This is a genomic window from Nocardia brasiliensis NBRC 14402 (assembly GCF_000308475.2).
In the GTDB taxonomy this organism is placed as follows: domain Bacteria; phylum Actinomycetota; class Actinomycetes; order Mycobacteriales; family Mycobacteriaceae; genus Nocardia; species Nocardia brasiliensis.
The window spans coordinates 1-56,261 of record NZ_BAFT02000113.1 but is presented as its reverse complement, the minus strand read 5'-3'; the positions used below and the strand labels follow the sequence as shown (position 1 = coordinate 56,261).

55 protein-coding genes (1 of these 55 running past the window's edge) are annotated in these 56,261 nt (G+C 68.9%); 25 read left to right on the top strand and 30 right to left on the bottom strand.

Translation table 11 applies throughout. The annotated features are described in order from the left end of the window. The 4 genes from TY25_RS39510 to TY25_RS39495 all read right to left on the bottom strand — a co-directional run. A protein-coding gene (locus TY25_RS39510; RefSeq protein WP_081869400.1) for a thioesterase family protein crosses the window boundary here: on the bottom strand, positions 1 to 762 show its 5' portion. Its footprint begins 123 nt before the window's first position; the window shows 762 of its 885 coding nt (coding positions 1-762); the start codon lies at positions 760 to 762; its stop codon lies beyond the left edge, outside the window. A 268-nt stretch (positions 763 to 1,030) separates the two neighbouring features. Continuing rightward, the gene (locus TY25_RS39505; RefSeq protein ID WP_029899765.1) at positions 1,031 to 1,891 is read right to left on the bottom strand and encodes a sugar phosphate isomerase/epimerase family protein; all 861 of its coding nucleotides are present in this window, start codon (positions 1,889 to 1,891) and stop codon (positions 1,031 to 1,033) included. A gap of 225 nt (positions 1,892 to 2,116) precedes the next feature. Further along, positions 2,117 to 3,649 (bottom strand): Rv0497 family membrane protein, encoded by a 1,533-nt coding sequence (locus TY25_RS43525; RefSeq protein WP_052383496.1) that lies wholly within the window; start codon positions 3,647 to 3,649, stop codon positions 2,117 to 2,119. Continuing rightward, complete coding sequence (locus TY25_RS39495; protein ID WP_042265373.1) at positions 3,646 to 4,680, bottom strand: Ppx/GppA family phosphatase; 1,035 nt, start codon at positions 4,678 to 4,680, stop codon at positions 3,646 to 3,648. The genes TY25_RS43525 and TY25_RS39495 overlap by 4 nt, the downstream gene beginning before the upstream one ends. Positions 4,681 to 4,746: 66 nt before the next feature. Here TY25_RS39495 and TY25_RS39490 point away from each other — a divergent pair, with 66 nt between their 5' ends. Then, positions 4,747 to 5,613: a DUF3109 family protein gene (locus TY25_RS39490; RefSeq protein ID WP_081869392.1), complete on the top strand. Its 867-nt coding sequence runs from the start codon at positions 4,747 to 4,749 to the stop codon at positions 5,611 to 5,613. A 146-nt stretch (positions 5,614 to 5,759) separates the two neighbouring features. Continuing rightward, on the top strand, positions 5,760 to 6,110 hold the full coding sequence (locus TY25_RS39485) for a hypothetical protein (RefSeq protein WP_042265372.1): 351 nt from the start codon (positions 5,760 to 5,762) through the stop codon (positions 6,108 to 6,110). A gap of 64 nt (positions 6,111 to 6,174) precedes the next feature. Here the strand turns inward: TY25_RS39485 and TY25_RS39480 are convergent, their stop codons facing one another. The 3 genes from TY25_RS39480 to TY25_RS39470 form a co-directional block, all read right to left on the bottom strand. Next, positions 6,175 to 6,864 (bottom strand): winged helix-turn-helix domain-containing protein, encoded by a 690-nt coding sequence (locus tag TY25_RS39480; protein WP_014988578.1) that lies wholly within the window; start codon positions 6,862 to 6,864, stop codon positions 6,175 to 6,177. Then, the gene (locus TY25_RS39475; protein ID WP_042265371.1) at positions 6,861 to 8,096 is read right to left on the bottom strand and encodes a sensor histidine kinase; all 1,236 of its coding nucleotides are present in this window, start codon (positions 8,094 to 8,096) and stop codon (positions 6,861 to 6,863) included. Before TY25_RS39475 ends, TY25_RS39480 begins: the two co-directional genes overlap by 4 nt. Positions 8,097 to 8,226: 130 nt before the next feature. Next, a complete protein-coding gene (locus TY25_RS39470) occupies positions 8,227 to 8,628 on the bottom strand; it encodes a winged helix-turn-helix transcriptional regulator (protein ID WP_042265370.1) in 402 nt (133 codons plus the stop codon). 91 nt (positions 8,629 to 8,719) lie between these two features. On the opposite strand from TY25_RS39470, the gene TY25_RS39465 reads away from it, so the two are divergent. Next, positions 8,720 to 9,370 carry an NADPH-dependent F420 reductase gene (locus TY25_RS39465; protein WP_042265369.1) on the top strand — a complete coding sequence of 217 codons (651 nt, stop codon included), beginning with the start codon at positions 8,720 to 8,722 and terminating at the stop codon, positions 9,368 to 9,370. Between the two features lie 93 nt (positions 9,371 to 9,463). Here TY25_RS39465 and TY25_RS39460 read toward each other — a convergent pair whose 3' ends face one another. From TY25_RS39460 to TY25_RS39430, 7 genes are all read right to left on the bottom strand, one after another. Further along, positions 9,464 to 11,494 (bottom strand): CocE/NonD family hydrolase, encoded by a 2,031-nt coding sequence (locus tag TY25_RS39460; RefSeq protein WP_042265368.1) that lies wholly within the window; start codon positions 11,492 to 11,494, stop codon positions 9,464 to 9,466. Positions 11,495 to 11,698: 204 nt separating this feature from the next. Beyond that, positions 11,699 to 13,762 carry a CocE/NonD family hydrolase gene (locus tag TY25_RS39455; RefSeq protein ID WP_042265366.1) on the bottom strand — a complete coding sequence of 688 codons (2,064 nt, stop codon included), beginning with the start codon at positions 13,760 to 13,762 and terminating at the stop codon, positions 11,699 to 11,701. Between the two features lie 387 nt (positions 13,763 to 14,149). Beyond that, positions 14,150 to 14,887, bottom strand: a complete 738-nt coding sequence (locus TY25_RS39450; RefSeq protein ID WP_029899755.1) for a phosphoglyceromutase — start codon at positions 14,885 to 14,887, stop codon at positions 14,150 to 14,152. A 68-nt stretch (positions 14,888 to 14,955) separates the two neighbouring features. After that, the gene (locus TY25_RS39445) at positions 14,956 to 15,861 is read right to left on the bottom strand and encodes an ROK family protein (protein ID WP_042265365.1); all 906 of its coding nucleotides are present in this window, start codon (positions 15,859 to 15,861) and stop codon (positions 14,956 to 14,958) included. A gap of 193 nt (positions 15,862 to 16,054) precedes the next feature. Next, positions 16,055 to 16,549, bottom strand: a complete 495-nt coding sequence (locus TY25_RS39440) for a type III secretion system chaperone family protein (protein WP_042265364.1) — start codon at positions 16,547 to 16,549, stop codon at positions 16,055 to 16,057. Between the two features lie 23 nt (positions 16,550 to 16,572). Continuing rightward, positions 16,573 to 17,979, bottom strand: a complete 1,407-nt coding sequence (gene mshA, locus TY25_RS39435) for a D-inositol-3-phosphate glycosyltransferase (protein WP_042265361.1) — start codon at positions 17,977 to 17,979, stop codon at positions 16,573 to 16,575. A 158-nt stretch (positions 17,980 to 18,137) separates the two neighbouring features. Continuing rightward, positions 18,138 to 18,959 carry an alpha/beta fold hydrolase gene (locus TY25_RS39430; protein WP_042265359.1) on the bottom strand — a complete coding sequence of 274 codons (822 nt, stop codon included), beginning with the start codon at positions 18,957 to 18,959 and terminating at the stop codon, positions 18,138 to 18,140. 74 nt (positions 18,960 to 19,033) lie between these two features. Here TY25_RS39430 and TY25_RS39425 point away from each other — a divergent pair, with 74 nt between their 5' ends. Together TY25_RS39425 and mscL are read left to right on the top strand one after the other, a co-directional pair. After that, the gene (locus tag TY25_RS39425; protein WP_042265357.1) at positions 19,034 to 19,768 is read left to right on the top strand and encodes an SDR family NAD(P)-dependent oxidoreductase; all 735 of its coding nucleotides are present in this window, start codon (positions 19,034 to 19,036) and stop codon (positions 19,766 to 19,768) included. A gap of 135 nt (positions 19,769 to 19,903) precedes the next feature. Continuing rightward, positions 19,904 to 20,359: a large conductance mechanosensitive channel protein MscL gene (gene mscL / locus TY25_RS39420; protein ID WP_042265354.1), complete on the top strand. Its 456-nt coding sequence runs from the start codon at positions 19,904 to 19,906 to the stop codon at positions 20,357 to 20,359. 10 nt (positions 20,360 to 20,369) lie between these two features. Here the strand turns inward: mscL and TY25_RS39415 are convergent, their stop codons facing one another. Together TY25_RS39415 and TY25_RS39410 are read right to left on the bottom strand one after the other, a co-directional pair. Beyond that, positions 20,370 to 21,602, bottom strand: coding sequence for a L,D-transpeptidase (locus tag TY25_RS39415; RefSeq protein ID WP_042265352.1), 1,233 nt, complete (start codon positions 21,600 to 21,602; stop codon positions 20,370 to 20,372). Between the two features lie 68 nt (positions 21,603 to 21,670). Then, positions 21,671 to 22,750, bottom strand: coding sequence for a UDP-N-acetylmuramate dehydrogenase (locus TY25_RS39410; protein WP_042265350.1), 1,080 nt, complete (start codon positions 22,748 to 22,750; stop codon positions 21,671 to 21,673). A 39-nt stretch (positions 22,751 to 22,789) separates the two neighbouring features. Between TY25_RS39410 and TY25_RS39405 the strand changes: the two genes are divergently transcribed. From TY25_RS39405 to TY25_RS39395, 3 genes are all read left to right on the top strand, one after another. Beyond that, entirely contained in the window at positions 22,790 to 23,275 is a 486-nt protein-coding gene (locus TY25_RS39405; RefSeq protein ID WP_042265348.1) for a DUF2505 domain-containing protein, read from the top strand. A 189-nt stretch (positions 23,276 to 23,464) separates the two neighbouring features. After that, positions 23,465 to 23,986 carry a DUF2505 domain-containing protein gene (locus TY25_RS39400; protein WP_042265346.1) on the top strand — a complete coding sequence of 174 codons (522 nt, stop codon included), beginning with the start codon at positions 23,465 to 23,467 and terminating at the stop codon, positions 23,984 to 23,986. Next, a complete protein-coding gene (locus TY25_RS39395; RefSeq protein ID WP_226887149.1) occupies positions 23,956 to 24,765 on the top strand; it encodes a class I SAM-dependent methyltransferase in 810 nt (269 codons plus the stop codon). The genes TY25_RS39400 and TY25_RS39395 overlap by 31 nt, the downstream gene beginning before the upstream one ends. A 23-nt stretch (positions 24,766 to 24,788) precedes the next feature. On the opposite strand, the gene TY25_RS39390 is transcribed toward TY25_RS39395, so the two are convergent. Further along, entirely contained in the window at positions 24,789 to 25,397 is a 609-nt protein-coding gene (locus tag TY25_RS39390) for a hypothetical protein (RefSeq protein WP_041564902.1), read from the bottom strand. 99 nt (positions 25,398 to 25,496) lie between these two features. On the opposite strand from TY25_RS39390, the gene TY25_RS39385 reads away from it, so the two are divergent. Next, positions 25,497 to 26,228, top strand: coding sequence for an LmeA family phospholipid-binding protein (locus TY25_RS39385; protein WP_042265529.1), 732 nt, complete (start codon positions 25,497 to 25,499; stop codon positions 26,226 to 26,228). 81 nt (positions 26,229 to 26,309) lie between these two features. On the opposite strand, the gene deoC is transcribed toward TY25_RS39385, so the two are convergent. After that, complete coding sequence (deoC, locus tag TY25_RS39380; protein ID WP_042265344.1) at positions 26,310 to 26,978, bottom strand: deoxyribose-phosphate aldolase; 669 nt, start codon at positions 26,976 to 26,978, stop codon at positions 26,310 to 26,312. Positions 26,979 to 27,135: 157 nt separating this feature from the next. Here deoC and TY25_RS39375 point away from each other — a divergent pair, with 157 nt between their 5' ends. Together TY25_RS39375 and purU are read left to right on the top strand one after the other, a co-directional pair. Then, a complete protein-coding gene (locus TY25_RS39375) occupies positions 27,136 to 27,675 on the top strand; it encodes a GNAT family N-acetyltransferase (protein ID WP_042265342.1) in 540 nt (179 codons plus the stop codon). Positions 27,676 to 27,778: 103 nt separating this feature from the next. Further along, complete coding sequence (gene purU / locus TY25_RS39370; protein ID WP_042265340.1) at positions 27,779 to 28,669, top strand: formyltetrahydrofolate deformylase; 891 nt, start codon at positions 27,779 to 27,781, stop codon at positions 28,667 to 28,669. A gap of 12 nt (positions 28,670 to 28,681) precedes the next feature. On the opposite strand, the gene TY25_RS39365 is transcribed toward purU, so the two are convergent. The 5 genes from TY25_RS39365 to TY25_RS39345 all read right to left on the bottom strand — a co-directional run bounded on the left by TY25_RS39365 (position 28,682) and on the right by TY25_RS39345 (position 32,887). Beyond that, positions 28,682 to 29,719, bottom strand: coding sequence for an alpha/beta fold hydrolase (locus TY25_RS39365; protein ID WP_052383495.1), 1,038 nt, complete (start codon positions 29,717 to 29,719; stop codon positions 28,682 to 28,684). 137 nt (positions 29,720 to 29,856) lie between these two features. After that, positions 29,857 to 30,147, bottom strand: coding sequence for a DUF2516 family protein (locus TY25_RS39360; protein ID WP_029899737.1), 291 nt, complete (start codon positions 30,145 to 30,147; stop codon positions 29,857 to 29,859). 129 nt (positions 30,148 to 30,276) lie between these two features. Then, positions 30,277 to 30,945: a heparin-binding hemagglutinin gene (locus TY25_RS39355; protein WP_042265337.1), complete on the bottom strand. Its 669-nt coding sequence runs from the start codon at positions 30,943 to 30,945 to the stop codon at positions 30,277 to 30,279. Next, on the bottom strand, positions 30,942 to 31,445 hold the full coding sequence (locus TY25_RS39350; RefSeq protein WP_014988604.1) for a helix-turn-helix domain-containing protein: 504 nt from the start codon (positions 31,443 to 31,445) through the stop codon (positions 30,942 to 30,944). The genes TY25_RS39355 and TY25_RS39350 overlap by 4 nt, the downstream gene beginning before the upstream one ends. Before the next feature lie 104 nt (positions 31,446 to 31,549). Then, positions 31,550 to 32,887, bottom strand: a complete 1,338-nt coding sequence (locus tag TY25_RS39345) for a DUF445 domain-containing protein (protein WP_088607282.1) — start codon at positions 32,885 to 32,887, stop codon at positions 31,550 to 31,552. A 203-nt stretch (positions 32,888 to 33,090) separates the two neighbouring features. Here TY25_RS39345 and TY25_RS39340 point away from each other — a divergent pair, with 203 nt between their 5' ends. The 4 genes from TY25_RS39340 (at position 33,091) to TY25_RS39325 (ending at position 38,023) form a co-directional block, all read left to right on the top strand. Further along, positions 33,091 to 33,771 (top strand): TetR/AcrR family transcriptional regulator, encoded by a 681-nt coding sequence (locus tag TY25_RS39340; protein ID WP_014988606.1) that lies wholly within the window; start codon positions 33,091 to 33,093, stop codon positions 33,769 to 33,771. Between the two features lie 197 nt (positions 33,772 to 33,968). Beyond that, positions 33,969 to 35,408 carry an ABC1 kinase family protein gene (locus TY25_RS39335; protein WP_042265526.1) on the top strand — a complete coding sequence of 480 codons (1,440 nt, stop codon included), beginning with the start codon at positions 33,969 to 33,971 and terminating at the stop codon, positions 35,406 to 35,408. A gap of 20 nt (positions 35,409 to 35,428) precedes the next feature. Continuing rightward, entirely contained in the window at positions 35,429 to 36,679 is a 1,251-nt protein-coding gene (locus TY25_RS39330) for a saccharopine dehydrogenase family protein (protein ID WP_042265334.1), read from the top strand. Positions 36,680 to 36,772: 93 nt separating this feature from the next. Beyond that, positions 36,773 to 38,023 (top strand): serine hydrolase domain-containing protein, encoded by a 1,251-nt coding sequence (locus tag TY25_RS39325; protein ID WP_052383494.1) that lies wholly within the window; start codon positions 36,773 to 36,775, stop codon positions 38,021 to 38,023. Here the strand turns inward: TY25_RS39325 and TY25_RS41115 are convergent. Then, positions 37,969 to 38,583 (bottom strand): hypothetical protein, encoded by a 615-nt coding sequence (locus tag TY25_RS41115; protein ID WP_052383493.1) that lies wholly within the window; start codon positions 38,581 to 38,583, stop codon positions 37,969 to 37,971. The genes TY25_RS39325 and TY25_RS41115 overlap by 55 nt on opposite strands. Positions 38,584 to 38,735: 152 nt before the next feature. Beyond that, complete coding sequence (locus TY25_RS39315; protein WP_042265333.1) at positions 38,736 to 39,965, bottom strand: serine hydrolase; 1,230 nt, start codon at positions 39,963 to 39,965, stop codon at positions 38,736 to 38,738. 140 nt (positions 39,966 to 40,105) lie between these two features. Between TY25_RS39315 and TY25_RS39310 the strand changes: the two genes are divergently transcribed. From TY25_RS39310 to TY25_RS39295, 4 genes are read left to right on the top strand one after another with little or no spacing between them, the layout of a single operon-like run. Next, positions 40,106 to 40,495, top strand: coding sequence for a hypothetical protein (locus TY25_RS39310; RefSeq protein WP_042265331.1), 390 nt, complete (start codon positions 40,106 to 40,108; stop codon positions 40,493 to 40,495). Between the two features lie 21 nt (positions 40,496 to 40,516). Continuing rightward, the gene (locus tag TY25_RS39305) at positions 40,517 to 41,155 is read left to right on the top strand and encodes a hypothetical protein (RefSeq protein ID WP_042265329.1); all 639 of its coding nucleotides are present in this window, start codon (positions 40,517 to 40,519) and stop codon (positions 41,153 to 41,155) included. A 5-nt stretch (positions 41,156 to 41,160) separates the two neighbouring features. Further along, a complete protein-coding gene (locus tag TY25_RS39300) occupies positions 41,161 to 41,883 on the top strand; it encodes an ESX secretion-associated protein EspG (protein WP_226887148.1) in 723 nt (240 codons plus the stop codon). Positions 41,884 to 41,937: 54 nt separating this feature from the next. Then, positions 41,938 to 42,786 carry a polyphosphate kinase 2 family protein gene (locus tag TY25_RS39295; protein ID WP_042265324.1) on the top strand — a complete coding sequence of 283 codons (849 nt, stop codon included), beginning with the start codon at positions 41,938 to 41,940 and terminating at the stop codon, positions 42,784 to 42,786. Positions 42,787 to 42,793: 7 nt separating this feature from the next. On the opposite strand, the gene TY25_RS39290 is transcribed toward TY25_RS39295, so the two are convergent. Beyond that, the gene (locus tag TY25_RS39290; protein ID WP_042265323.1) at positions 42,794 to 43,654 is read right to left on the bottom strand and encodes an LLM class flavin-dependent oxidoreductase; all 861 of its coding nucleotides are present in this window, start codon (positions 43,652 to 43,654) and stop codon (positions 42,794 to 42,796) included. Positions 43,655 to 43,846: 192 nt separating this feature from the next. On the opposite strand from TY25_RS39290, the gene TY25_RS39285 reads away from it, so the two are divergent. Both TY25_RS39285 and TY25_RS39280 read left to right on the top strand, forming a co-directional pair. After that, the gene (locus tag TY25_RS39285) at positions 43,847 to 44,623 is read left to right on the top strand and encodes a DsbA family protein (RefSeq protein WP_042265520.1); all 777 of its coding nucleotides are present in this window, start codon (positions 43,847 to 43,849) and stop codon (positions 44,621 to 44,623) included. Then, positions 44,620 to 45,186, top strand: coding sequence for a vitamin K epoxide reductase family protein (locus TY25_RS39280; RefSeq protein WP_042265321.1), 567 nt, complete (start codon positions 44,620 to 44,622; stop codon positions 45,184 to 45,186). The genes TY25_RS39285 and TY25_RS39280 overlap by 4 nt, the downstream gene beginning before the upstream one ends. On the opposite strand, the gene TY25_RS39275 is transcribed toward TY25_RS39280, so the two are convergent. After that, on the bottom strand, positions 45,183 to 46,271 hold the full coding sequence (locus TY25_RS39275; RefSeq protein WP_042265519.1) for a S1C family serine protease: 1,089 nt from the start codon (positions 46,269 to 46,271) through the stop codon (positions 45,183 to 45,185). The genes TY25_RS39280 and TY25_RS39275 overlap by 4 nt on opposite strands. A 149-nt stretch (positions 46,272 to 46,420) precedes the next feature. Here TY25_RS39275 and TY25_RS39270 point away from each other — a divergent pair, with 149 nt between their 5' ends. The 3 genes from TY25_RS39270 to TY25_RS39260 all read left to right on the top strand — a co-directional run bounded on the left by TY25_RS39270 (position 46,421) and on the right by TY25_RS39260 (position 49,621). Continuing rightward, positions 46,421 to 47,473, top strand: a complete 1,053-nt coding sequence (locus TY25_RS39270; RefSeq protein ID WP_042265319.1) for an NAD(P)-dependent alcohol dehydrogenase — start codon at positions 46,421 to 46,423, stop codon at positions 47,471 to 47,473. A 63-nt stretch (positions 47,474 to 47,536) separates the two neighbouring features. Further along, positions 47,537 to 48,766: an AI-2E family transporter gene (locus tag TY25_RS39265; RefSeq protein WP_042265317.1), complete on the top strand. Its 1,230-nt coding sequence runs from the start codon at positions 47,537 to 47,539 to the stop codon at positions 48,764 to 48,766. 123 nt (positions 48,767 to 48,889) lie between these two features. Further along, positions 48,890 to 49,621, top strand: a complete 732-nt coding sequence (locus TY25_RS39260; RefSeq protein ID WP_042265314.1) for a ZIP family metal transporter — start codon at positions 48,890 to 48,892, stop codon at positions 49,619 to 49,621. Positions 49,622 to 49,712: 91 nt separating this feature from the next. Here the strand turns inward: TY25_RS39260 and metE are convergent, their stop codons facing one another. The 3 genes from metE to aceA form a co-directional block, all read right to left on the bottom strand. Then, complete coding sequence (gene metE, locus TY25_RS39255) at positions 49,713 to 52,016, bottom strand: 5-methyltetrahydropteroyltriglutamate--homocysteine S-methyltransferase (RefSeq protein WP_042265313.1); 2,304 nt, start codon at positions 52,014 to 52,016, stop codon at positions 49,713 to 49,715. Positions 52,017 to 52,108: 92 nt separating this feature from the next. After that, a complete protein-coding gene (locus TY25_RS39250; protein WP_042265311.1) occupies positions 52,109 to 52,981 on the bottom strand; it encodes a 3-hydroxybutyryl-CoA dehydrogenase in 873 nt (290 codons plus the stop codon). A 364-nt stretch (positions 52,982 to 53,345) separates the two neighbouring features. Continuing rightward, entirely contained in the window at positions 53,346 to 54,635 is a 1,290-nt protein-coding gene (gene aceA / locus TY25_RS39245) for an isocitrate lyase (protein ID WP_029899715.1), read from the bottom strand. A gap of 478 nt (positions 54,636 to 55,113) precedes the next feature. On the opposite strand from aceA, the gene TY25_RS39240 reads away from it, so the two are divergent. Beyond that, a complete protein-coding gene (locus tag TY25_RS39240; protein WP_042265308.1) occupies positions 55,114 to 56,247 on the top strand; it encodes an alpha/beta hydrolase family protein in 1,134 nt (377 codons plus the stop codon). The last annotated feature ends 14 nt before the right edge of the window (positions 56,248 to 56,261 follow it).

Here is a 56,261-nt window from a genome sequence, read left to right as displayed (position 1 = left end):
GCGCAGCCAGCCCGCAGCCGGCTTGCGCCGCAGGTAGGTGGCCATCTGAACGGTCGGCGCCCAGCCGAAATGACCGAGGTTCACCGGCACCGGCGGGCTCATGTCCGCGCCCATCATCGCCATGAACATGGCGGTCTCGGCGTTCTGTTCGTCACCCGGACGCGGGCGCAGCCACAACCGCAGCCGGGGCTCGCCCTGCTGACCTTCGAGGAAGCGGGCCCAGTCCCGATCGATGTACAGCTCGGCGCCCTGGCCGACGTGCACGACGCTGCTCATCGGCGAGTCCGGCCCGTAGCCGATGGCGTCGGCGGGCGGTTCGACCGGCATGTCGTCGTGCTGACGGGCGTAGCGCGGTTCGGCGTCGTCCAAGCGGCTGAACGTCAGCGCGGTGCGCACCAGTGTCCGCCCGTGCTGCATCAGGTTGGTGTCGGCGAGGCAGATCTGCCGGCCGATCTTGCGGATATGCACCTCGTATTCGACCTCGCCCGGGTCGGGCGCGCCGAGGAAGTCCGAGCTGGCGGCGACCGGAGCCATATCGGCCAGCGCGGGGTCGGCCGCGCGCAGCCACTTCAGGCCCGCCGCGGCACTGGCCGCGACCATGGTGCCGCCGTGCACCTTCTTGCCGATCGTCCAGACCTTGTCGATCATGCCGAGGTAGCGACCGGTGTCGGGGGTCGTCGAGAGCAGTTCGGTCAGCGCGAGCACCCGGCTGAACGGGGCGTCGGTCGCCGTGGCCTGTGTGAGATCCAGGTCGGCCGTCATCGTCACTCCTGTCGTCGGCTCACCGCGTCGGCGGGCAGGGTTACCGTTCCGCGACATTCATACAGCGTAGAACGAACCGGATCGGGCTTCCCGTTCACCCTCGGTCGCATACATCACACTGGCGCACACTTTACGATCGGCACACCCCCGGTTTGCCGACTGTTTCGGATGCGCGAAGTCAACGGAATGCGCGAAATAACGGCACCTATTTCGTTGGGGTACAGATTATTTCGCAGCGGCGCAGACTATTTTGTTGCGGCGCAAGGATTCAGGGGTGAATTGCGGGCGTCGGCGCGGTCACGCCGTTGAGATGCAGGCGCGCGAACGCGAGCGTGCGATGCAACATCGCCGCGCGAGCCTGCGTGGTGCGCGCGTTCTGGGTATTGATCTCCGCGACCGCCTGCCCTGTGAAACCGGTGCGGACCAGCGTCTCGCACAGCTCGACGCACGGCTGGGTGCCCTCGCCGGGGATCAGGTGCTCGTCGTGCGCGGCCCCGCGTCCGTCGGCGAGATGCAGATGCGCCAGACCCGGGCCCATCCGGGCGGCCAGCGCCAAGGGGTCCGCGCCCGCGGTCGCGGTGTGCGAGAGGTCCAGGGTGTAGTGCGCGAATCCGGTATCGGTCGGATCGTAGGACGGGCTGAACGCGGTGAGCCCGATGCCGGGGCCGCCGCGGCGCTCCAAGCGCTTCACCGACCGCGCCCCGCGCCCGAACAGGGTGTCGGCGCGCATCGGGAACATGTTCTCCACCGCGACGACGACCTCGCTGTCGGCCTCGAGCTCGGCCACCTGATCCGCGAAATTCTCCGCGTACCTGCGCTGCCAGCGGAACGGCGGGTGCACCACCACGGTGCGCGCACCCAGGGCCTCCGCGGTGCGCACGCTGCGTTCGAGTTTGGCGGCCGGGTCCGCGCCCCACACCCGCTGCGAGATCAACAGGCACGGCGCGTGAATCGCGATGACCGGCACGTCGTACTTGCGCGCATAGGACTGCACGGTGGCGATGCTCTGACTGGCCGGCTCGGCCCAGACCATCAATTCGACGCCGTCGTAACCGATTTCGGCCGCGTACCGGAAGGCGGCCTCGGTGTTCTGCGGATAGACCGACGCCGTCGACAGCCCGACCAGGATCTGCCGTCGATCCGCACCGCCGGCCGGTTCACCGGGGGCGACGGCGGCCGGACGCACGTCGGCGTCGACCGTCTGCCGCCCGGCGGTATCGACCCCCTGCCGCGCTGCCGTGTCGGGCGCCTGCCGCGCTGCGGTTTCGGCCCCCTGCCACGCCGCGGTTGCGGGCGCGTGCCGCGCCGTGGTCTCGTTCGCCTGCCCGATCTTGCCCACAGCCGCTCCCCTGCCTCAGTTCGTACTGAGCAGAAAGGCTAGCGGTCCCAGCGTGACGAAGACGCCGACGACCACCGCGATCACCGTGCTCAGCACGTCATCGGTCCGGCGCAGAATCCGGACCAGGGCGACCAGACCGAGGATCACGATCATCGCCAGGGCCAGCGCCACCCAGGGCAGCATCTCCCACATGCGCTCGAAACCCTTGAACAGCAGCATGCCCGCCACGGCCGCGCCGGTGCTCTGCCCGCCCAGGATCAACCACTGCCGGCGGTTGGCGTCGAACTCGGCCTTGCGCGCGACGCGAGACGAGCGGCGGCGCGCGGCGGCCCGGCCCGGCCCGCGCTCCTCATGGTCGTCGAGGTCGTCGTCGTTCTCGTCGGCCAACTCGACCGGCTCGTAGAAATCGGTCTTGCCGTCGTAGATGTCGAGTTCGTCCTCGTGCGGCGCGACATCCCGCTTCGAACCGCGTTTGCCTCGACCGGCACTCGCGCGTTCGGCTCGCTCGACACCGTCCCGGAGCAGATCGCCCGCGACGGTCTGGCCGGAAAGCAATTGCTGGTCCTGGCTGGCCAGCGACCACGCGGCGGTCGGCAGGCCACCGGACTCCGGCTCGACGTCCTCGGGTTCCGGCGCGGCAGGTTTGTGTCTTCGTGCCGACCAGGCGGGTAACGCGCGCTCGCCGTTGCGCTGGTTGGATCTTCGTTCCAGCTCCGGCTTGGGTTCGGGGGTCGGCGCCCACGGCGCGGCGGTCCTGGGTTCGGGCGGCGCCTCGGCCGCGAAACCGTTCCACGCGGCGGTCGACGGCCCGGCCTCGAACTCGTCGGCTTCCGCGGCGCGCCGGCGTGCGGCTCGGCCGCCCGCGCCGTTGCGCTCGTCGCGGGGTGGCCTGCCGGTCGGGCCCGCACGGTCGGGCAGACCGCTGCTCGCGGCACCCGGCTCCGGCCGGCCGAGATCCCGCAGCGGCGGGCGCACCTCGGTGGTCTCTTCCTCCGGCTCGGCATGCCTGCGCCGGCGACCGGACCGCGCCGAGGACTCCTCGGCGGGCGGGACCGCGTACGGATTGGGCGAGGGCGCATACGGATTGGGCGAAGGCGCGTACAGATCCCCGACCGGCGTGCCCGGCGAGAGCGGATCGGCCGCGGGCGTATGCCGCGACGACGGCATCTCCCGCCCGGGCATCACCCGGTTCGAGCGACCGGGCGGGGGATCGTCCTGCGGTTCCGGCTGGGCGTACGCGGCGAGCGGGTCGTACATCGAGATCGGGCCCGACATCGGCGAATACGGTTCCGGCGACGGCGTATACGAGACAGGTTCCGGCGTGGGCGGTTCGTACGACGGTGTCTCGTAGACCGGCTCGTCGGCCGCGTCGTCGGGTGCCGCATGCGACGACTGGCCGCTGCCGATGGCAGGCATGTCACCGGTCAGCTCGGCCACCGAGATGCCCCGGCCGCCGCGGCGCCGCCTGCCGCCGCCGGACGACGCGCCCTGCTGCCCGTTCCGGGCCAGCAGCTCGGCGACCGACAGCTGCTTGGAATCCTCACTCATGACGAAACCGTTCCTATCGGCCCCGATAGCGCCACACCATCGCCGGGCGCCGGGCGGCCGCTGTCGGTCGCCGGGCCCGGTATGGCTGTCGCTCGGGGTCCGCCGTTCATGTCGGTATCCAGTTTGCGCAGGATCAGCCCTTCCCGCAGCGCCCACGGACAAATCTCGAGGGACTCCAGCGATAGTGCCCGCATACTCGCCTCCGCGATCAATGCGCCAGCCACCAATTGCTGTGACCGATCGGAACTTACGCCTTCCAATTCTGCACGGTCGGCGGCCGTCATTCGCGAGATGAACGCAATCAGTTGGCGCAGACCTGAGCTGGTGAGTGTACGACGCACCCGCGGCCCCGCGGCAGAGGGTGCGGCGCCGGTCAGCCGGGCCAGCGAGCGGAAGGTCTTCGACGTGCCCACCGCCAGGTCCGGTTTACCGGCGTCGATCAGCTGTTTCGCGGGCAGGGCGAGCTCCGCGTCGAGCCAGTCGCGCAGCACGTTGACCCGGCGCTTACCCGGCGGGTCCTCGCGCAGCCACTCTCTGGTCAACCGTCCGGCCCCGAGTTGCAGCGAGAGCGAGACGTCGGGTTCCTCGTCGCCGCCGTTCGTCATCTCCAGCGAGCCGCCGCCGATGTCGAGGTTGAGAATGCGGCCCGCGCTCCAGCCGAACCAGCGCCGCACCGCGAGGAAGGTCAGCCTGGCCTCGTCGACACCGGTGAGCACCTGCAGATCGACGCCGGTCTCGGCGCGGACACGCCCGAGCACCGCCTCGGAGTTGGTGGCTTCGCGCAGCGCCGAGGTGGCGAACGGCATCAGCTCGACGCACCTGGAAGTCTCGGCGATGCTGGCGAATTCGGCGACGGTCGCGATCAGCCGCTGCGCGCCGGATTCGGTGATCCGGCCCTCGTCGTCCATGTTTTCCGACAGCCGTAGCGTCGCTTTCGTGGAGCTCATGGGCATGGGGTGTCCGCCCCGGTGCGCGTCCACCACGAGCAGGTGGACGGTATTGCTTCCGACGTCGAGTACCCCTAGCCGCACAAGAACACGGTACTGGAGTCGGCCACCCCTTCAGGCCAAGCCGGTGAACTGTTAGCGTCTGGCAGTGTGACGGTAGGCGCATCAGCCAATGACTCGGCCCGGCCCCGACCTGCGGGAAAGATCGATCCGAGCCCCGAGGTGGATCTGGATTTCCCGCGCGAGTGGATCGAGTTCGTCGATCCAGCAAACGATGAGCATCTCATCGTCGCCGATCTGACCTGGCTACTGTCGCGCTGGACGTGTGTCTTCGGCACCCCGGCATGTCAGGGCATCCTGGGCGATCGGCCCGACGACGGCTGCTGCTCGCACGGCGCGTTCCTCTCCGACAAGGACGATCGCAAACGGCTGCAGAACGCTGTGAAAATGCTCACACCTGCCGATTGGCAGCTGATGGGCGAGGCGACCGACGCCGCGGGCAAGGTCACCAAGAAGGGCTATCTGGAACTCGACGAGCTCGAGGACGAGCCCGCGTTGCGCACCCGGCGCTTCGACGGCGCCTGCATTTTCCTCAACCGGCCCGGCTTCGAAGGCGGGGTGGGCTGCTCGCTGCACACCATGGCGCTGCGCCGCGGCATCGAGCCGCTGGAGGTCAAACCGGACGTGTGCTGGCAACTGCCCATCCGGCGCACCCAGGATTGGGTGGACCGCCCCGACGGCGTGCAGATCCTGCGCACCACGATCACCGAATACGACCGCCGCGGCTGGGGCCCGGGCGGCGCCGACCTCGACTGGTACTGCTCGGGCTCGCCGGACGCGCACGTCGGCAGCCGGCCGGTCTGGCAGTCCTACGGCCCGGAGCTGAAAGAACTGCTCGGCGCGCCCGCCTACGAGGAACTGTCCAGGCATTGCCGGCGCCGAGAAGGGCTGGGGCTCATCGCAATTCACCCCGCCACCGTGCACGCGAGCCGGGTGCAGGACTCCGCGACGGCCTGAACGGGCGCCACGCGCAGGTGACCGAGCAGGCGGAAATGACCGGCGGGTGACGGCACCGCGAAAAGCGAGTCACTCGAATCCAGGTGTGCATTACGTTCATTCGGAGGGAGTGCGCTCGTCACCTGTTTAGGGTTTGATGTGCGGTCATGTCCAAGAAAGTTCTGACCATGGCGGCCGTTGCCGCGGGCGCAACACTGTGCCTCACCGGTGTGGCCCACGCGGAGCCGAACGGCGACCCCGCCAAGTACTTCGATGTCACCGCCAATTTCGTGCCGGCCAACACCCCCGAGGCGCTCGGCGCGGCGGCCGCGGGCAAGAGCGTGATCATGAGCCCCTACGGCACCGCGCGCACCATCGCGTGCCGCGGCACGAGCACCGCGGACATCTACGACTGCCTGCAGGAAGACGATTTCGGGTGGATCACGTTGAGCAAGGTCGACGTGCCCGGCGTCGGCCCCACCTGGACCTACCTCGGCCAGCCTGCCGAGGGCGCCTGAACCATACGTACGACACGAACCCCTGTGCACCCGTGCACAGGGGTTCGTTCTTTTTCGCCCTTTTCTAGGCCTCGAGCTTGTAGCCCAGGCCACGCACGGTGACCAGGTGTTCCGGCTTCGCCGGGTCGGCCTCGATCTTCGACCGCAGCCGCTTGACGTGCACGTCGAGGGTTTTGGTATCGCCGACGTAGTCGGCGCCCCAGACGCGGTCGATCAGCTGGCCACGGGTCAGCACGCGGCCGGAATTGCGCAGCAGGTATTCGAGCAGATCGAATTCCTTCAGCGGCAGGGTGACCGGCTTGCCGTTCACCAGCACGGTGTGCCGGTCCACGTCCATCCGGACGGGGCCCGCCTCCAGCACGCCGCTCTCGTTGCCGCCGTCCAGTTCGTCGCCCGCACCGCGGCGCAGCACGGCCCGGATGCGCGCGATGAGCTCACGCGCCGAGTACGGCTTGGTCACATAGTCGTCGGCGCCGAGCTCGAGCCCGACCACCTTGTCGATCTCGCTGTCGCGCGCCGTCACCATGATCACCGGCACGCCGCTGCGGGTGCGCAGCTGCTTGCAGACATCCGTGCCGCTCATGCCGGGCAGCATGAGATCGAGCAGCACGATATCGGCGCCGGACCGATCGAACTCGGCGAGCGCGGACGGGCCGTCACCGACCACGGTGACCTCGAAGCCCTCCTTGCGCAGCAGGAACGCGAGCGGATCGGCCAGCGACTCCTCATCCTCGACGATCAACACACTCGTCATCTGCGTGCCTCCACACCATTGGGTCGGCCCGGCCCCGTGGGGCGCGGGCTTGTTTCTCTCGTGCTCACCGTCGGTCCGGCGGAATCCTCTTCTCCGTCGGTCTCGTGGTGGGCAGGTATTCGCAGCGTGAACGTCGAGCCCGTGCCCAGCTTGCTCCACAGGGTGATCTCACCGTTGTGGTTGGCTGCCACGTGCTTGACGATAGCCAGGCCGAGCCCGGTCCCGCCGGTGGCGCGCGAGCGCGCCTTGTCCGATCGGAAGAAGCGCTCGAACACGCGCTCCTGGTCTTCTTTCGCGATCCCGATGCCGCGATCGGTCACGGCCATCGCGACATGATCGCCGCGCAACGAGCGGCTGACCGACACGTGCGAACCGGCCGGTGAGTACGCTATCGCGTTCTCGACCAGATTGGACAGGGCTGTGACCAGCAACGTTTCGTCGCCGAGCACCTCGAGCCCGCTCGGGCGGTCGGTGCTGACGGTGATGCCGGCGGCCTCCGCGGCGGTCCGGGAACGGTCCACCGCCTGCATAACGACGGTGTCCACGTCGACCACCTCGAGCTCGGGCAGCTTCTCCGCGCCCTGCAGCCGCGACAGCGCAATGAGTTCGGTCACCATTTTCCCGAGACGCCGTGACTCACCCAACACCCGCTGGCCGAAGTGCCGCACCGCCTCGGGGTCCTCCGCCGACTCGAGCATGGCCTCGGCCAGCAGGCTCATCGCGCCGACCGGGGTCTTCAGCTCGTGGCTGACGTTGGCCACGAAGTCGCGCCGCGTCGCCTCCATCCGCGCCTGTTCGGAGTCGTCGTCGGCGAACAGCACGGTGAAATTGGTGTCCTCGCGCGAGAGCTGACGCGCGACGCCGCGTACGGCGATCCGGCCGCGACCGGGCACCGGATTCTTCGCGGTGAGGTCGAATTCGGCGGACTCACCGGTGGCGAGCACTTTCTCCACCGCGGTCCAGGCGCGCTCGTCGAGCAGCCGGTTGCGGACCAGGCCGAGTTCCTCGGCGCGCGGATTCACCAGCACCACGTCGCGGTACTCGTCGACGACGGCGATGCCGCTCTCGGAGGCGAGCACGATCAGATCGAGCACCTGCGACATGGTCAACCCCGAGTCGGCCTGCCTGCGGGCGGCCTGCCGGGCGTTCATATAGGGAATCAGTAGCCCGCCGACTGCCAGCCCTACGACAGCCGCCAGGACTGCCAATAGCACCGCCTGCGGAACACTCACCTTTGAATCGTACGGTCGCGGAAGGTTCAACTATCGCTGGGTGCGCGATGTTTCGCGCAGGTCATAGCGCCTTCCGGCCCTGTTCGCCCCCCGTTTACGCGCCGTTCTCATCCGGCCCGCGCCCGGTGTGTCAGTCCACGTCGTCGCCGGCCATGGCCGCGTTCACCGCGCGGCCGTGCTTGTCCACCCAGTCGCCGAGCGCGTAGATCGGCGTGAGGAGGTCGCGACCCGCCGCGGTCAGCTCGTACTCCACCCGCGGCGGCGCCTCGGCGTAGCGGTGACGTGCGACGAGGGTCATCCGTTCCATCCGGCGCAGGGTCTGGGTGAGCATCTTCTGGCTGATCCCGCCGATGGCGGCGCGCAGGTCGCCGGGACGCATCGGGCCGTCGCGCAACATGTAGACCACCACCGGTAGCCAGGAGTTGCCGAAGACGTCGACGCCCATCCGGGCCGGGCAGTCGGACTCGAAATCGCCGTAGGGCGCGAACTCCACCCGGTCGGCGGTGATCGGCTCGGCGGGCACGGCGGTCATGCCTTCAGCTTGCCACCGCCGTCGCGCACCCGCGGGTGCCTATCGGAGTCCCTACCGTCGGTGCCGAAAACATCGCTGACTAGGAGTTGAGATGCGAATCGGAATCATCGGAGCCGGGGCCATGGCGCGCGCGCTCGGCGGCGGCTGGGTCGCGGCGGGCCATGAGGTGCTGGTCGGCGCGCGATCGGCGGCGGCCGCACAGGAATCGGCGGCGGCGATCGCGGCGCAGGCCGGAAGTCTGCGTGCCGCTGCCGAATTCGGCGAAGTGGTGCTGCTCGCGCTGCCGGTCGACGCGCTGGACGAGGTGCTGCGCCCGCTCGCCGGGCTGCTCGCCGGGCGCACGCTCGTCGACTGCACGAACGCCTTCGCGCCGGACACCGCCGGCGCGACGGGCTTCGTGCTCTCGGAAGCGGCTGTCGCCGAACGCATTGCGGCGACCGCCCCGGGCGCGCACGTGGTGAAGGCGTTCAACATGTGCGCGGCCGAGGTGTGGGCCGCCGAGGCGCGCGTGTTCGACGAGCGCAGACTGGCGGTGCCGCTGTGCGGCGACGATCCCGGGGCGCTCGCCCAGGTGACGACCCTGGCCGAAGATCTTTCCCTGCAACCGATTCCGGCGGGCGGCCTGCACCGGGCGCGCTATCTGGAAGCCGTCGCGGTCTTCACCGTCGGCCTGTGGTTCGCGGGACATGATGCGCGCGCGGCCTTCCCGCCGCTGGCGGCCGCGTTCGCGGTCGTGGACTGACCGAAAACCTGGCCTGAGCATGCACTATCAACTCATACCCCGCGAGTTCGAGCTTCGATGCGCGATAGGTGCACGCTCAGACCGGGTTACGGTTTACCAGCCCGGATTTCCGCGCACCGGGATATTCACGAAACTCGGCTGATTCGGATCGAGCAACAGGTGCTGCGGCCGCAGTTCGCTGTCCACGACGAGCGGCATCGGGGCCACACCGCGCGGGAAGTTGCCCGCGTAGACGTCGACGCGCAGCCGGTGTCCCGGTTGCAGCACCGCCTCGATGCCGGGCACCGAAATGTCCAGTGCCGTCGGCTCGCCCGGCACCAGCGGCTGCCTGCTGTCCAGCGACAGGTCGGGCACCGGGTCGGTGTAGTCGCCGTTGGCCGAACGGGTGCTGCGCGCATCGTCGATGGCGCGCAGCGAGGACACCAGCTGGCCCGAGGACAGCACCGTCGAATAACCGTCGGGGCCGACATCGTTCACCGTGACGTTCCAGTAGCCGTCGGTCGCTTCGTGCACCGTGTTGAGCCGGACCGCGATCGGGCCGGAGATGCTGGTCGGCTCCGCGACCGGGGCGCTGGTGAAGGTCAGCGCGTTGAGCTCCTGGATCCGCGCGTCCTTGCTGCACCCGTCGATGATCGAGGTGACGCCCGCGCTCTCCTGCGCCATGTCCCGCGAGCACAGACCCGTCAAACCCGGTGCGACGGTGAGCCGATCGACGCTCGGGCTCGGCTGGGTGTACAGCGAACCGTCGTGCACGCCGGCTCCGGCGCCGCTCGCCGCGGCGGACAGATACATGCGCCGATGCTCGGCGCCGGGCTGCGGGAAGGAGGGCGCCGTGATCCACCCGCCACCCTGCTGCTTCAGGGTCACCGGGCCGAATTCGTCGATCCCGTTGTCGATTCCCTTGAGCCACTTGTCGAACCAGGCGCGCTGCAGCACGTCCATCCGCGGCGGCAGGCCCGGCTTGCCGGATTCGTTGCCGTTGCTGATGTGGTAGCCGTCGCCGACGAGCAGCTGCTTGCGGCCCGGCGGCAGCTCGAGCCGCCGGTACACGTCGGCCTGCGAGTTGACGAACACATCGTGCCAGCCGCCGGTCACGAAGGTGGGCACGGTGATTCGGCTCGGGTCGTTCTCCCAGGCCTGCCGGAACGGACTGTCGGAGTGCAGCAGGGTCTGCACCTTCGGATCGAGCTGATCGATCTCCGGCGTGATCAGGATGTTCACCAGCGCATCGATGAAGGTGAACGGATCCGCGAGCCGGTCCATCAGCCACTTGTTGTCGAACTGCCCGCGCAGCGCCGCCGCCAGGTCGGGCACCAGCTTGCCGCCGTTCACCGCGAGCAGCCAGGCGGGCATGAAGGTGATGCCGATGCCGCCGCCGGGTGCGACCAAGTCGCGGAACGGGTTCCGGCTCGGCACCACCGGGAAGAGCGCCTTCAACGCGGGCGGGTTCTTGGCGCCCGCTTGCAGCTGGTTGAGCCCGGAGTAGGAGACGCCGTTCATTCCGATGTCACCGGTCGACCACGGCTGCCGTGCCGCCCAGTCGATCACCTCGACGCTGTCCTGCTGCTCGCGTTCGCGCAGCAGATCCCAGATGCCCTGGGAGAAGCCGGTTCCCCGGACGTCGACCACGACCTGGGTATAGCCGCTCTTGATCAGCTGCCGGTCCACCGTGAAGTTGCGCAGCAGGCCGCCGCCGAGCGCCTTGGTCAGATCGGTGACGCCGGAAAACGGTGTGCCGGAGAGGTCGACGTCGCGCGCCACCTGCAGCACCGCGTCCGACAGCCACGGGATCGAGATCATGCTGTCGGCGATCATCGAGCCGAGCTTGGTGTAGGGCGTCAGGTTGACGATGGTCGGCGTCGGTGTCGAAATCGGTTGTCCGGCAGCGTCGGCCGGGTGGTAGACGTTCCCCTTGAGCACCGTGCCGTCGCTCATGGTGATCGGGACGTCCCATTCGATGAACACATTCGGGTACTGCTGCGGGCCGTCCTCGGTCGCGGCCCACGCCGCACCGGTCGCTCCGCCGTCCGGGCCGATCGGGCTCGCGGTGGCCGAGGGCGAAAGGAAGGGGGCCAAGGCCACCGCCGCGACGGTCACCGCCGCGGTTCGGAGCGCATACCTCATTGAATCCACTCTCTTAGGGGAACGAATGCTCTCTAACTAGGGGAGGGAAGCAGGTACCGACCGGTCTGCGGAGCGAAATCACGAAACTTCGTGCATGGTCACAAAGGCGCGCCCGGCGAACAGACACGGTGTCGACCGAACGAAAGAGCGCCCCCGCTCGAAATTTTCGAAGCGGAGGCGCTCTTTTCGGATCCTCGGTCGCGATTACCAGCGCGGGTTGCCGCGCACCGGAACATTCACGAAGCTCGGCCGATTCGGATCGAGCTGCACGTGCTGCGGCTTGAAGCCGGTGTCGAGCAGCATCGGCAAGATCGGCAGGCCCTTCGGGAAGTTACCCGCGAAGACGTCGATCCGCAGCCGGTGGCCGGGTTGCAGGATCGCTTCGGTGGCAGGCAGCGCGATATCCAGGGTGGTCGCCTCGCCGGGCACCGTCGGCTGCCGCCGGTCCAGCGAGGTGAACGCCCGCGGATCGGTGTAGTCGCCGTTGGCGGAGCGGGTGCTGTTCGCCTCGTCGACCTCCCGCAGCGAGGCCATGAGCTGTCCCGAGGACAGCACGGTGGACTGCCCGTCCGGCGCGACATCGTTGATCGTGGTCACCCAGTAGCCGTCCGCGGCGTCCTGGACGGTGTTGAGCCGCACCGCGATCCGGCCGGATATGGCGGTCGGCTCGGCGACCGGGGCGCTGGTGAAGGTGAGCCCGTTCGTCTCCGCGACCCGCGAGTCCTTCGCGCAGCCATCGATGATGGAAAGAATGCCCGCACTGCCCTGCGCCGCGTCGTTGGAGCACAGTGTGGTCAAGCCCGGGCCGACGGTGAGCCGCGCGGTGTCACCGTTGGCCTCCGCGGTCAGCGAACCGTCGTAGGCGCTGCTCGCGGTGCCACTGGGTTTGGCGGACAGGTACATCCGCCGATACGCGGGCTCCTGGGCGCTCGGGTTCGCGGCCTCGGTCGGCGCGGCGAAGGTGTCGGTGGTGATCCAGCCGCCGCCCTGCTGGCGCAACGTGATCGGGCCGTACTGATCGATGCCGTTGTCGATGTCCTTGAGCCACTTGTCGAACCACGCGCGCTGCAGCACATCCAGTCGCGGGGGCAGACCGGGCTTGGCGTACTCGTTGCCGGAATTGACGTGATACGTGTTGCCCATCAGCAGCTGCTTCTGGCCCGCGGGCAGCGGAATCTCGTTGTAGATCTTCGATTCCGAATAGGTGAACAGGTCGTGCCAGCCACCGGTGACGAAGGTCGGGATGTCGACCCGGCTCGGATCGCCCAGCCAGCCCTCGCGCGGCCGGGAACCGGAGGTCAGCAGCTCCTTGGCGCGCGGATCGAGGTCGTCGATCTTCGCCGTCGTGTAGACGTTGAGCAGCACGTCCATGAACGTCAACGGATCGCGCACGCGATCGGCCAGCCAGCGGGTGTCGAACTGCCCGTTGAGCACCGACGCCAGGTCGGGCACCAGCTTGAGGCCGTTGATGGCGATGAGCCACAGCGGGATGAAGTTGAAGCCGAAGCCGCCGCCCGGCGCGAGCACGTCGTTCACCAGGTCGCTGCCCGGCACCACCGGGAAGATCGCCTGCAGCGCCGCCGGATGCTTCTCGGCGGCCTGCACCTGATTGATGCCGGAGTAGGAGATGCCGTTCATGCCGATGCGGCCGTTGGACCAGGGCTGGCGTGCGGCCCAGTCGATCACTTCGACGGTGTCCTGCTGTTCGCGCTGGCGGAGCATGTCCCAGGTGCCCTGCGAGAATCCGGTGCCGCGCACGTCGACGACCACCTGCGAGTAGCCGCTGCGGATCAGCTGCCGGTCGACGGTGAAGTTGCGCAGCTCGCCGCCGGCGAAACCCTTTGTCAGGTCGGTGATCCCGGACAGCGGGGTGCCGGTGAGATCGATCGAGCGGAGCAGGCCGAACAGCGCGTCGGACAGGCCGGGAATGGCCTGTGCGTGGTCGGCCAGGTTCGACACCAGCTTGGTGTAGGGCGTGAGGTTCACGACCGTGGGCGTCGGGGTGTCGATGGGCCGGCCCGCGGCGTCGGCGGGGCGATAGACGTTGCCCTTCAACACCGTTCCGTCACTCATCGTGATGGGGACATCCCATTGGATGTTGATGTTCGGGTACTGCTGCGGACCATCCTGGGCCGCGGCCCAGGCCGCGCCCGCGGCTCCACCGTCGGGACCGGCCGGCGTCGGCGCGGCGGCGGCGCCGCTACTGAGGAAGGGAACGAGCATCGCCGCGGCAACTGCCGCGACTGTGACCCGCAACGCGTGCTTCATCGGACGTGATCCACCTCTCGGACTGGTCGAACGCCCAAAGTGTACATACCTACTTGTCGGTAATGACAAGGGGTAACAGGTAACCAATTCCGAATAGCGGTTCACATATAGCTACCCGTCGACGTGAGTTGCGCCCGAAGCCCTGCTCGGTGCCGTCTCGCACGGGCCACGCGAGCCAGAATGCTCACTCACCGGCCGGTGGGTGCACCTCGCCAGTCCGCACTGGCAGCCAACGGGTAGATGTGTCGCAAGACACTTTGGGCCGACACGGACTGTCGCACATCTCGCAGCACTCCGGCAAGCCCGTAGCGACCTGCCACCGCCGTGAAACAGCAACGCGCTGCGCCCGATTCGGACGCAGCGCGTGGCAAGTGCGAGAGCTGTCGGCTATTTCCCGCCCTGGTTCGCGACGGCGGCGGCACCCGCGGCGGCCGCCTCGGGGTCGAGGTAGACGCCGGGACCGGTGGGCCGCAGGTTCTCGTCCAGTTCATAGCGCAGCGGAATGCCGGTGGGAATGTTCACACCCGCGATATCGGCGTCCGAGATCTGATCGAGGTGCTTGACCAGCGCGCGCAGCGAGTTGCCGTGCGCGGCGACCAGCACGGTCTTGCCCGCGCGCACATCCTGCGAAATGGTCGACTCCCAGTACGGGATCATCCGCTTGACCACGTCGAGCAGGCATTCGGTCTTCGGCACCTCGATGCCCGCGTAGCGCGCGTCGCCGTCCTGGCTGTACTCGTCGTCCGGGTCGATCGGCGGCGGCGGGGTGTCGTAGCTGCGCCGCCACAGCATGAACTGCTCGTCGCCGTACTTGTCCCGGACCTGCGCCTTGTTCTTGCCCTGCAGCGCGCCGTAGTGACGCTCGTTGAGCCGCCAGTCGCGCACCACCGGAATCCAGTGCCGGTCGGCGGCGTCCAGCGCGATGTTCGCGGTGTTGATCGCGCGGCGCAGCAGCGAGGTGTAGACGATATCGGGCAGGATGCCGTGCTCGGCGAGCAGTTCTCCCGCGCGTTTGCCCTCGGCGATGCCCTTGTCCGTCAGATGCACGTCCACCCAGCCGGTGAACAGGTTCAGGGCATTCCATTCGCTCTCGCCGTGGCGCAGCAGCACGAGGGTGTACGTCATGGGGCCATCCTCCCATGGGCCCAGGAGCCGGTCGCAGCGTTCCCCCGCTGGTCCGAGCCCGGCCCGGGTCAGCCCGCGACGTCGGCGGTGGCGGGGCCCGTCGCGAGCACGCCCGCGCCGACCAGCGTGGCACCGTTGGTCACCTCGGAGAGCACGACATTGATCTCGCGGGTGAAATCGAGGCGCGCGTGCTTGCGCAGCGCCGCGCGCAACGGATCCCACAGCGGCGCACCGGATTGCGCGAAACCGCCACCGATCACCACCCGATCGACGTCGAGCAGCGCGCACGCCGAGGCGATCGCCTGACCGAGTGCGGTGCCCGCGCGCTGCAGCGCCGCGAGCGCGATCCGCTCGCCCCGGCGCGCGTCCTCGGCCAGTTGCACGCCGGTGCTGCCCGGCCAGCCCTGTTCGACCGCCCAGCGCACCGACGACATCCCGCTGGCGACCGCTTCCACGCAACCGACACCGCCGCACAGGCAGGGCACGTCCCAGCCCGGGACCACGATATGACCGATGTGACCGGCGTTGCCGGTGCGGCCGAGCAGTACCCGTCCGTCCGCGATGATGCCGCCGCCGATCCCCGAGGACACGGTGAGCGCCAACCCGTTCGGCACCCCGCGCAGCGCGCCGACGTGATGCTCGGCCAGCGCGAGACAGGCGCCGTCGATGGCGAAATGGACCGCAGCGTCGGGGAACAGTTCCTGCACCGAGGCGACGATCGGGAAGCCCGCTTTCCATTCCGGGATGTTCAGCGGGCTGGTGACGCCGGTGCGCGTGTCCACCGGCCCGGCCGAGCCGATGCCGACGGCGGTGATCGTCGTCTCCCCCGCCACCTCGAGCAGCAGCGCGCGGCACGCCTGCCACACCGCCTCGGGCGGCACCTGGACCTGCCGCACCCCGCCCACCGTCCGGTCGGCCTGCGCGATACCCGCCGCGAACTTCGTCGCGCCGATATCGAGAGCGAGAACTGTCATCGGGCTGCCACCTTCATGATCGGAACCACAAGCGATTGTCACCCGCGCGCGGCACGGTCGCACCGTATCCGGGCCGATTCGGCCGGTGGACCGGAATCGGCCGATCGTCCGGGCTTCGGCCCGATCGGCTAGGCGGGCGCGTCGCGCACCCGAAACGCACTGTGCCGCTGCGTATATCGCGCAGCGACGGCACTCAGGGCTTGTCGGCAGCGTCCACGAGATGCTCGAAAGCGCGCAGGTTCTTCAGGGACTCCCCGCGCGAGACGCGCCACTTCCATTCCTTGCGGATGGATTCGGCGAAACCGAGTTCGAGCAGCACGTTGAAATCGGCGTCGACCGCCTCGAGGGTCTGGCCGAAGATCCGGTCCAGTTCGTCGGCGGTGACCGCGTGCGTGGCGATCCGGCCGACCAGGTAGATGTCGCCGACCCGGTCCAGGGTGTAGGCCACGCCGTAGAGCCTGCGGTTGCGGCGCAGCAGGAACTTGTAGACGCCCTCGAAGTTCTCGTCCGGCTTGCGGCAGACGAAGGACTCGATGCGCACGCCGTGCTTGCCGACGGTGAGCATGACCGTGGTCTTCAGTTTGCGCTCGCCGGGCAGGACCACGACGAAGGTCTCCGCGCCGGAGCGGCTGTATTCGATGTCCCGATCGCGCAGGGTCTCCTCGATCACCCGCGCGGTGGCCTGCACCTCGCTCGCTCGCTCACCTGCACTCACTGACGTGCTCCCGTCCGGCGCCGCCACAGCGCCCGCGATCTGGCCTGACCGGAGTCGAGGCTAATGCGTTCACCGGATACCCGTTCCCGGGTGTCGTCACGCACGAGACGTCCCGCGCCCAGTGCGGCCCGTTCCGCGCGGAAATCGTGCAGCGCGGCGGAGTAGCTGGTCAGCAGGCCCGCGGCGGTGTGCTCCCAGGAGAAGTTGGCGGCGTGCTCGACCGCGCGGGCGCTCATCCGGCGCAGCCGCTCGGGATCGTCGAGCAGATAGCCGAGCGCGCCGGCCCAGTCCGGGGTGCGGTGGCCGGGCACGAGCAGCCCGGACTCGCCGTGGCGGACGGCCGTGCCGAGCCCGCCGACGTCGGCGGCCAGCACCGGGGTACCGCTGGCCTGCGCCTCGATCGCGACCAGGCCGAAGGATTCGTTGTAGCTGGGCACCGCGACCAGATCCGCGGCCCGATAGACCAGCACCAGCCGGTCCGGCGGCTGCGGTGGCAGGAAGGTGACGCGATCGGCGATACCGAGTGCCGCGGCGAGTTCGATCAGCGCGTCGGGTCGCTCCAGACCGCTGCCCGAGGGCCCGCCGACGATGAGCACCCGCAGGTTGCGCGCCCGCCCGGCGCGCAGCACCTCGGCGGCGGCGCGGACCAGCACGTCGGGCGCCTTCAACGGCTGGATGCGCCCGACGAACGCGACAATCTGCTCGTCGGCGGCCAGGCCGAGCGCGGCCCGGGCGGCCGCCTTGTCGCCGGGCCGATACCGGGACAGGTCCGCGCCCGGCGGCACGACATCGATGCGCTCGGGTTCGGCGCTGTACAGCTCGACCAGCTGGCGCGCCTCGTCGTCGGTGTTGGCGACCAGCCGATCCGCCTCGGCGATGACCTGTTTCTCGCCGATCTCCCGGGTCAGCGGCTCCGGACAGTCGCCCTCCGCGAGGGCGGCGTTCTTCACCGCCGCGAGGGTGTGCGCGGTGTGCACCAGCGGCACCCGCCAGCGGTCCCTGGCCAGCCAGCCGACCTGGCCGGACAGCCAGTAGTGCGAGTGCACGAGGTCGTAGTAGCCGGGCTGATGCCTGGCCTCCTGCCGCAGCACCTCCGCGGTGAACGGGCAGAGCTGGGTGGGCAGATCGCGTTTGTCGAGGCCCTCGAACGGGCCCGCCACCACATTGCGCACCAGCACGCCGGGGCCGGCCTCTTGCACGGGTGGGAGATTGGAGCTGGTGGCCCGGGTGAAGATCTCCACCTCGGTGCCGCGCCGGGCCAGCTGCAACGCGGTCTGCAGCACGTAGACGTTCATGCCGCCCGCATCGCCGGTACCGGGTTGCGCCAGCGGCGAGGTATGCACCGACAAGACGGCGACACGGTTCGGCCGTAGGTCCAGGCGGCGTTGGCTCACACTATCCATAGTGCACGTTGCATTCCCCCGCTCAGAGCCCTCAGCCCGCCAAGTGAGAGCTATCACAAGCCTCCGGTGAACCGGCTCACAGTGCCGCGTCGCGCCTACCTGCGACGACTCCGGACGGTCCGGACAAACCGGATCCAACTGGGGAAACAGCGGCGAATTCAGAGCCCGTCGGCGAACGCACTCACCTCGGCCACGAAGCGCGACCGGTCCTCGATGAACAACCCGTGCTGGGCTCCCTCCCAGTACGAGGTGCGCGCGTCGGGCACCGCGGCAGCGATGTAGCGGCCGTTCTCGATCGGCACCACCGGGTCTGCGGTGCCGTGCAGGACCAGCACCGGAATATCAAGTGCCCGTAGGGTTTCGGTGTTGTCGACGGTGCGATAGAACAGCGCTTTGCGCACCGCGGGCACGGTGGCCAGGCTCGCGCCGAACAACCGCTGGGCATCGACGCCCTTGTCCGCACCCGGACCGGTGTTGGCGTTGCCGAACGCGCCGAACGCCTTCACCGCGCGCCCCGCACTCTCCTCGAAAACACCGGGCATCGCGGCCTGCATCGCGGTGCCGACCGCGGCTCCCGGCACGCCGCGGCCGAGGTTGGCCATCGAACCCGTATAGACCACGCCCGCGAGCGCGCCGGTGCCGAAGGCGGTGAGGTAGTCGCTGAGCACGATGCCGCCGTAGGACCAGCCGAGCAGGATCGCGCCGGTATCGATGCGCTCGACCGCCAGCACGGCCGCGATATCGGCGGCCCAGTTCTTCGGATCGTCGTAGCCGGCCGCCGGTGCGTCGGAGTAGCCGTGCCCGCGCAGGTCGACGGCGATCACCCGGTAGCGCGTCGCGAGCTCGTTCGCGGCCCGGCCCCAGCACAGCAGATTGGCCGACCAGCCGTGCAGGAGCAGCAGCGGTCGCGCGCCCGCGGGGCCGCTGACCCGATAGACGATATTCGTGCCATCCGCGCTCACCACGTCCCGTAATGCCATGCGGCTCAGGCTAACGGTGATCCCCACTACAGCCCCAGCGCCGGTCTCCGGCCCGGCCCCTAGGATCTGATCCCATGAGCAACCGCACCGCCGTCGTCACCGGAGCCAGCTCGGGAATCGGCGAGGCCACCGCCCGGGAACTGGCGAAACAGGGCTACCACGTGGTGGTCGGCGCCCGCAGGCTCGACCGGCTGCAGCGGGTCGCCGACGAGATCGGCGGCACCGCACTGGAACTCGACGTCACCTCGGACGAGTCGGTGCGGACGTTCACCGACGCGATCGAGCGGGCCGACGTGCTGGTCAACAACGCCGGCGGCGCCAAGGGGCTGGCCACGGTCGCCGACGCCGACCTCGACGACTGGCGCTGGATGTGGGAGACCAACGTGCTCGGCACCCTGCGCCTGACCAAGGCGCTGCTGCCCAAGCTGATCGCCTCCGGCGACGGCCTCATCGTCACCATCACCTCGGTCGCCGCGTTCGTCGCCTACGACAACGGCTCGGGCTACACCTCGGCCAAGCATGCGCAGGCGGTGCTGCACCGCACGTTGCGCGGCGAGCTGCTCGGCCAACCGGTACGGCTCACCGAAATCGCGCCCGGCGCAGTGGAAACCGAGTTCTCCCTGGTTCGCTTCGACGGCGACGAGGACCGCGCGGCCAAGGTCTACCAGGGCATCGACCCGTTGGTCGCGCAGGACATCGCGGAGATCATCGGCTTCGTCGCTTCGCGTCCGTCGCATGTGAACCTCGATCAGATCATCGTCAAACCGCGTGATCAGGCCGATGCCGGACGCTTCGCCCGGCGCAACTGAGTGCGATAGCCGATTCGAATAAATCACTGCGCGTTCGGCGTTCGCTGGGGAATTGCCCGGCCGACGCCGGGCGTGCGCTGCCGTTAGCATCGGGGCTTCGACTGCCAGCTCACTCAGATCGGAGTTGTTCGCCTCATGCTCAAGGGGTTCAAAGAGTTCCTGATGCGCGGGAACGTCATCGACCTTGCCGTCGCCGTGGTGATGGGCACCGCGTTCACCACGGTGGTCACCTCGGTGACCAAGGGCGTCATCAACCCCCTACTCGCCGTTTTCGGCAGCACGAATGAGCTGGGACTAGGCGTCCAGTTGATCTCCAGCAAACCTGCGACGTTCATCCAGATCGGCCCGATCATCACGGCCTTCATCAACTTCGTCGTCGTCGCCGCGGTGCTCTACTTCGTGCTGATGGTGCCGATGAAGACGATCAAGAACCGGTTCGGCACCACCAAAGCCGCCGAGCCCACCGAGACCGAACTGCTCATCGAGATCCGCGACCTGCTCGCCGAACGCCATGACGAGGTCCGCAAACAGCGCGCGGCCGATCGCGCCGTCGAGGCCGAGGTCGACGGCGAGACCGCGGGGCGGCGCTGACCGCGTTCGGTCAGCGGGGCGGGCCGGGCGCGACCGGGGTGGCCGAAACGACCGAGGTGGAGCCGTCCAGGGCGGACATGGTCTTCCAGGTCGCCCAGTCGATGGTCCAGTCGTAGAGGTCACCGTCGGCGGCGGAGAGCTGGATCGAGGTGCCGGTGACCTCGACCGGGTCGCCGTAGAGCGCCGTCGGGAAGTAGGCCTGCGCGTCGGCGGGCGAGAGGTTGATGCAGCCGTTGGTGACGTTCGAAGACCCTTGCGCGGACAGCGATTCCGGGTTGGCGTGGATGAATTCGCCGTTGTTGGAGATGCGCACCGCCCAGCGTTCGCGCACGTTGGTGTAGAACGGCGGATTCGACATCATGAAGTCTTCGTACTTCTCGGTGACCACGTGCAAACCCGAGCGGGTCACGTTGCGCGGCTCGTTGCCCTCGCCGTAGCTGACCGCGAAATCGAACACGGTCTTGCCGTCGCGGACCACCTGCATGCGATGGCTCGGCGCGTTGGCTTTCACGATCTGACTGCGGCCGATCCGGAAATCCGTGGTCAGGTCGGTGTAGCCGTAATTGCCGCCGCCGAGGTCGAGCCCGTACAGCTTCGCCGAGACCTGCACCGTGGTGCCCGGCGTCCAGTAGTCCTTCGGCCGCCAGTGCACGCGCGAGCCGTTGTCGTCGGGGAACCAGGCCCACGCGCCCTCGGTGGGCGGATCGGTGGTGATGCTCAGCGCCTTCTCCACCGCGGCCTTGTTCTGCACCGGCGCCTTGAACTGCAGGATGATCGGCGCGGCGATGCCGACCTCCTGGTTGTCGGCGATGTTGATGGTCGCTGGGACGGTGTTCTTCGGCGCGAGCGTGCTGAACTTGCCGTCGATCGGAATCGGCTTGCGATCGGTGCCGATCGCGGTGCCCGACCAGGTGTAGGTCGCGTCGTAGCCGAGCGGCTCGGTGATCTTGTAGCTGCGCTTGTCCGGCGAGAACTCGCCCGCGACCTGTTTGCCGCTCGCGTTCGTGAGCGCGACCTGATCGATCGTTCCGTCGGTGATGGTGACCGAGACCGGCGCGGTCGGGTTGACGCTCTTGGCGTCGTTCTCCGGCGCCAAGGCGACCTTGGCGACCGGGCCGGGGTCGCGCGCCGCGTTCTGGCTGCCGCCGTTGTCGCCGGCGCATCCGGCCACCAGGGCGACCACGACGAACAGCACGGCCGCCACGGCGGCCACCGGTCTGCGGATCACTGGACGGTTGTTCACTTCTTCGAATTTACGCGGGCCGATTCGGTCGACTGTCCAGCGAAGCGTGTGGTGTCCGTTTCATCGCGTCACAGCGCGACGCCCACCGTGACCGGCTCCGGCTCCAGGCGGATGCCGAACCGTTCGGCCACACCGTCGCGCACGGTCCGGGCCAGCTCCACCAGATCCGTAGCGGTCGCCGCGCCCCGATTCGTCAGTGCGAGCGTGTGTTTCGTGGACAGCCGGGCCGGTGCGCCGGAGCCCGGGAACCCCTTCGCGAACCCGGCCCGCTCGATGAGCCAGCCCGCGGAGAACTTGACGCCGTCGGGCGCCGGATAAGTCGGCACCGTGACCTCACCCACATGCGCCGCGATCGCGGCCCGCACCGCGGGCACCCGGTCGGCGGCGACCACCGGGTTGGTGAAGAAGGAACCGGCACTCCAGGTGTCGTGATCCGCCGGATCGAGCACCATGCCCTTACCCGCCCGCAGACCCAGCACCGCGTCACGGACCTCGGCCGCCGGGCGGGACTCGCCGTCGGCCGCGCCCAGCCGGATCGCCAGCTCGCCGTAGCGCAGCGGCGCGCTCATACCCTTCGGGTCGAGCGCGAAATCGACCGCGAGCACCACGGCGTCGTCACGGTGCTTGAGCACGCTGGTGCGGTAGCCGAAGCCGAGTTCGCCGGGCGCGACCCAGCGGATCGCGCCGCTCGCCCGATCCAGCAGCTGGACCCGGCGCAGCAGCTGCGCCACCTCGGCCCCGTAGGCGCCGACGTTCTGCACCGGGGTCGCACCCGCCGAACCCGGGATGCCGGACAGACATTCGAGCCCGCCGAGGCCGGCCGCGACCGTCGCCGCCACCACCGCGTCCCAGTTCGCGCCCGCCTCGGCGACCACGCCGTCCGCGCCCAGCTCGACGCCGTCGGTGGCGACCCGTACCACCACGCCGTCGAAGCCCGCGTCGCTGATCAGCAGGTTGGAACCGCCGGCGAGCAGCAGCACCGGCACACCCGCCGCGTCGAGCGCGCGCACCGTCGCGACCAGCGAGTCGGTGCTGCGGCATTCGGCGACCATGGCGGGGCCACCGACCCGTAACGTGGTCAGCTCCGCCAACGGCACCGCGGCGCGGATCCGAGCGCCCGTGGCAGCCAGCACATCCGACGGCACCACACGTGAAGTTCGCACAGGCAGACGGTAGCGTGTCCGACCATGGCTACACCGCTGGCGTACACGGCCCGCTACTCGCACCCCGCTGCCGCCGTGCGCGCGGCTTTCGCGAACGACCAGTACTGGAAAGACCGGGTCGCCGAGGTCGGCGGGCCGAACGCCCGGCTCGACTCGGTGACCGTCGACGGCGACCAGATCCGCATCCACCTGGTGCAGGCCATCGCCGCCGAACTGCTGCCCGCCGCGATCACCGCGGTGCGCCCCGGCGATCTGATCATTCCTCGCGTCGAGACCTGGACCGGTGACAACGCCACCTTCCAGGCCACCGTCGAGGGCGCGCCCGCCGAGGTGCGCGGCACCATCGCCCTCGTCGACGACGGCGCGGGCTCCACCGCCGCCGCCAACGGCACCATCGAGGTCAAGATCCCGCTGTTCGGCGGCAAGATCGAGAACGCGATCGCCGAACACCTGACCGAGGTCCTGAAGAACGAAGAAGAGTTCACCAACACCTGGCTCGCGTCGCACTGATCGCTACGGTTCGCAACGGCCGCAAGATCATTGGCGGCCGTCCGCGCCGAACAAGAGCGTGGGGTCGACGGCGCGACCTCGACTCCCCAACGCTCCCACCACGGAACGAGTCTTACGAGCGACCGTTCGCGGCCGCGAACCGCGCGGTGCCGCAGGCGCCGCAAATCCAACCCAGTAATCTGTCCCCTCATGGCCCGTCGACTGGATTACTCCGCTCGCTACCCGCTGCACACCACCAAAGAGCTGTATGCGGCGCTGTCGAACCGCGACTATTGGGACGCGCGGATGGCGGAGATGCTGAAGTATTCGCCGGGTAACGAGGTCGCTTCGCTCGAGGCCGGTGACAGCGGGATCGATATCGTGCTGCACCACATTCTGCCGCGCGAGATGCTGCCGGAGATCGCGCAGGCCGTGATGCGCAAGGACATGGTGATCACTCGCAAGGAGAGCTGGGGTCCGTTCGGCGACGAAGAGATCGTCGGCAAGTACTCGGCCAGCATCCCGGCTGGGCCGGGCAGCTTGGGCGGCACCATCCGGCTGTTCCCCACCGACACCGGCTGCACCATGCGCTTCTCCTCAGAGGCGAAGGTGTTCATTCCGATGGTCGGTCCGCGCCTGGAGCAGCTGATGCTGGTGAACCTGGTGGATCTGTTCCGCGCCGAGGCCGAATTCACGGTGCAGTGGCTCGACGAAAATCACCCGACCAGCTGAGCAAACCGCTCGGCACCATCACCCGCGGCACCACCGGGGTGAATCGGCTGCGCCGCAGCGACCGCTGGCTGGTGCACGACGAACTGGTCACCGCCCGCCTGCTGGCGGCGCCCGATCCGCTGGTGGTCGATCTCGGCTACGGGGCGAGCCCGTGGACCACGCTGGAGCTGGCGACGCGGTTGCGGACGGTGCGCCCCGATGTCCGGGTGGTCGGACTGGAGATCGATCCGGAGCGGGTGGTGCCCGGGCGAGACGGCGTCACCTTCGCCCGCGGCGGGTTCGAATTGGCCGGGCTGCGACCGGTTCTGGTGCGGGCGTTCAATGTGCTGCGGCAGTATCCGGAGGCGGCGGTGCCCGAGGCGTGGGCGACCATCCGCTCCGGCCTGGCACCGGACGGCCTGCTCGTCGACGGCACCTGTGACGAGCTGGGCCGCCGCTGCGCCTGGGTGCTGCTGGACCGCGCCGGGCCGCGCTCACTCACCTTGGCGTGGGATCCGTTCACCGTCGAGCAGCCGTCCGATATCGCCGAACGCCTGCCGAAAGCGTTGATCCACCGCAATATTCCGGGCGAGCCGATCCACGCCCTGCTCACCGCGGCCGACCGCGCGTGGGCGCACGCCGCGCCCCTGGCGCCGTACGGTCCGCGGGTGCGCTGGCGTGCCGCCGCCGAATCGCTACGCCGAGAAGGCTTTCCGGTGCGGGTCTACCGGCGGCGCATGCGTGATTGCGTGCTCTCCGTCCCATGGGAAACGGTCGCGCCGAATCCCGGAATCGCTTGACCGGCACCGGGTCACCCGATCCGCTACGCCCCGGACAGCGCCCGCCGCACCCTTTCCACCGCTCGAGGCGTCAACTGCGCACTGGCCGAACGTATTTCGTCGCCGGTGCAGCGGCTGATGGCGACGGCGTCGCCGATCACCTCGTCCAGGGCGGTTTGGCCGATATCGCTTTCGGCGAGGTCGAGCACCGTGCGCAGCGGCGTGGTGACCAGGAAGGGCCCCGCGGACTCGATCTCCGCGCCGATCAGCGAGCGGCGCAGCACCACCAGCCGCGGCGTCACCGGCGGCCGGCCGGCCCCCACCGACAGGTGCAGGAACCGCGGCCGCAGCCGGCCGATGCCGTGCAGGTCGGCGGCGCTGTGGTGGGAAACCGCGGCGGCCCCGTCGAACCAGGCCGCCCACATGGCGTATTCGTCGAGCGGGCCGGTCGGCCATTCCGCCAGCCGCAGCATGCCGACCCCGGCCCTGGTCACGGTGCCCGCCCCGAGACCGGCGCGGACCTGCGCCTCGCATCCGGTGCGCAACACCTGCCGGGTGGTGAAGAAACCGGCATGCCGACCGGCCAATCGCCGCAGCACACGCCAGCCGTGTTCCGCGGATCCGAGAGCGCGGCCCACCGCATCGCCAGCCATGTGCATCAGGCTACGCCCGATTCTTGTGTCAGATGTCACAATCGAAGCCCTCAAAGACCCCTCAGAGACGGCACAGAAATGTGCGGAAGAATCGGCCGCATGAATACCAAGTCTCCGTCCAGCTCGACGATCAACCGGCGGACCCTGCTGATCGCCCTGACCGTGGTGGCGATCCTGCTGGCCACGGTGCTGGTCGGCGGCGAAGCGTACGCCCGGCACACCGTGTCCCGCTGCATCAGTACACAATTCGAGAAGGAGATGGGGTCGAAGATCGATGTCGGCTTCGGCGTCAAGCCGATGCTGATCACCTGGATCGACGGCAAGGTGCCCACTGTGACAGTGGACAGTGACGACACCAAGTTCGGTCCCGCCGTCGGCATGGTGGTGCACGCCGAATTCCACGATGTCGAGGTCGTGGACAACGGGCGCGGCGGCGGCGCCATCGGCAGTTCGTCGGCCGCGGTCACCTGGAGCAATGACGGCATCCGGCAGACGCTGGGCAACCTGGTCAGTGGCGTCCGGTCGACGCCGAGTTCGGACATGCTGTCGCTGGACGTGCTCGGCGGGCTGGCCCAATTGCAGGTGAAGCCGGTGATCAAGAACGGCGTCATCGAGGTGGAGACGATGTCGGCCCAGCTGCTCGGCATGGGCCTGCCGACCGACCTGGTGCAGGGCATCGTCGAGGTGTTCACCCAGAGCCTGCAGAGCTACCCGTACAACATGCAGCCGACCGAGGTGAAGGTCACCGACAACGGCATCGCGGTCGAGCTCGCCGGTACCCGCGCCGAGCTGCCCGCCGCGACCGGTGACAGCAACGCCACCTGCGCATAGCCGGACGAAAGCGGCCGAGCGCCAACGACTTCTACCCGCTGCGGGCCGAAATCGCCTAGCGCTCGGCTGCCTGCGGCCCGCTCAGGCCGAAAAGCCTGCCAGCACTTCGCGCGATTTCGACAATCCGAGTCGCGTCGCGCCCGCCGCGATCAGCGCCGCCGCGGCCTCGGCGGTGCGGATACCGCCGCTCGCCTTGACGCCGAGCCGCCCGCCCACGGTCGCCGCCATCAGTTCGACGGCGTGCACACTGGCGCCGCCCGCGGGATGAAAGCCGGTGGAGGTCTTCACGAAATCCGCACCGGCGCGTTCGGCGGCCCGGCAGACCTCGACGATCGCGGCGTCCGGCAGCGCGGCCGCCTCGATGATCACCTTGAGCACCGCCCGGTCGCCGATCGCCTCGCGCACCGTGACGATATCGGCGAGCACCGCGTTGTATTCGCCCGCCAGCGCGGCGCCGACATCGATCACCATGTCCACCTCGGCCGCGCCCTGATCCACGGCCAGCCGCGCCTCCGCGCCCTTGACCAGCGAATGGTGTTTGCCCGAAGGGAATCCGGCGACGGTGGCCAGCACCAGCCCCGGCGCCCGCACCGGCAGCATCGACGGCGACACGCAGATCGCCAGCACCCCCAGTTCGCGGGCTTCGTCGATCAGCGCGGCGACGTCGGCGGGGGTCGCCCCCGGCGCCAGCAGCGTGTGATCGATCATGGCGGCCACTTCGGCCCTGGTCGGTGACGCGGAACTAGCCATGGCCCGAAAGTCTGGCACACCGGTGGCGAATTCCGTTGCGCGCCTGGCGACACTTCCCGCACACTCGTACTGGTGCCGGATCGACGGTAGTGACGCGGCGGCCGACTGGTTAACGTGTGCGGATGGGGCTCTACTTGGTTCGGGAGGAGACAACACCGTGCTGATCCGTCGCGAACGCGCCGACGACATCGCGGCGATTGCGGCCGTCCATCGCAGTGCGTTCGGACCGCAGGCCGCGGACCGCGACCCGGCGGCACCGCCGGACGCCGAACCGCCCGAGGTCGACCTGGTCGCCCGGCTGCGCAGCGATGCGGGCTGGATACCCACCCTCTCGATGGTCGCGGTGGAGTACGACACCGTGGTCGGTCACGTCTGCCTGACCCGGGCCGCGGTCGGCCCGTTCCCGGCACTGGCGCTGGGTCCGATCGGCGTGCGCGCCGAGCACCAGGGCAGCGGGGTGGGAGCGGCGCTGATGCACGCCGTCCTCGGCGCCGCCGACGCGCTCGACGAGCCACTGGTCTGTCTGCTCGGCCACCTGGACTACTACCCGCGCTTCGGCTTCGTCCCCGCCGCCCGGCTCGGCATCACCCCCGACGACCCGTCCTGGGTCTCGCACTTCCAGGTCCGCCCGCTCAGCGCTTACGACTCGCAGATCACCGGCGAATTCCGCTACCCGGAACCCTTCTACGACCTTTGACCGCACCTTCGGCGGGCGAGATCACCATCTGACGCCACACCACGGAGCGAGCCCGACGAGCGACCGTTCGCGGCCGCGGCCACGCGGCCAATAATATCGACGGATGAGTTCCACCCGCGCCACCTCCGATGACCGCCGGTTCGTGCTGACCCTCGGCTGCCCGGACCGCCCGGGCATCATCGCCGGGATCACCTCGTTCATCGCCGGGTTCGGCGGGTCGATCGTGGAGGCGGGGTACCACTCGGATACCGACACCGGCTGGTTCTTCACCCGGCAGGCGATCAAGGCCGCGACGGTGCCGTTCGGGCTCGCGGAGCTGCGGGACCGGTTCGCCGGGGTGGCCGCAGAACTCGGGCCGGAGACCGAGTGGCAGTTGCTCGATTCGGGCGCCCGCCGCCGGGCCGTGCTGCTGGTCAGCAAGGACGGGCACTGCCTGCACGATCTGCTGGGGCGCGCGGTGAGCGGCGAGCTGCCCGCGACGATCGAGGCGGTGATCGGCAACCATCCCGATCTGGCCGGACTGACCGAAGCGCACGGCGTGAAGTTCCACCACGTGCCGTTCCCGAAGGACCCGGCCGAACGCGGACCGGCGTTCGCCGAAGTACGCGCGCTGGTCGACGCGCACGATCCGGACGCGGTGGTGCTGGCCCGGTTCATGCAGGTGTTGCCGCCGCAGCTGTGCGCGCACTGGGCGGGCAAGGCGATCAACATCCACCACAGCTTCCTGCCGTCCTTCGTCGGCGCCCGCCCGTATCACCAGGCGTTCGCGCGCGGGGTGAAGCTGATCGGCGCCACCTGCCACTACGTCACGGCGGAACTGGACGCGGGCCCGATCATCGAGCAGGACGTCAGCCGCATCGATCACGCCGACGACGTGCGCGACATGGTCCGGCAGGGGCGCGATATCGAACGCGTCGTGCTGGCCCGTGGGCTGCGCTGGCACCTGGAGGGCCGCGTGCTGGTGCACGGCAAGCGCACCGTCGTCTTCAGCTGACGGGACTGCCGCTCAGCCCGCGAGTTCGACGCGCTGGCGCGCGGATTCGAGGATGTGGCGCAGTTCGTCGTTGAACTTTTCGTGCGCCTCGACATTGCCCAGATGCCCGGTGGGCAGCACCACGTACCGCGCCAGTGTGCCGGTCTCCCGGACCATTTCGGCGATGCGCTCCGAATGCACCACCGGGGTCAGGTCGTCGAATTCGCCCGCGATCACGGTGGTCGGCACCACCAGGTTGCGCGCGGACTCCCCGACGTCCATGTGCGCGAGCAGCTTGCCGAACTCGGCCCGCACCGACGCGCGACAGCCGCGCACGATGTTCATGCCGTAGTCGAGCACGTCGCCCTTGGCCGCGGTGCTCATCACCTGACGGGCGAACAACCAGCGCACCGGCGCGATGGGCGGGAAGACGATCGGCGTGCCGAGGCCGAGGCTGCCGAGCAGGAACGGCAGCGGCACCTTCAACTGCAGCAGTCGCATGGGACGGTTCAGCAGCGGCACCACCGTCGTCTCGAGGACCAGCCGGTCGGGCGCGCTGTTGTTCAGCAGCACCGCGAGGGCCTGCTTCGCGACGCGCTCGGGGTAGCGCCCGGCCCACGCCTGCAAGGTCATGCCGCCGAGGCTGTGGCCGACCAGCACGGCCCGCTGGCCGGGTCGCAGGGACGCGTCGAGCACGTCGGCCAGGTCGTCGGCGAGCAGGTCCATGGTCAGCGGGCTGGAGCCCGGTTCGCTCTCGCCGTGGCTGCGCAGGTCGAAGGCGATCACCCGGTACTCGCCGGCGAAGGCGTTGATCTGGGCGTTCCAGTATTCGATGCTGCAGGTCCACCCGTGCACCAGCACCACGACCGGGCGATCGGCGGGGCCGTAGGCGAGCACCCGCAGCCGGGCGCCGTCGCGGGTGACGACGGGGATCTGCTCGTGCGGGACGGTCGGCGGGTTGAACGCCGCGGTCGCGTAGGTACGCGAACGCAGGCTCGCACGGTGTGCGTCGAGCGCCCCCCGAACCTGTCCCGGGAAGTTCGCCAACGCAGACGGCAGCATTGCACGCATCGGACACTCCTTTGTGTTACTGCTCGATACAGTAACTCCGATTCGTGCCGCTTGCTAGTGCGAGCACGCAAAAAGTTATCGATTATTCGCGGCCGGAACTGCTCGACCGGCGATAATCGCGGCGCTGCCGCGCGAGCTCACCAGCGCGGACCGCGCTGGATCTCGTCCACCTTCGGCCGCACATCGGCCAGGTAGACGCCGGTCGCGATGATCGCGGCGAACGAGAGCAGGCCCAGGCCCGCGGGCGAGAGCAGCAGCAGCAGCACCGCGACGCCGAGAATGGCCAGCCAGATCGGCTTGGTCAGCTTGTCTACCGCGGTGAACGCGTCGGGCCGCTGCCGCACGGCATGAATCAGCGCAAAGATCGTCGCGCCTAGTGCCGCAAGCCACAGCACGAGCAGGATCATCCCGGTCAATCCGTGCACCATATTCACCTCACCCATCATACGAGCAACGCCCCCGCACCTCAGGGTGTGCGGGGGCGTTGCCTCATCGATCTTCAATCACCTTGCGGCCCTGTCGAATCGACCGTCGGCGCGGCAGGTGACGGGGCGTTGTCACGCCTTCTTCGGCGCCGCCTTCTTGGCGGGCGCGGCCTTCTTGGCCGGGGCCTTCTTGGCGGCGGGCGCCTTGGCGACCGGCGCGGCGGGCTCCTCGGCGGCGGCCGGGGTGGTCTCGGTGGTCACCGTGACGACCTCGGCGTCGACGACCGGCGCGACGACCTCGTCCTCGACCTTGGCCGGACGGCCGAGCAGGCCGTTGACCCGGCCCAGCACGTCCTCCGCGCGGGTCACGGCGTCGGTGTAGAGCGGCTTGACGCGCTCGATCTGCTCCTCGACCAGATGGTTCGTGCGCAGCCGCTCGACCGTCTCCTCACCGCGCACGGCGAGATCGGCGTAGAGGTCGAGCACCTGGTGGTAGTACTTGTCGGCCAGCGCGCGCAGCTCCTCGGGGGTGAACTTCTCGCGCAGTTCGGCGAGGTCCTCCGGCAGTTCCGAGGGCAGTCCGGCCAAGCGCTCGCGCAGGGTCTCGAACTGGGCCTGCACGTCGGCGGGCACGTTGGCGAAGCGCTCGCGCGCCTCCTCGACCCGGGCCGAGACGTCGGTGGCCGCGGCGCGCTCACGCACCTGGGTGACGACATCGGTGACGGCGGTGTAGAGCGCGTCGCCCGCGCCGACGGTGGCGAGCAGCGGCTTGGTCACGGTGGGATTGGTCTTGTCTGTCATGGTGTTTCGTGCTCCTGGCGTGGCGGAGTTTCGGTATTCGTGCGTGGAACGGCGCTGTCCCCTTCCCCCCCTGGCTCGTTCCCTCCGTTTTCCCGGCGAAACGATTCATAGATCTCGAGCAGCACCTGCTTCTGCCGTTCGCTGATCGACGTATCGGCAAGCAGGGCATCGCGAACCGGGCTGTGTGCCCGTTGTTCGAGATAGCCGGCCCGGACGTACAACACCTCCGAAGACACCCGCAGGGCCTTGGCGATCTGCGCGAGTACCTCGGCGGACGGATTGCGCAATCCGCGCTCGATCTGGCTGAGGTACGGATTGCTCACTCCCGCAAGGGTGGCGAGCTGACGCAGCGAGACTTGCGCGGCCTCTCGCTGTGCCCTGATGAAGCCTCCGATGTCGTGCGCCGCGTGCACGACGCGGGCCGCTTTTTCGCCGACGCCGGCCGATTGCTCGGCCGCACCTTCGGGGTACTCGGCGGAAACCTCGGGCTGGTCTGCCATCACTCACCTTCTGGCGGTTGTACGAGTTCAATTCTAGGGCAGGGTGCTAACTATTGCAAGCAGTCTGTTAGCACCCTCTCGGCAAACATTCGGCGCGCTGTCGCTCAGCCGCCGAACATCAGCTGCGAGATCGTGTAGATCGCAAGGCCCGCAAGCGAACCCACGACCGTTCCGTTGATTCGAATGAATTGCAGGTCACGCCCGACCTGCAATTCGATCTTCTTACTCGCCTCATCGGCATCCCACCTGGCAACCGTATCGGTAACCAGCGTCGAGATCTCCCCGGCGTAGTTCTCCACGAGATACCTTGCCCCGCGGTCGATCCACCCGTCCACTTTGGCACGCATGTCGGCGTCGTCGCGCAACCGCTCGCCGAGTTGCCGCACATTCTCGCCGACCTTGCGCCGCAGCGTGCTGTTCGGATCGTCGGCCGATTCCAGGATCAACCGTTTGGCCGCGCGCCAGGTCGCCTCGGCCATTCCGGTGATTTCCTCGCGGCCCATGATCTGCGCCTTGATCCGCTCCGCCTTTTTGATCATGGCGTCGTCGTGCTGGAGATCGTCGGCGAATTCCTCGAGAAAACGATTCGCCGCCAGCCGCACCTCGTGCTCCGGATTCGAGCGCACCTTCCAGGTGAACTCGACCAGTTCCCGATAGATCCGCTCGGACAGCAAAATATTGACGAACTTCGGCGCCCACTGCGGTGCGTCGCGCAGCACGATTCGATCGATCGTCTCCTGCGAGCCGAGTGCCCACTGGTGCGCGCGCTCGGCGAGCAGATCGAGCAGCGCGAGCTGCCGATTGTCGGCCAGCAGTTCGGCGAGCACCCGGCCGATCGGCGGACCCCAGAGCGGTTCGGCGATCCGCTTCACGATGGTCTGGTCGATGATCTGTTCCACGTCCTCGTCGCGCAGCACGCCGACCACCGCGCGCAGCAGGGTGGAACTCTCCTGCGCGACCCGGGCGGCGTGCCCGGGATCGGCCATCCAGCGCCCGACCCGCCAGGAGATCTGCGCCGAATTGACCTTCGCCGAAACCACTTCCGGGGAGAGGAAGTTGGTGCCGACGAAGGCGCCGAGGCTCTCGCCGAGCTGATCCTTCTTCTTCCGGATGATCGCGGTGTGCGGGATGGGCAGGCCGAGCGGATGCCGGAACAGCGCGGTGACGGCGAACCAGTCGGCCAGCGCGCCGACCATGCCCGCCTCCGACGCGGCCCGCACGTAGCCGACCCAGTCCCCGCCCGAACCGCGCGATTCGAGCCAGCGACAGAACAGATAGATCGCCGTCGCCGTGGCGAGCAGCCCGGTGGCGAGCGCTTTCATCCGCCACAGATCCCGCCGTTTCCCCGCCTCGTCGAGGACGGCGGCGAAGCCGAGAGGCGCGGCCGCGGGCGGCGCCGGGGCCGCCTCCACCACCGCGATGTTGCCGGGAGCTTTCTCCATGTCCTCCATTCTGCTGTGCATACCCGGCACAGCGCCGCAGGCACCGAAGTTGTGCAACCCGTCGCACTGGGACCCAAACGCGCATATCACTGCCTGCCGGGACCTAAGCTTGAGGCGCACGGAGAATCCGACTAACAAGGGAGCCCACGCTGTCCACCGATGACCTTGTCGACGTCGGCGAGATCGCCGATCGACCGGCGGCGGTGCGCACCGGCCGAACGGACGGCCGCAAACGCCGATGGCGCCAGCACAAGATCGACCGCCGCGAGGAACTCGTCGACGGCACCCTGGCCGCTGTGCGAGCCCGTGGCAGCAATGCGGGGATGGACGAGATCGCCGCCGAGATCGGCGTCTCCAAAACCGTGCTCTACCGCTACTTCTCCGATAAGAACGACCTGGTCCACGCGACCATGCAGCGGTTCATCGAGACCACGCTGATGCCGCGGGTGTACGGCGCGATCAGCCTCGACGCGGACGAGTACCAGCTGGTGCGCTCGGCGCTGGCGGAGTACGTCGGCACGGTCGACGAGGATCCCGAGGTCTACCGCTTCATCATGGGCAACGGCTCGGATCCGTCCTCGCTCGCCGAGTTCGAGAAGCTGTTCGCCGAGGTGGTCGCCGCGGTCATCTTCGACCGCGCGTCGGCCAAGGGCATCCAGACCGACGGCGCGATGCTGTGGTCCTACGTGCTGGTCGGCGGCATCCAGCTGGCCACGCACTGGTGGACCACGAACAAGTCGATGTCGCGCGAGGAAGTGATCGACTACCTCACCATGATGACCTGGAGCGCCATCGATGGGATGGCGCGCGCCAATGGTTCGCGGGAGATCTTCAACGCGCAGCCGCATGTGCTGCCCACGCCGGGCGCCGACTCGGAAAACTGATCGCACGTCCGACTTCCGGGTGCTAGCGGCATGCCCGAACGAGCGCCGAAGTTCCTGGGCACGGCGCTAGCTGAGGTGCTAGCAAAAGTGTGACACAGGGCTCGACATTGGCGTGCGGTTGGCTACTCTGAACCCGAGCGGTGCGCCGAGTGCGCTGCGTCACCGCCCCGCGCGCCGGCACCAATGGAGGTACCTCGATGGCGAAGCAAGTACCGACCTCGCGGCTTGCTCGTGGCACCAAGCTCGGTGCCGTCGCAGCCAGTTCGGTGATCCGCACGCAACGCGCGCGGCTGTCGATGCGCGGCAGATCCGAGGCGGTACGCGCGAAGATGGCCGAGGAGTCGATGATTCGCACCACCGAGCAGGTGGTCATGGTGCTCGGCACCATGAAGGGCGTCGCGATGAAGCTCGGGCAGATGATGTCGGTGCTCGATCTCGATCTGGTGCCGGAGGACCATCGCGAGCGCTTCCAGAAGCGACTGGCCGTGCTGCGCAACGCGGCGCCGTCGGTGTCCTTCGAATCGATGCGCCAGGTGATCGAGGACGATTTCGGTCAGCCGCTGGACGCGATCTTCGCCGAGTTCGAGGCCGAGCCGATCGCCGCCGCCTCGATCGGCCAGGTCTATCGCGCCCGGTTGCGCGACGGTCGCCAGGTCGCGGTGAAGGTGCAGTACCCCGGGATCGACGCCGCGGTGCGCGCGGACCTGAAGAACCTGGCCATGTTCCGCCGGGTGCTGCAATCGGCGATGCCGTGGGTGACCCCGGCCGTGCTCGACGAGCTGCGCCTCAACATGGAGAGCGAGCTCGACTACCAGGCCGAGGCGAATACCCAACTGCAGATCGCCGAGCTCTACGCCGGGCATCCGTTCATCGTGGTGCCCCGCTCGATGCCGGAGCTCAGCACCACCCGCGTGCTCGTCAGCGAATACGTGGCGGGCAAGGGCTTCGAGGAGATCCGCCAGCTGCCCGACGCCGAACGCGACCGGATCGGCGAGATCATCTACCGCTTCTACGTCGGTTCGCTGTTCACCTTCAACGAGTTCTGCGGCGACCCGCACCCGGGCAATGTGCTGCTCGCCACGGACGGCCGGGTCGGCTTCCTCGACTTCGGCTTGTTCAACCGGATGGACGCCGACCACGTGCAGTTCGAGCTGACCTGCCTGCGCGCGGCCGCCGAGGATCGCGCGGAAGACCTGCGCCAGTTGATGATCGAGCGCGGCGTGATCGATTCGCCGGACGAGATCGGCGCCGAGGAGTGCCTGGAATACGTGCTGGCCGCCTCCGAATGGTGTTTGATCGACGAGGATCTGACGATCACCCCCGAATTGGCCAGCGGCGCTTTCCTGCTCGCGGTCGACCCGCGGGCCAGCGAGTTCGCCGGGATGAAGCAGCAGAACCTGCCGCCGGAGCACCTGTTCTCCCGCCGGGCCGATTTCCTCACCTTCGGCATGCTCGGCCAGCTCGGCTGCACCGCGAATTGGCATCGCATTTCCCGGGAATGGCTCTACAACGAGCCGCCGGCCACCGAACTCGGTCAGGCGCACCATGTCTGGCTGGCCGATCATCCGCCGGTCGCGCCGAAGAAGTCGCGCACCAAGGCCGCCAAGCCCACCAAGGCCGCCCGTCCCCAGGCCTGAACCCCGCAGAACGGAAGACAATGGCAGACACTCGAGAATTCGACCTGGTCCTGTTCGGCGCGACCGGCTTCGTCGGCAAGCTCACCGCGCAGTACCTGCTCACCGCCGCACCGGAATCCGCGCGGATCGCGCTGGCCGGCCGCTCGCTGGACAAGCTGACCAAGGTGCGCGACGAACTCGGCCCGCCCGCCGCGGGCTGGGGTCTGGTGGTGGCCGATTCCAGCGACCAGGCCGCGCTCGACGCACTCGCCGCGCAGACCAAGGTCGTCGTCACCACGGTCGGTCCGTACCTGCGCTACGGCCTGCCGCTGGTCGCCGCCTGCGCACAGGCGGGCACGCACTACGCCGACCTCACCGGCGAGCCGCTGTTCATCCGCGACGCGATCGACCAGTACCACGAGCAGGCCGCGCAGACCGGCGCGAAGATCGTGAATTCCTGTGGCTACGACTCGATTCCGTCGGACCTGAGCGTCTACCAGCTGTACCGGCGCTCGGTCGCGGACAACACCGGTGAGCTGGAAGAGACGACGCTGGTCGCCTGGCTCAAGGGCGGGGTCAGCGGCGGCACCATCGATTCCGGCCGGGCGATGATGGAGGCGATCGCCGCCGACCCGAAGAAGGGGGCCGTGCTGAGCCACCCGTATTCGCTCAGCCCCGACAAGTCGATGGATCCCGACGTCGGCCGCCAGACCGACCAGGCGCTCTCGCGCGCCAGCGCCATCGACCCGAGCCTGGACGGCTGGGTGAGCACCTTCGTCATGGCGTCGCACAACACCAAGATCGTCCGTCGCACCAACGGCCTGCTCGGCTGGGTGTACGGCAAGAACTTCCGCTACCGCGAGGTGATGAGCGCGGGCAAGTCGCCCGCGGCGCCGCTGGTCGCGGCCGGCCTGGCGGGCGGCATCGTCGCGGGCATGGCCGCGGGCGCGGTGCTGTCGCGAGTGTCGGTGGGCCGCAAGCTGCTCGACCGCGTGCTGCCCAAGCCCGGCACCGGCCCCAGCGAAAAGGCCAGGGACAGCGGCTGGTTCACCATGAAGACGTTCACCCGCACCTCCTCAGGCGCGAAGTACGTCGCGACCTTCGCCGGCCAGGGCGATCCCGGCTACAAGGCGACCGCGGTGCTGCTCGGCGAGAGCGGGCTGTGCCTGGCCTTCGACACCGCGAACCAGCCGGAGCTCGCGGGCATCCTCACCCCGGGCGCGGCCATGGGCGACGCGCTCACCGAGCGCCTGCGCGGCGCGGGCATGACCATCGAGGTCGAAACCGCCTGAGCCGCAGGCCGCACGAAATCTCCTGGGGCGTAAACGGTTGCCCCGTCGAACGAGATACCGGTAAGGGATCACGGGCGACGAAGTGGAGATCTGGTGCGGTATTCCTGGCTGACGGCCGCCGTGGTTGCGGCGGTGACGATTTCGGCGTTCGCCGGGGCGGGGGTCGCGGTCGCGGAACCCGGCCCCGCCCCGGTGGGATTGCAGGCCGACCTCGATCTGCTGATCCGGGCCATCGGTGTGCCCGGCGCCCAGCTGGTGGTGCGCGGCGTCGGCGCAAACGCGCAGATCGACAGCGGCGTAGGCGATCTGGCCACCGGCGCGCCGTTCCCGGACAACGCGCAGGTGCGGATCGCCAGCAATACCAAGACCTTCGTGGCGACGGTGGTGTTGCAGCTCGCCGCGGAGCACCGGGTCGAGCTGGACGCGCCGATCGAGCAGTACCTGCCGGGCGTGGTCCACGGCCCCGGCGGCGACGGGCACCAGATCACCGTGCGAGATCTGTTGCAGCACACCAGCGGGATCCCCGACTACCTGGCCTACCTGGATCTGGCCTCGGTCGACCGATTGCAGCGTCCGCGACCGGCCGCGGAGCTGATCCGGCTGGGTCTCGATCAGCCCGCGGTCTTCGCACCGCGCACCAGTTCCGGCTATTCCAATACCGATTTCCTGCTGGCGGGCGCGTTGATCGAGCGCGTCACGGGGGTGCCGGTCGGGGTCGAGGTCACCCGGCGGATCATCATCCCGCTCGGTTTGCGTGACACCTACTGGCCACTGTTCCCGCTGGAGCATGTGATTCGCGCGCCGCATCCGCGCGGATACCACGCCTTCGACGGCGCGCTGGTGGACATCACCGATATCGATCCGGGCTGGGGCCTGGCCGACGGCGCGATGGTCGCCACCGGCGCCGACCTCGGCCGGTTCTTCATGGCCCTGCTGTCCGGTGAGCTGTTGCCGCCCGCGCAGCTGGCCGAGATGCAGCGCACCGTGCCCTCCGGCGACCCGCTCCGCGACGCCGATTTCGGTCTCGGGTTGTTCCGCCGGATCAACGCCTGCGGGATCGAGATCTGGAGCCACGGCGGCGCCATGAACGGCTTCCTGGTCGTCAACGCCGCCACGCCGGCCCGCGCCGTCACGCGCCGTCACGCTCAGCATGAACCTGCTGCCCGATCCGCTCACCACGGTGATGTATCAGGCGGCGATGAACAGCGTGCTCGACGCGGCCTTCTGCGCGGGCTGAACCCGGACGAACTCTCGGCCCGGCTGCGAAAGAGCAGCCAGGTCAACGAGACTCAGGAGGCACTGCCGGTGGGCGGACGCTGCCGTCGCGCTTCGCAGGCGGCGTGATCGGCGTCCGGCTTGTCTTCGCCGGATCGGGCGCAGCCCTGCGCGGTGTAGCCCCAGCGGTCATAACCCCAACGGTCGAAGCCGTCGCGGTTGAAGCCGGATCGGTCGTAACCCCACCGGTCATAGCCCGAGCGGTCGAAGCCGGAACGGTCGAAGCCCTCGTCGTTGAAACCGTCGCGGCCGTAGCCGGACCGGTCGTTACCCCAGCGGTCCAGCCCGGAGCGGTCGAATCCGTCGCGGTCGTAACCGAATCGGTCATACCCGAACCGGTCGTAACCGGAGGAGTCGTAGCCGTCGGGGCCGTACGGATCGGCCGGCGGCTTGGGCGCCGTGGTGGGCGGCGGGGTGGTCACCGGCGGGGTCGTCGGCGCGGGCGGGTTGGTCGGCGGGGGTGTCACCGGCGGGGCCGGAGTGACCGGCGCGGCGGTGGTGGGCGCAGCGGGCGCGGGCGTGTCCGGGGCCGCGAAGGCCGCCACCGGCGCGAGGGCCGAGGCTCCGATGACGGCTGTCAGCAGGACCAGTCGCCGGAATTTGCGGCTACTTCTACCCGGATTCACCATGTTCGACCTCCATTTCGAGCACAGGCGCGCATACCGCACCCCCGCTCTCCTATCGGCCGAACACCCAAATTCGATACACACCAGTTACTTTCACGGCGTTGCCTCGGCCTATACCCCTTCGCTCTGATTCGGCGAACGCTGCGGGGCCGGCTTCAGTGCACGGGCGGGAAGGTGTCGGAGATCTGGGCGACCAGCCGCCACGGGCGGTCGGTGTCGGTGGTCGCCTTACCGCTGGTGAGCACCGCGCCGGCGAGCCCGCGTGCCGGGTCGGCCCAGCCGTACTGGGTGGTGAGGCCGCTGCGGCCGAAGTGCGAGCGGGTGTCGCGGCCGAATTTCGATCTGCGCCCGCCCAGTTCGTACCCGGCCCGGCTCACCCGCCCGGCGAGGCCGGGCAGCCGTTTCGCCGGTTGCACCGCGGCGCGCACGGTCTCGGGTCGCATGATCCGGATTCCGTCCAATTCGCCGCCGCGCGCGAGGATTTCGTAGAAGCGCGACAGCTCGGCCGCCGTGCTGACCAGATTGCCGGAGGGCAGCTCCGCGGTGAGCAGCGCCCGCGTGCCCGCATCCGAGACCGCCTTGCCCATGCCGCCGCCGAGGGCCTTGCGCGCCAGGAACTTCGACACCCGCGAGGGTCCGGGGCCGGTCTGCACGCTCGGCACGACCTGGTCGACCTCCGCGGCGTCGACGCCGAAATTGGTCCACCGGAACCCGAGCGGGTCCAGCACCTGTTCGGCCAGATGCTCGCGCATGCGTTTGCCGGTCGCCCGCTGCACCAGCAGCCGCTGGATGAGCCCGCCGGTCATCGCGTGATAGATCCGGAAGCGGCCGGTCGGCCAGCTGGGCACCAGATCGGTGAGCGCGCGGACCGCCAGGTCCTCGTCGACGATGAGCTGAAAACCCTTGTAGGGCGGGGTGATGAACGGCACGCCCGCCGAATGCGACAGCACGTCACCGATGGTGATCCGGTCCTTGCCGTTGGCCGCGAACTCCGGGATGTAGGCGCACACCGGCTCGTCCAGGCCGAACGCGCCCTGTTCGGCCAGCATGCACATCACCGCCGCCGCGACCCCCTTCGCGGTCGAGAACCCGCAGAACGGGCTGTCCGGCGTGGCGAGCACCTGCGCCGCATCGGGTGCGTCACCCGGCGCGTTCCCCCAGCCGTGCCCGATGGCGCGGTTCAGCACGATCTTGCCGTCGCGCCGCAGGCAGAGCTGGATGGCCGGGGTGGTGCCCATCCGATACCAGTCGCGCACGGACTCCCACACCGCGTCGACCGCCCCGCGGGTCGCGCCCACCGCGGCGGGGTCGTCCTCACGACCCACCGTCGTCACCGAGTCCAGATCCTCGGCGACCGTCACCAAAGTGCCCGCCAGCGCGCCCATCCAGCCAGCATACGGACCTGTCCCGGGCAATCGTGCCCCTGGTCACAGCCGCCGAAGCCGCGCCCGCCGCGCCTTACCGACCGGTAGAGTGCCCATCCAATACCGCGTCAGGCAGTGGACCGAACAGAGGGGGTTCCCACATGGCGGTACCGGATACCGGGCAGGGGACGGCACGGCAGTTGTACGCGGCGGCCACCGGCAGCACGGGCAAGCCCTTCGAGTTGGACACCGAGGTCGCCGAAAACCTCGCTGCCGCATGCGACAAGCTCGTCGAGGACCTACGCCGCGCCATGACCACCGGCCATCTGGTGACCGAAGTGACGGGCTTCCCGAACCTGCCCACCGGCCACGGCCTCACCCGCGGCTTCCGTGACAAGGGCAGGCAGTACCTGGACACGCTCGCCGCCTTTCAGGAGACGGCGCTGCTGTTCAAGGCCGCGTATCTGGCCGCGGGCAAACGCTTCGCCGACGCCGAGGCGGCGCACCGGGCCGCGCTCGCGGTGGTCACCGCGCATCTGGAGTCGCGATGAGAGCAGTAGGGAACTGAAGCGATGGCAGACTCCGCAGCCCGGGCCGCCGCCGAGCACATCCGGCAGGAGCTCGCCGGGTTACGCACCGGCGCAACCGATCCCGCATACGCCGCGGACCGGGAGTTGTTCGGTTCCTATACCCACCAGGAAATCTGGGAGCTGGTCCGCGAACCGCTGAACCCAGCCGCGCTCGGCCAGGTCGCCGCGGCCTGGCTGGCGAACGCCGGCGCGCTGGCCGAGGCGTTCCAGGCCTTCTCCGATGCCGCCAACCGCGAATTCGCCCGCTGGTCGGGCCATACCGCCGACGCCGCACTGCGCGCCACCCGGGAATTCGTGCGCACCGGGATCGAGGCGCAGGACGTCTGCCGTGCGGTGGCGCGCCTGATGGAACTGAACGGTGATGCGGCGCAGACCATTCGGAGCGCGATTCCGCCGCCCGAACCGTATCGGCCGCTGGACGATCCGGCCGCCGAGGCGGTCTACGGCGGCAAGCGACGGATGGCGCACGACAGCGCCGCCGCCGATGTCGAGGCCGATGTCCGGGACACGATGACCTACGTCTACGCGCCGACCATGCCCGCCTCCGGCGACTGCGTGCCCCGATTCCTCGCCCCGCCCGACGGACCGCGACCGGCCGGCGACGGGGGCCGCGCGCGGTGAAATGGGTGCTGACCCCGGACGAGTTCTCGCATGTCTGGGAAAACGAGACGGGTCTGGATCGCAGGCCGTATCCGGTCAACATGGCGCCCGCGGCCACCGTGCGCACCGAATCCGAATACGCCGCACTGCGTTTGCCGCAGCGCTTCGCCCGGCAGGCCGACCCGGACCTGGCCGCCGCGCTCATGCTGTGCGGCCGCACCGACGCCACCACCCTCACCCTGTCCGGGGAACGGAACACCCCGCCGCGCAACGGTTCCGGCGCCGATACCGAACGCATCCTGGCCTATGCCGCGGTGGTGCACAATCACGCGGGCATCCTGGTCGCCACCCCGGAGAAGGTCACGGTGCTGATGTGCCACGCCCGTGCGGTGGGCGAGCGTCTGGTGCAGATCATCGGCCCGGCCCGCCCCGGGAAACTCGGCACCATGCGCGAACCCCAGGACGCGGTGCTCGGCCCGGAACGCACCGAACCGTTCGGCACCAACGGACAGGGCGGCGCCGCCCGCTTCCGGCACACGCTGCGCAAGCCCGTCGACGGGCGGGGCTTCCTGACCGTCACCGTCGAACCCGACAATCCGATGTCGCCGCCCACCCGCCACCGCACCTGGCTCGATTTCACCGGCGACGGCCGCTACCTGCTGACCACCTCGCAGGACCTCATCCTCACCCCGGTCTCGGACGAGGATTTCGCCGCGCAACTCGTCGCGCTCGCCCATATCCGGGGATGACACGCTGCGCCGTCGCACCGACCCGCTCGGCGCGCACCTGGTTAGCTGTAGTGCATGGCTAAGAAGGGCTGGTCCGTCCCGGCTACCGAAGCGCTGCAGGCCGACGGCTTGCAGATCACCGATCTGGACACCTCCGCGACACCGGGCTTCACCGGTGACAAGGCAGCGGGCCTGGACCTGCTGGCCGAACGCACCACGGTGCTGTCCGCGCTGCAGGAACGGCTCTACGCCAACGGGCGATCCGGCGACCTGCGCAGTGTGCTGCTGGTACTGCAGGGCATGGACACCGCGGGCAAGGGCGGCATCGTCCGGCACGTGATCGGTTCGGTCGATCCGCAGGGCGTGGACCACCACGCGTTCGGCGTGCCGACCGAGGAGGAGAAGCGCCACCACTATCTGTGGCGGATCCGCAACGCGCTGCCACGCGGCGGCCAGCTCGGGGTGTTCGACCGCTCGCACTATGAGGACGTGCTGGTCGTCCGCGTGCACAACCTGGTGCCGAAAAAGGAATGGGAACCGCGCTACGACGAGATCAACGCCTTCGAGCGGGAACTCGTCGACGAGGGCACCACCGTGGTGAAGGTGGCGATGTTCGTCTCGCTGGACGAGCAGAAGAAGCGGCTGCGCGAACGGCTGGACCGGCCGGACAAGTACTGGAAGTTCAACCCCTCCGACATCGATGAGCGCGGCTACTGGCCCGCCTATCAGGAGGCGTACCAGGCCATGCTGGATCGCACCTCCACCGAGTACGCGCCGTGGCACGTAGTGCCCGCCGATCGCAAATGGTTCTCCCGGCTCGCCGTCACCGAACTGCTCATCGACGCCTTGGAGCGGCTCGACCTCGAGTGGCCCGCCGCGCAGTTCGACGTCGAGGAGCAGAAGCGGCGACTCGACAAGGCCTGACCGCCGGCTAGATGAGCGGCCGAACCTGTTCGGCGACAAAGCGAACGAAGCCTTCGGGATCCGGCTCGTCTCCGGTCGGCTGGATGACCACGGTGTCGGCGCCCGCCTCGGCCAGCGCGCGGACCGCGTCCGCGACCTCCTGCGCGTCCCCGGCGACACCGGCCAGCGGCGGTGTCGTGGTGGCTTGGACGTGCGCGAGCCGGGCCGCCGCGTCCGGGCCGGTCACCGCGAGCAGATTCGCCACCACCACATGCCGGTCGGTGCGGCCCGCCGCGGCCCGGCCCTCGTCGATCAACGCCCGCGCGGCCCGCACACTGTCGGGGCCCGCGATCGAATCCAGCAGCGTCCCATCGGCATGCGACCCGCACAGCCGGATCGAGCGCGGCCCCCTGGCTCCCGCGTAGATGCGCGGCGGTGCCAGTGGCGGCCAGTCCAGAGCCACATCATCGAGCTGCACATAACGTCCCGAGGTGGTCACCCGCTTCCCCGCGAGCAGGGCGCGCAGCGCGTCCAGGTACTCGGCCAGCAACGTCACCGGCGACTCGACCCGCGCGCCCACCTGCCCCATCCAGTCCAGCACGCCGTGCCCGACGCCGAGCAGTACCCGATCGGGGAACAACCGATGCAGCGTCGCGGCCTCCATCGCGGTCAACGCCACGTTGCGCAGCGGCACCGGCAGCAACCCGATGCCGATGTGCACCCGCTCGGTCCACGCGAGGGCGGCCGCCGCACTGGCGATACCGCTCTCGAAGAAACAGTCCTCCCACAGCCACAGTTGTTCGAGCCCCGATTCCTCGGCGACCCGGGTGACGGCGCGCAGCCGTTCCGGCGGATTTTGCGGACGAAACACAGCACCGAGAGCAGTCATCCCACCATTCTCGACCGGGACTCCCGAATACCCACACGGATTTTTCGGCGTCGCCAGTGCCCGATATTTCGGAATCTCTCAGGTTCGTTCACGATGATGTGGGCCGTGGCCCGACCACACGGGGACGAGTTCGCGCTCTACCATCGTGGCGGCAGGTACCGGCAGTCGAGCGAAAGGCGTGGTGAACGCACGGTGAGCAAGAACCCGGGTGGGAAGAAGAATCCGTTGCTGGCGGCGAATCGCGCCGACCGCAACCGCAAGATCTTCATCCAGGTGGCCGTGGCCGCCGTGCTGATCGGCCTGATCGCCGCGATCGGCATCGGTGTCGCGGTGAAGAAGGCCCGCAAGGACGACCCCGGCCCCACCCCCTCGATTCCGGCGGCCGCCAACACCTCCCCGGACGGGGTCACCGGCACCATCACCGACAACGGGGCGGTGCGCATCGGCAAGCCGAACGCGAAGGTCACCGTGCGGGTCGTCGCCGACCTGCAGTGCCCCGCGTGCAAGGGCTTCGAGGGCGCGAACGCCCAGGTGCTCGCCGACGCGGTGAACAACGGCACGGCCGCGGTCGAATACGACGTGATCGCGTTCCTGGACAAGGCGTCCACCACCCGCTACTCGACCCGCGCGGCGAACGCCTCGTACTGCGTGGCCGAGGCGGACCCGACCAAGTACCAGGCCTGGGTGTCCTCGATGTTCGCCCAGCAGCCGCCGGAGGGCGGCGCGGGCCTGCCCAACGACAAGCTGGTCCAGATCGCCAAGGACGCGGGCTACCCCGACGCGGTGGCGAACTGCATCACGGATGTGAAGTACGACAAGTACATCCAGGCTCGCACCGATGACGTGCTGAAGAGCGGCATCAAGTCGACCCCGTCGGTGTTCGTCAACGGCAAGCAGGTCGAGTCGAGCCAGGAGATCTTCGGGCCCGGCGGTCTCGGACCTGTGATCGCCGCCGCCGCGGCGCAGTGATCACCGCCCCGCCCCGGGCCGCCTGGGTACTGCTGCTCGGCGGGCTGGCCGGCTGGCTGGCCTCGATGGCGCTGACCATCGAACGGTTCAAGCTGTTCACCGAACCGGGTTACACCCCGTCGTGCAGCATCAATCCGATCCTGTCCTGTGGCTCGGTGATGGTGACCGATCAGGCCGCGGTGTTCGGGTTTCCCAACCCGATCATCGGCATCGCGGCCTTCTCGGTGGTGGTCACCGTCGGGGTGCTCTCGGTGGCCGGGGTGGGGTTGCCGCGCTGGATCTGGGGCGGGCTGTGGCTGGGCACGCTGCTCGGCGTCGGCTTCATCTGCTGGCTGATCTTCCAGAGCCTGTACCGGATCAACGCGCTCTGCCCGTACTGCATGGTGGTGTGGGCGATCATCACGCCGCTGCTCGCGGTGGTCACCGATCAGCTCTGGGGCGGGTCACGCGGTCCGCTGCGGGTGCTCGCGGAGTGGCGGTGGACCATCGTCGCGCTGTTCTACGCGGTGGTGCTGCTGCTGATCTTCCTGCGCTTCCAGGACTACTGGCTGTCGCTGTTCTAGTTGGGCGTGCCGCGGGCGAGCACGACGGTCACCGTGCGGCGGTTGCCGCCGGTGTCGGTCACGTCGAGCTGGATCGCGTCGTCGGGTTTGCGCACGTTGATCGCCGAGTGCAGGGCGCGCGCCGAGGTGATCGCGCGACCGTCCACCGACGTGATCACCTCGCCGTGGGTCAGCCCGGCCGCTTGGGCGGGCAGCCCGTAGACGGCCAGATCGATCCGTGCCCCAACGGGTTTCGCGTCGGAGGTCAGCACGCCGAGGGTGGCGGTCGGCCCGATGTGCACGGTGTCGGTGGGCACGCCGGACCGGATCTGCCGCACCACCTGCATCGCGGTGTCGATCGGCACCGCGTACCCGTTCGGCGGCCTGCCCCCGGCCCGCGCCGGGTCACCCGAGGCGGCCGCGATCACCCCGACCACCGCACCCTGACGGTCGGCCAGCGCACCGCCGGATTGCCCGGAACTCACCGCGGCGGCCACCTCGAGCATGCCGGTGAGCGGCTTGCGGGACAGATCGGCGGAGTTGAGCGCGACGATGGTGCTGTCCAGATCGGTGAGCGTGCCCTGGATCGCGGTCGGCGTGCCGCCGATGCCGCCCGCGTTGCCGATCGCCAATACCTCGTCGCGCACGTGCAATTCGGCCGAGCTGCCGATGCGGGCCGTCGCGAGGTCGGCGGCACCGGACAGCGCGAGCAGCGCGATATCGGCGGCGGCGTCGTAACCGAGCACCACCGCGTCGTAGGTGCGGCCGTTGCCGACATCGGTCGCCGTCACCGTGTCGGCGCCCTTGACCACGTGATGACTGGTCAGCACCTGGCCGTCGGCGGTGAGCACGATGCCCGACCCGGCCGCGCCGAGCCCGAACGGCCGCATCGACGCGCTGATGTCGACCAGCGCCGGATCGACGACGGCGGCGACCGCGACCGGATCGAGCGGTGGGGGCGGCGCTAGCTCGACCGGCGCGGCGATCTCCGCCGTCCCCGGCGGCCAGCCGGGCAGTTCGCCTCGATAGCCGAGGAATCCGGCCACCGCGAGCAGCGCGGCGACGATCGTCGCCAGCGCGCGGCCCCCATACCGTTGTTCGCTCATCGCTCTCCGCTCGGTCCACCTGCGCATTCCATTGTGGCTGGCGATGATCATGTCCGGGGGCTATCGACGACTCTGCCGGCCGCCGCCGTACCGAACTGTTTACCTGTCATGGTTGGCAACCGGGCGCATGCGACGGTAGGCATGTATGCATGACGACAGCAGCCGCATACGCGATATCCGCACCCGATGGCTCGTTCGAGAAGAAGACCATCGAACGCCGGGAGCTGGGCCCGCACGATGTGCTGATCGACATCAAATACGCGGGCATCTGCCACTCCGACATCCACACCGCCCGCGACGAGTGGGGCGGCACGAAGTACCCGTGCGTGCCCGGCCACGAGATCGCGGGCCTGGTCGCCGCGGTCGGCTCCGCGGTGGGCAAATACCAGGTGGGCGACCGCGTCGGCGTCGGCTGCATGGTCGACTCGTGCGGCGTCTGCGGCCCCTGCCTGGCCGACGAGGAGCAGTACTGCGTCCGCGGCGCCACCATGACCTACAACACGCCCGTCGAGGAGTCGGTGCAGCCCGGCGGATACACCCTCGGCGGCTACTCCACCCAGATCGTGGTGACCGAGAACTTCGTCGTCGGCATTCCCGAGGGCATCGGGCTCGATGCGGCGGCCCCGCTGCTCTGCGCGGGCGTCACCCTGTTCTCGCCGCTGCGGCACTGGAACGCCGGGCCGGGCAAGAAGGTGGCCATCATCGGCATGGGCGGGCTCGGTCACGTCGGGGTGAAGATCGCCGCGGCGCTGGGCGCCGAGGTGACCGTGCTCAGCCACTCGCTGAGCAAGCAGGAGGACGGCAAGCTGTTCGGCGCCAGCCACTACTACGCCACCAGCGACAAGCAGACCTTCCGCGACCTGCGCAACCAGTTCGACCTGATCCTCAACACCGTCTCGGCGGACCTGCCGATCGACTCCTACCTGAAGATGCTGAAGCTCGACGGCACGCTGGTGATCCTCGGCCTGCCGGAGAACCCGATGAGTATCAAGCCGTTCACCATCACGGGGCTGCGCCGTTCGCTGGCCGGCTCGATGATCGGCGGTATCGCGCAGACCCAGGAAATGCTGGACTTCTGCGCCTCGCACGGCATCGGCGCGGAGATCGAGGTGATCTCCGCCGACGAGATCGACGGCGCCTACGACCGGGTGGTGGCCAGCGACGTCCGGTACCGCTTCGTCATCGACGTCTCGACCATGTGAGCCGCGAGGTATCCGCACCGGCGATAACGCGGTGAGACGGGCCGATATGGGTACGTTTGCGATGTGGCCTCGGAAGAAGACGACAACGCGCCAGCGCCCTCGGACGCACCGGCACCGGTAGCGCCCGGCGAGGCCGTGGTCACCGCGGAGATGACGTCCACGCCGCCGCCGTGGCTGCTGCGCGCGTTCCTGCTCGCCGCGGCCACGGTGGCCGGACTCTTCGCGGGTTTCTGGGCACTGACCCGGTTGCAAGGCTTGCTCACCATCGTGCTGGTCTCGCTGTTCCTGGCCTTCGCTATCGAGCCGGCGGTGAACTGGCTCGCGCGCCGCGGCATGAAACGCGGACTCGCCACCGGGGTGGTCTTCCTCGTCCTGATCTCGGTGGTCGTCGCGTTCTTCTGGACGCTCGGCTCGCTGCTGATCGACCAGATCACCACCCTGGTCAACAACGCGCCGGAGTACGCCGATCAAGGCATCGACTGGGTCAACCGCACCTTCAACACGCACATATCCGGCACCGACCTGGAGAAGTACACCAGCAACTGGAGCAAGTACCTCGAGGGCGCGGCCGGAAACGCCTGGGACATCAGCACGAAAGCGGTGAGCGTGGTGTTCCAGTCGCTCGGGGTGCTGCTGTTCACGTACTACTTCGCCGCCGACGGCCCGCGGTTCCGCAATGCCGTGTGCTCACTGCTGCCGCCGCGCAAGCAGCTGCATGTGCTGCGCGCCTGGGATATCGCCGTGCAGAAGACCGGCGGCTACATCTATTCGCGCGGATTGCTCGCGCTCGCTTCGACTTTGGCGCACTACGTGGCGTTGCGGGTGCTCGACGTGCCGTCCGCGTTCGCGCTCGCGCTGTGGGTCGGCGTGGTGTCCCAGTTCATCCCGACCGTCGGCACCTACCTCGCGGGTGCCCTCCCGGTCATCGTGGCGCTGGTGCACGGACCGTCGGACGCGCTGTGGATCCTCGGCTTCATCGTCCTGTACCAGCAGTTCGAAAACTATGTGCTGCAACCGAGAATCACCGCGACCACGCTGGACATGCATCCGGCCGTCGCCTTCGGCGCGGTGCTGGCCGGCGCCGCCCTGCTCGGCGCGACCGGTGCGCTGCTCGCCATTCCGGTCACCGCGACGGTTCAGGCCTTCGCCGGGGCCTACATCCGGCGTTACGAAGTGCAGACCGATGTCGACCTGGATGCCCCGCTGCCACCGCCGCCACCCAAGCCGCACCGAAAATGGGCCCGGCAGCTGACCATCCGTTTCGCCGGCACCGATCGTTCGAAAGGCGCGTAGTCGCGCGCCGAGCCGCCTGTCCGCTCGCTTGCCGGCGGGATGCACTGCGGCCGGCCGACCGGGTGACGAACTCGCCGATCGGAGATGCCGGGCGCGTCGCGACCGATCGCCCATGCTGGTGCGATGGCGATTCTGCTGGCGCTGGTGTCCATGTGCTCCACGCTGGTCGGCGGATTCGTCGCGGTCCGCATCGGCGACCGCAGGCACCTGGTGCTCGGGCTCGCCGCGGGCGTGATGCTCGGCGTGGTGTTCTTCGACCTGATCCCCGAGGCCCTGGAACAATCCGAGCAGGATGTGCTCGGGGTACCCGCCGTGCTGATCGCCGCCGTCGGCGGCTTCCTCACCATCCACGTCATCGAGCGCGCCGTGGCCATCCACACCGGCCACGAACAGGAATTCGGCACGCACACACACGGTTTCGAGTCGGTCGGCGTGCTCGCCGCGGCCGGGCTGATCTTCCACAGCTTCTTGGACGGGCTCGGCATCGGGCTCGGCTTCCAGGCGGGCGCCACCGTCGGCGCGGCGGTGGCCATCGCCGTCATCTCGCACGACTTCGCCGACGGTTTCAACACTTTCACCATCTCGACGCTCTACGGCAACGCCCGCAAACGCGCGCTCACCCTGCTCGGGCTGGACGCCGTCGCACCGGTGATCGGCGCCGTGGTCGGCACGCTCATCCAGGTACCCGAGGGCATGGTCGGCCTCTACCTCGGCTACTTCGGCGGCTTCCTGCTCTACCTCGCCACCGCCGACATCCTGCCCGAGGCGCACGCCGTACACCCGTCTCGCCTCACCCTGGCCTGCACCGTCCTCGGCGCCGCCCTCATGTTCGTCGTCGCCGCCCTGAACCACTGAGGCTGGGATCGCGGCGCGTCCCGACTCGAACCGGAGGGCGGCGAACGAAGGCCGCCCCCTGTCGAAACAGGGGGCGGCGCAACGTTTTCGGTTATTCGGCTGCGAGTGCGCGGCGCCGGACCCGGCGGGCCGCCGCGACCAGGTTGCGCAACGACGGCTCCAGTTGCCAGTAGTGCCGGGTCTTCAAACCACCGTCCGGATTCGCCCACAGTCGTTCGGGCGTGATGGCTTGTGCTGCGGCGGTGAGCAATTCGTCGAGCTCGTCGATGTCCGGGATGCGGGCCGAACGGCTCTCGTAGACACCGGGACCGACACCGTGGCTCAGGCCGTGGTCGGTGCCGCTGTCCGCCTCGAGCGCGGTGACCACCCATTCGATCGACCGGGTCGCGACGATCGCGGTGACGTCGGCGTCGAGCTCCTCGATCGCGTCGACCACCTCGGCCCGGCCGGAATAGCCGATGTGCGTGTGGATCTGGGTGTCCGGTTTGACCCCGGAGGTGGCCAGCCGGAACGCGCCGACCGCCCAGCGCAGGTACTCCGCGCGCCCCTCCGGACGCAGCGGCAGCATCTCTCGGATCGCCGGCTCGTCGACCTGGATGATCGCGATGCCCGCCTTCTCCAGGTCCGCGAGTTCGTCCCGGATGGCGAGCGCCACCTGGTCCGCGGTCTCGTGCAGCGGCTGATCCTGCCGGACGAACGAGCGCGCGATCATGGTGACCGGTCCGGTCACCATGCCCTTGACCGGCTTGTCGGTCAGCGACTGCGCGTAGCTGATCCACTCCACCGACATCGGCGCGGGCCGCGACACGTCACCGTAGATGATCGGCGGTCGCACACAACGGGACCCGTACACCTGCACCCAGCCGAAGTGGGTGGTCGCGAAGCCGTCGAGCAGCTCGGCGAAGTACTGGATCATGTCGTTGCGCTCGTGCTCGCCGTGCACCAGCACATCGAGCCCGATGTCTTCCTGCAACCGGATGGTCGACTCGATCTCGGCTTCGATCCGCTTGCGGTAGTCGTCGTAGGACAGCCGGCCCTGACCGAGCTCGTGGCGCGCCTGCCGGACCGCGGTGGTCTGCGGGAACGAACCCAGCGTCGTCGCGGGCACCGGCGGCAGGTTCAGCCTGGCCTGCTGCGCCTCCTTACGCACCTCGTACGGTTCGCGCGAACGCATTTCCGGCGTCACCGCGTAAACCCGCTGCCGCACCGCGTGCTTCTGCTTGAAGTGCACCTCGGTCGGCCGCTTGCGCCATTTGTCCGACGGGCCCTCGGTGAGCGCCTTGGCGAGCGAAACCACCTCGCCCACCTTCTGTTTCGCGAAGGCGAGCCGGTCGGCCACGTTGCCCGGGATGTCGTACTCGATGAGTAGGTCGTAGGGCACGTGCAGCAGCGTCGTGCCGGTCGAGACCACCAGGTCGGGGCACACCTGCGCGAGCTGGTTCAGGTACTCCAGCGTCACGTAGCGGTCGGCCCGCCACACGTTGCGGCCGCTGATCACACCGGCGTACAACCGCTTGCGGCGAATACCCGGGATCGCCGCCAGGTCGTCGGGCCGGATGCGGTAGCTGGCCAGGTCGAGCCCGATCGCCTCCACATTGCTGGCGGCCAGGATGCGCAGCGCCGCACCGAAATCGCCGTACTGCCCGGTCACCAGCATCCGCGGGCGCAGCGGCGCCTTCGAAAGCCGTTGGTAGGCCCGCTCGAACGCGGCCAGCTCGGCGGGGGTGCGCTCACTGGTGAACGCGGGCTCGTCGAGCTGCACGCAGGTCGCGCCGCGCTTGGCGAGGATCTCGAAGAGCTGTTCGTACACCGGCAGCAGCTTGTCCAGCAGGCTGACCGTGTCGAATTCGTCCTGGCCCGGGGTCTGCCCCGCCTTGGACAGCAGCAGCAGCGACAGCGGGCCGAGCACCACCGGGCGCAGCTCGATGTGCTGAGCCTTGGCCCGGTCGAATTCGTCGAGCAGCGCCTCGGGGTGCAGCGAGAATTCGGTCTCCGCTGCCAATTCCGGCTGCCGGTAGTGATAGTTCGTGCCGAAGAACCGGACCAGTTCCAGCGGCGGCAGGTCGGGACGACCGCGCGCCATCAGGAAATAGAAGTCCAGCGGGTCCATCTCGTCCCGAAACGGTTCGAACCGCTCGGGCACCGCGCCGAACAACAGGGCGTTGTCCAGCACGTGGTCGTAGAAGGAGAAGGTGTTGCCCGGCACCTGAGTCAGCCCGGTCGCGGCCAGCTCGTTGAACTGCCGTTCCTGGATGTCGCGGCCGACCGCGAGCAGTCCGTCGCGGTCGAGCGCACCGCGCCAATAGGCCTCGAGTGCCCGCTTGAGTTCTCGATGCGGCCCGATCCGCGGATAGCCGAGGATGCTCGACCCGTAGCCGTCGGTCACGTTCACCATGAGCGCGCTGCTCCCTTCGATGGCTGCGCGGCGCCCATTGCCTGGCATGGACGCCGCACGCTAATGCGCCTGGGGGGTTGGATCGAAAGAGCTCAGGCTCGGTTGTACTGGTAGAAGCCCGCGCCGGTCTTCTTGCCGAGCAACCCAGCTTCGACCATACGCATGAGCAGCGGCGGAGCGGAGTACAGCGGCTCCTTGAATTCTTCGTACATCGAGTCGGCGATCGACTTCACGGTGTCCAGGCCGACCAGGTCGGTCAGCGCGAGCGGACCCATGGGGTGCGCACAACCGAGCACCATGGCCTTGTCCACGTCGTCCTTGGTGGCGAAACCGGACTCGACCATCCGGATGGACGAAAGCAGGTACGGCACCAGCAGCGCGTTCACCACGAAGCCGGAGCGGTCGGCGGAGCGCACGACCTGCTTGTCCAGCACCTCGCCGGCGAACGCCTCGGCCCGCTTGGACACGGCCTCGCTGGTCTTCAGCGTGGTGACCAGCTCGACCAGCGGCAGCACCGGGACCGGGTTGAAGAAGTGCATGCCGACGACCCGCTCGGGCTGGGTGGTGGCGACCGCGATCTTCATGATCGGGATGGAGGAGGTGTTGGAGGCCAGCACGGCCGACGGGTCGGTGACGACCTTGTCGAGCTCGGCGAAGATGGCGGTCTTCACTTTCTCGTCCTCGAGCACCGCCTCGACCACCAGCTGGCGGTCGGCGAAGTCGTTGAGGTCGGAGGTGAACCGCAGGCGCCAGGCGGCCTGTTCGCGTTCGCGCTCGGTGATCTTGCCGCTGCTGACGCCGCGGTCGAGGGAGCGCAGAATGCGGGCGCGGCCGGCGGCGGCCAGCTCCCGGGTCTGCTCGTAGACGAGCACGTCGACGTGCGCCCGGGCGCACACCTCCGCGATTCCGGCACCCATCTGTCCGGCGCCGATGATGCCGACGCGCTGAATCTTCTCGCTGCTCACGTCCCGCTCCTGCTGTTGGTCTGGCTAGTCGGTGGCTGGAGGGGTTTGCTCTGGTGCGAGCGGCCCCTCGATCGTCCAAGTTATAGGGATGCCCTCCCTGCCGGGGCTGTTCGGCAGGGAGGGCGGTACACCCCTACTGGAGTAGAGGTCTGGCGGTATTCACGTCGGGCAACCTCCCTTGGCGAAAACCTCGATCGGGACGTCGGTGCTCACGCAACCCCGTCCGGGGCGAGCCCGACGAGCCCGTTCGCGGCCGGTTCGCTGCCGAGCGCTCGAGCGCATGCGCCCTAGGCGCGAGTCTCGAGTGCTCGGCGGCGAACCTGAGGGGCCGCGAACACGCGGCGCCGCAGGCGACGCCGGCAACTCAGTGGAACTGGCCTTCTTCGGTCGAGCCCTTCAGCGCAGCGGTGCTGGTGTTCGGGTCGACGGTAGTGGCGATGGTGTCGAAGTAGCCGGCACCGACCTCACGCTGGTGCTTGATGGCGGTGAAGCCACGCTCGGAAGCGGCCTTGAACTCGCGCTCCTGCAGGTCGACGAAGGCGGTCATGCCCTCGCGGGCGTAGCCGTAGGCCAGGTCGAACATGCCGTAGTTGAGCGAGTGGAAGCCGGCCAGGGTGATGAACTGGAACTTGAAGCCCATCGCGCCGAGCTCACGCTGGAACTTCGCGATGGTGGCGTCGTCCAGGTGCGCCTTCCAGTTGAAGGACGGCGAGCAGTTGTAGGCCAGCAGCTGGTCCGGGAACTCGCCACGGACGGCCTCGGCGAACTTGCGCGCGACCTCGAGGTCCGGCACGCCGGTCTCCATCCAGATGAGGTCGGCGTAGGGGGCGTAGGCCTTGGCCCGCGCGATGCAGGGCTCGATGCCGTTCTTCACGCCGAAGAAGCCCTCGGCGGTGCGGGTGCCGTCCAGGAACTCACGGTCGCGCTCGTCCACGTCCGAGGTGATCAGGGTGGCGGCCTCGGCATCGGTGCGGGCGATGATCACCGAGGGGACGTCGGCGACGTCGGCGGCCAGGCGCGCGGAGGTCAGGGTGCGGATGTGCTGCTGGGTGGGGATCAGCACCTTGCCACCGAGGTGGCCGCACTTCTTCTCCGAGGCCAGCTGGTCTTCCCAGTGCACACCGGCGGCGCCGGCGGCGATCATGGCCTTCTGCAGCTCGTAGGCGTTCAGCGCGCCACCGAAGCCGGCTTCGGCGTCGGCGACGATCGGGGCCAGCCAGTTCTTGACCGAGTCGTCACCCTCGACCTTGGCGATCTCGTCGGCGCGCAGCAGCGCGTTGTTGATACGACGCACCACCGACGGCACCGAGTTGGCCGGGTACAGCGACTGGTCCGGGTAGGTGTGGCCGGACAGGTTCGCGTCACCGGCGACCTGCCAACCGGACAGGTAGATGGCCTTCAGGCCGGCGCGGACCTGCTGGACCGCCTGGTTGCCGGTGAGGGCGCCCAGCGAGTTGATGTAGTCCTCGTTGTTCACCAGATCCCAGAGGATCTCCGAACCGCGGCGGGCGAGAGTGGCCTCTTCGACGACGGTGCCCTGGAGCTTCGACACCTGCTCCGCGGTGTAGTTACGGGTGACGCCCTTCCAGCGCGGGTTGGTGTCCCAATCCTGCTGGATTTCCGCAGCGGTCTTCGGGGTGCCGGCGTTCGACATCTCTGACTCCACTTCCTCGTTTAGGTCGATGTGCCCCACGGCCGAGCGGATAAACGACTCGAACTGCTGGAGCGGCAATTTGCAGGCTTGCTAGGCCCATGGGGTGTACTTCCACACGATTGCACAATGCGAAATGGCCGTCTACCTGTTGCTAATGTGAATCTCAGCTAGGTTTCCACACTGGTTTGCTAACTTTGCAAAATTTGCCTGCGAATTGCAAAGGTGGAACCTACCCGCCGGTAGCCCTGACGTGCGGTTTTAGCGTAACGCCCGTACTGTTTGGGCTCGGCCGGTCACCTGCCATCGACTCCCGCGCGCATTCCGGTTTGTGAGGACGTTCACAAGGCGGGGCGGGTGCCGCAGGTGTGGCCCACGCCACCCGCGCCTGCGCCGCGCGCCTGCGGTCGGGCAGACTCGGCCTGGACGTACGTCCGGCTGCCTGCGGAAGGCAGCCCGCACCTCGGACCCAGGAGCCCTCATGCGGAAACCGGTCATCGCCGCGGCGGTCACCCTCGCCTGCGCCTTCAGCCTGCTGAATCTGCCCACCGCGGCGGCGACGCCGGTCGGCACCGTCGAATCGGCCGGCGCGCTGGCCCCGGCCGCGACGCCGCCGGGCGCGGCCCGGTCGAGTCGCATCCTGTACAGCTCGACCACCGCGAACGATGTGCCGACCACCGCGAGCGCGGCCGTCTACTTCCCGCCGGGCGCACCGCCCGCGGGCGGCTGGCCGGTCATCGCCTGGGCGCACGGCACCGTCGGGATCGGCGACGACTGCGCGTACAGCGTCGCGGGGCCGAGCGCGGTCGAACGCGACTGGGCCTACCTGGGCACCTGGCTGAGCCAGGGTTACGCGATAGTTGCCGCCGACTACGCCGGGCTCGGCACGCCGGGCGAACACCCGTATCTCAACGGGGTGGTCGAGGCACACAACGTGGTGGACGCGGTCAAAGCCGCGACGGGACACTATTCGTCGCTGTCGAAGAAATGGGCGGTGGTCGGACAATCCCAGGGCGCGGGCGCCGCGATCTTCACCGCGCGCTATGCCACCGAATTCGGCGGGCCGGAACTCGATTATCGCGGCGCGGTGGGCACCGGCACGCCCGCCTATATCGAAGACATTCTGCTGCCGCTCGGCCCGCACGTGCCGCCGGTGAAACTCAGCCCGCACACCACCGCGTACGTGCTCTACATCCTCAACGGATTGCGCACCACGTTCCCCGAGCTGGACATCGAGTCCTACCTGACCGATGCGGGCCGCGCGTGGCTGGCCACGGCCCGGACCGAGTGCCTGCTGCCGCTCGGCGAGGAGTTGGGCGCGAATCGCGTGATCGTGGGCGATCTGTTCAGCAAGCCGCTCGCGCAGATCCCCGACCTGCACGGGCTGCTGAGCCGCTACCTCGGCCTGCCCGAATCCGGTTACGACAAGCCGATCTTCCTCGGCCAGGGTCTGCGCGACACCGATGTGATCACGCCGGAGACGCTGCGCTTCGCCGCCGTACTGCAGGCGAACGGGCAACCGGTCCAGCTGCACACCTACCCCGAGGATCACAGCGGCACCGTGAACGCCTCACTGCCGGATTCGCTGCCGTTCGTGGCCGGACTGTTCGGCTGAGCCGCGTGCCGCGG

Bases quoted from the DNA above. Each gene is read 5' to 3' on its own strand.
- TY25_RS39335 (WP_042265526.1), top strand. From the start codon at position 33,969: ATGGCGAAGCAAGTACCGACCTCGCGGCTTGCTCGTGGCACCAAGCTC.
- metE (WP_042265313.1), bottom strand. From the start codon at position 52,016: ATGGTGAACGTGACCGACGGCTACGGGTCGAGCATCCTCGGCTATCCG.
- TY25_RS39355 (WP_042265337.1), bottom strand. From the start codon at position 30,945: ATGACAGACAAGACCAATCCCACCGTGACCAAGCCGCTGCTCGCCACC.
- TY25_RS39455 (WP_042265366.1), bottom strand. From the start codon at position 13,762: ATGAAGCACGCGTTGCGGGTCACAGTCGCGGCAGTTGCCGCGGCGATG.
- TY25_RS41115 (WP_052383493.1), bottom strand. From the start codon at position 38,583: ATGGTGAATCCGGGTAGAAGTAGCCGCAAATTCCGGCGACTGGTCCTG.
- TY25_RS39385 (WP_042265529.1), top strand. From the start codon at position 25,497: ATGAATACCAAGTCTCCGTCCAGCTCGACGATCAACCGGCGGACCCTG.
- TY25_RS39405 (WP_042265348.1), top strand. From the start codon at position 22,790: ATGGCTACACCGCTGGCGTACACGGCCCGCTACTCGCACCCCGCTGCC.
- TY25_RS39315 (WP_042265333.1), bottom strand. From the start codon at position 39,965: ATGGGCGCGCTGGCGGGCACTTTGGTGACGGTCGCCGAGGATCTGGAC.
- TY25_RS39400 (WP_042265346.1), top strand. From the start codon at position 23,465: ATGGCCCGTCGACTGGATTACTCCGCTCGCTACCCGCTGCACACCACC.
- TY25_RS39470 (WP_042265370.1), bottom strand. From the start codon at position 8,628: ATGACCGCCGTGCCCGCCGAGCCGATCACCGCCGACCGGGTGGAGTTC.
- TY25_RS39345 (WP_088607282.1), bottom strand. From the start codon at position 32,887: ATGGAGAAAGCTCCCGGCAACATCGCGGTGGTGGAGGCGGCCCCGGCG.
- mscL (WP_042265354.1), top strand. From the start codon at position 19,904: ATGCTCAAGGGGTTCAAAGAGTTCCTGATGCGCGGGAACGTCATCGAC.
- TY25_RS39350 (WP_014988604.1), bottom strand. From the start codon at position 31,445: ATGGCAGACCAGCCCGAGGTTTCCGCCGAGTACCCCGAAGGTGCGGCC.
- TY25_RS39310 (WP_042265331.1), top strand. From the start codon at position 40,106: ATGGCGGTACCGGATACCGGGCAGGGGACGGCACGGCAGTTGTACGCG.
- TY25_RS39240 (WP_042265308.1), top strand. From the start codon at position 55,114: ATGCGGAAACCGGTCATCGCCGCGGCGGTCACCCTCGCCTGCGCCTTC.
- TY25_RS39295 (WP_042265324.1), top strand. From the start codon at position 41,938: ATGGCTAAGAAGGGCTGGTCCGTCCCGGCTACCGAAGCGCTGCAGGCC.
- TY25_RS39330 (WP_042265334.1), top strand. From the start codon at position 35,429: ATGGCAGACACTCGAGAATTCGACCTGGTCCTGTTCGGCGCGACCGGC.
- TY25_RS39465 (WP_042265369.1), top strand. From the start codon at position 8,720: ATGCGAATCGGAATCATCGGAGCCGGGGCCATGGCGCGCGCGCTCGGC.
- TY25_RS39365 (WP_052383495.1), bottom strand. From the start codon at position 29,719: ATGCGTGCAATGCTGCCGTCTGCGTTGGCGAACTTCCCGGGACAGGTT.
- deoC (WP_042265344.1), bottom strand. From the start codon at position 26,978: ATGGCTAGTTCCGCGTCACCGACCAGGGCCGAAGTGGCCGCCATGATC.
- TY25_RS39425 (WP_042265357.1), top strand. From the start codon at position 19,034: ATGAGCAACCGCACCGCCGTCGTCACCGGAGCCAGCTCGGGAATCGGC.
- purU (WP_042265340.1), top strand. From the start codon at position 27,779: ATGAGTTCCACCCGCGCCACCTCCGATGACCGCCGGTTCGTGCTGACC.
- TY25_RS39390 (WP_041564902.1), bottom strand. From the start codon at position 25,397: ATGGCTGGCGATGCGGTGGGCCGCGCTCTCGGATCCGCGGAACACGGC.
- TY25_RS39305 (WP_042265329.1), top strand. From the start codon at position 40,517: ATGGCAGACTCCGCAGCCCGGGCCGCCGCCGAGCACATCCGGCAGGAG.
- TY25_RS39290 (WP_042265323.1), bottom strand. From the start codon at position 43,654: ATGACTGCTCTCGGTGCTGTGTTTCGTCCGCAAAATCCGCCGGAACGG.
- TY25_RS39460 (WP_042265368.1), bottom strand. From the start codon at position 11,494: ATGAGGTATGCGCTCCGAACCGCGGCGGTGACCGTCGCGGCGGTGGCC.
- TY25_RS39260 (WP_042265314.1), top strand. From the start codon at position 48,890: ATGGCGATTCTGCTGGCGCTGGTGTCCATGTGCTCCACGCTGGTCGGC.
- TY25_RS39450 (WP_029899755.1), bottom strand. From the start codon at position 14,887: ATGACGTACACCCTCGTGCTGCTGCGCCACGGCGAGAGCGAATGGAAT.
- TY25_RS43525 (WP_052383496.1), bottom strand. From the start codon at position 3,649: ATGAGTGAGGATTCCAAGCAGCTGTCGGTCGCCGAGCTGCTGGCCCGG.
- TY25_RS39275 (WP_042265519.1), bottom strand. From the start codon at position 46,271: ATGAGCGAACAACGGTATGGGGGCCGCGCGCTGGCGACGATCGTCGCC.
- TY25_RS39485 (WP_042265372.1), top strand. From the start codon at position 5,760: ATGTCCAAGAAAGTTCTGACCATGGCGGCCGTTGCCGCGGGCGCAACA.
- TY25_RS39430 (WP_042265359.1), bottom strand. From the start codon at position 18,959: ATGGCATTACGGGACGTGGTGAGCGCGGATGGCACGAATATCGTCTAT.
- TY25_RS39480 (WP_014988578.1), bottom strand. From the start codon at position 6,864: ATGACGAGTGTGTTGATCGTCGAGGATGAGGAGTCGCTGGCCGATCCG.
- TY25_RS39270 (WP_042265319.1), top strand. From the start codon at position 46,421: ATGACGACAGCAGCCGCATACGCGATATCCGCACCCGATGGCTCGTTC.
- mshA (WP_042265361.1), bottom strand. From the start codon at position 17,979: ATGGATAGTGTGAGCCAACGCCGCCTGGACCTACGGCCGAACCGTGTC.
- TY25_RS39360 (WP_029899737.1), bottom strand. From the start codon at position 30,147: ATGGTGCACGGATTGACCGGGATGATCCTGCTCGTGCTGTGGCTTGCG.
- aceA (WP_029899715.1), bottom strand. From the start codon at position 54,635: ATGTCGAACGCCGGCACCCCGAAGACCGCTGCGGAAATCCAGCAGGAT.
- TY25_RS39445 (WP_042265365.1), bottom strand. From the start codon at position 15,861: ATGACAGTTCTCGCTCTCGATATCGGCGCGACGAAGTTCGCGGCGGGT.